Source organism: Undibacterium sp. JH2W (assembly GCF_049340425.1).
In the GTDB taxonomy this organism is placed as follows: Bacteria; Pseudomonadota; Gammaproteobacteria; order Burkholderiales; family Burkholderiaceae_D; genus Undibacterium.
On record NZ_JBMPOT010000024.1, the window covers coordinates 1 to 57671 of the forward strand.

General features: G+C 51.4%; 53 protein-coding genes and 1 riboswitch (1 of these 54 running past the window's edge). Of the genes, 34 read left to right on the plus strand and 19 right to left on the minus strand.

All coding sequences use genetic code 11. The features are described from left to right. Positions 1 to 16 precede the first annotated feature (16 nt). The 7 genes from ACO0LC_RS25880 to ACO0LC_RS25910 all read left to right on the plus strand — a co-directional run bounded on the left by ACO0LC_RS25880 (position 17) and on the right by ACO0LC_RS25910 (position 12764). A complete protein-coding gene (locus tag ACO0LC_RS25880; protein ID WP_423008600.1) occupies positions 17 to 4957 on the plus strand; it encodes a beta strand repeat-containing protein in 4941 nt (1646 codons plus the stop codon). Positions 4958 to 5434: 477 nt separating this feature from the next. Next, a complete protein-coding gene (locus ACO0LC_RS25885) occupies positions 5435 to 5845 on the plus strand; it encodes a GntR family transcriptional regulator (protein WP_423008602.1) in 411 nt (136 codons plus the stop codon). A 2-nt stretch (positions 5846 to 5847) separates the two neighbouring features. Further along, positions 5848 to 6717, plus strand: coding sequence for an ABC transporter ATP-binding protein (locus tag ACO0LC_RS25890; protein WP_423008604.1), 870 nt, complete (start codon positions 5848 to 5850; stop codon positions 6715 to 6717). 57 nt (positions 6718 to 6774) lie between these two features. Continuing rightward, positions 6775 to 8211 (plus strand): hypothetical protein, encoded by a 1437-nt coding sequence (locus tag ACO0LC_RS25895; protein ID WP_423008606.1) that lies wholly within the window; start codon positions 6775 to 6777, stop codon positions 8209 to 8211. 358 nt (positions 8212 to 8569) lie between these two features. Beyond that, positions 8570 to 9043 (plus strand): helix-turn-helix domain-containing protein, encoded by a 474-nt coding sequence (locus tag ACO0LC_RS25900; RefSeq protein WP_423008608.1) that lies wholly within the window; start codon positions 8570 to 8572, stop codon positions 9041 to 9043. Positions 9044 to 9366: 323 nt separating this feature from the next. Then, on the plus strand, positions 9367 to 12105 hold the full coding sequence (locus ACO0LC_RS25905) for a sensor histidine kinase (protein ID WP_423008610.1): 2739 nt from the start codon (positions 9367 to 9369) through the stop codon (positions 12103 to 12105). Between the two features lie 26 nt (positions 12106 to 12131). Further along, a complete protein-coding gene (locus ACO0LC_RS25910) occupies positions 12132 to 12764 on the plus strand; it encodes a response regulator (protein WP_423008612.1) in 633 nt (210 codons plus the stop codon). A gap of 187 nt (positions 12765 to 12951) precedes the next feature. Here the strand turns inward: ACO0LC_RS25910 and ACO0LC_RS25915 are convergent, their stop codons facing one another. Beyond that, positions 12952 to 13767: a phosphate/phosphite/phosphonate ABC transporter substrate-binding protein gene (locus ACO0LC_RS25915; protein WP_423008614.1), complete on the minus strand. Its 816-nt coding sequence runs from the start codon at positions 13765 to 13767 to the stop codon at positions 12952 to 12954. Between the two features lie 279 nt (positions 13768 to 14046). Between ACO0LC_RS25915 and ACO0LC_RS25920 the strand changes: the two genes are divergently transcribed. Next, a complete protein-coding gene (locus tag ACO0LC_RS25920; RefSeq protein WP_423008616.1) occupies positions 14047 to 14499 on the plus strand; it encodes a DsrE family protein in 453 nt (150 codons plus the stop codon). Between the two features lie 186 nt (positions 14500 to 14685). Next, positions 14686 to 15006: a quaternary ammonium compound efflux SMR transporter SugE gene (gene sugE, locus ACO0LC_RS25925; protein ID WP_423008618.1), complete on the plus strand. Its 321-nt coding sequence runs from the start codon at positions 14686 to 14688 to the stop codon at positions 15004 to 15006. Positions 15007 to 15058: 52 nt separating this feature from the next. On the opposite strand, the gene ACO0LC_RS25930 is transcribed toward sugE, so the two are convergent. Continuing rightward, the gene (locus tag ACO0LC_RS25930) at positions 15059 to 15349 is read right to left on the minus strand and encodes a YciI family protein (RefSeq protein WP_423008620.1); all 291 of its coding nucleotides are present in this window, start codon (positions 15347 to 15349) and stop codon (positions 15059 to 15061) included. Between the two features lie 226 nt (positions 15350 to 15575). On the opposite strand from ACO0LC_RS25930, the gene ACO0LC_RS25935 reads away from it, so the two are divergent. Beyond that, positions 15576 to 16187, plus strand: a complete 612-nt coding sequence (locus ACO0LC_RS25935) for a hypothetical protein (RefSeq protein WP_423008622.1) — start codon at positions 15576 to 15578, stop codon at positions 16185 to 16187. 191 nt (positions 16188 to 16378) lie between these two features. After that, a complete protein-coding gene (locus tag ACO0LC_RS25940) occupies positions 16379 to 16816 on the plus strand; it encodes a hypothetical protein (RefSeq protein ID WP_423008624.1) in 438 nt (145 codons plus the stop codon). A 207-nt stretch (positions 16817 to 17023) separates the two neighbouring features. Here the strand turns inward: ACO0LC_RS25940 and ACO0LC_RS25945 are convergent, their stop codons facing one another. Together ACO0LC_RS25945 and ACO0LC_RS25950 are read right to left on the minus strand one after the other, a co-directional pair. Next, positions 17024 to 17395 carry an MmcQ/YjbR family DNA-binding protein gene (locus ACO0LC_RS25945; RefSeq protein WP_423008626.1) on the minus strand — a complete coding sequence of 124 codons (372 nt, stop codon included), beginning with the start codon at positions 17393 to 17395 and terminating at the stop codon, positions 17024 to 17026. A 129-nt stretch (positions 17396 to 17524) separates the two neighbouring features. Continuing rightward, positions 17525 to 17935, minus strand: coding sequence for a hypothetical protein (locus ACO0LC_RS25950; RefSeq protein WP_423008628.1), 411 nt, complete (start codon positions 17933 to 17935; stop codon positions 17525 to 17527). A gap of 135 nt (positions 17936 to 18070) precedes the next feature. On the opposite strand from ACO0LC_RS25950, the gene ACO0LC_RS25955 reads away from it, so the two are divergent. The 4 genes from ACO0LC_RS25955 (at position 18071) to ACO0LC_RS25970 (ending at position 22874) form a co-directional block, all read left to right on the plus strand. Continuing rightward, complete coding sequence (locus ACO0LC_RS25955) at positions 18071 to 18898, plus strand: helix-turn-helix domain-containing protein (RefSeq protein ID WP_423008630.1); 828 nt, start codon at positions 18071 to 18073, stop codon at positions 18896 to 18898. Between the two features lie 70 nt (positions 18899 to 18968). Then, positions 18969 to 19610: a glutathione S-transferase family protein gene (locus tag ACO0LC_RS25960; protein ID WP_423008632.1), complete on the plus strand. Its 642-nt coding sequence runs from the start codon at positions 18969 to 18971 to the stop codon at positions 19608 to 19610. A 139-nt stretch (positions 19611 to 19749) separates the two neighbouring features. Continuing rightward, a complete protein-coding gene (locus ACO0LC_RS25965; RefSeq protein ID WP_423008634.1) occupies positions 19750 to 21450 on the plus strand; it encodes an SEL1-like repeat protein in 1701 nt (566 codons plus the stop codon). Positions 21451 to 21488: 38 nt separating this feature from the next. Then, positions 21489 to 22874 carry a tetratricopeptide repeat protein gene (locus tag ACO0LC_RS25970; RefSeq protein ID WP_423008636.1) on the plus strand — a complete coding sequence of 462 codons (1386 nt, stop codon included), beginning with the start codon at positions 21489 to 21491 and terminating at the stop codon, positions 22872 to 22874. 56 nt (positions 22875 to 22930) lie between these two features. Here the strand turns inward: ACO0LC_RS25970 and ACO0LC_RS25975 are convergent, their stop codons facing one another. From ACO0LC_RS25975 to ACO0LC_RS25985, 3 genes are all read right to left on the minus strand, one after another. Beyond that, entirely contained in the window at positions 22931 to 23746 is an 816-nt protein-coding gene (locus tag ACO0LC_RS25975) for a substrate-binding periplasmic protein (RefSeq protein ID WP_423008638.1), read from the minus strand. Between the two features lie 292 nt (positions 23747 to 24038). Further along, positions 24039 to 24893: a hypothetical protein gene (locus ACO0LC_RS25980; protein WP_423008640.1), complete on the minus strand. Its 855-nt coding sequence runs from the start codon at positions 24891 to 24893 to the stop codon at positions 24039 to 24041. Between the two features lie 151 nt (positions 24894 to 25044). Further along, complete coding sequence (locus ACO0LC_RS25985) at positions 25045 to 26028, minus strand: jacalin-like lectin (protein ID WP_423008642.1); 984 nt, start codon at positions 26026 to 26028, stop codon at positions 25045 to 25047. Between the two features lie 285 nt (positions 26029 to 26313). Here ACO0LC_RS25985 and ACO0LC_RS25990 point away from each other — a divergent pair, with 285 nt between their 5' ends. After that, a complete protein-coding gene (locus ACO0LC_RS25990) occupies positions 26314 to 29667 on the plus strand; it encodes an AAA family ATPase (RefSeq protein WP_423008644.1) in 3354 nt (1117 codons plus the stop codon). Positions 29668 to 29680: 13 nt separating this feature from the next. Here ACO0LC_RS25990 and ACO0LC_RS25995 read toward each other — a convergent pair whose 3' ends face one another. After that, a complete protein-coding gene (locus tag ACO0LC_RS25995) occupies positions 29681 to 30280 on the minus strand; it encodes a short chain dehydrogenase (protein ID WP_423008646.1) in 600 nt (199 codons plus the stop codon). A 138-nt stretch (positions 30281 to 30418) separates the two neighbouring features. Here ACO0LC_RS25995 and ACO0LC_RS26000 point away from each other — a divergent pair, with 138 nt between their 5' ends. Beyond that, on the plus strand, positions 30419 to 31315 hold the full coding sequence (locus tag ACO0LC_RS26000; RefSeq protein WP_423008648.1) for a LysR family transcriptional regulator: 897 nt from the start codon (positions 30419 to 30421) through the stop codon (positions 31313 to 31315). Here ACO0LC_RS26000 and ACO0LC_RS26005 read toward each other — a convergent pair whose 3' ends face one another. Then, entirely contained in the window at positions 31316 to 31909 is a 594-nt protein-coding gene (locus ACO0LC_RS26005; protein WP_423008650.1) for a rhomboid family intramembrane serine protease, read from the minus strand. It lies immediately after the preceding gene. 298 nt (positions 31910 to 32207) lie between these two features. Between ACO0LC_RS26005 and ACO0LC_RS26010 the strand changes: the two genes are divergently transcribed. The 8 genes from ACO0LC_RS26010 to soxB all read left to right on the plus strand — a co-directional run bounded on the left by ACO0LC_RS26010 (position 32208) and on the right by soxB (position 41933). After that, positions 32208 to 34289 carry a TonB-dependent receptor gene (locus ACO0LC_RS26010; RefSeq protein WP_423008652.1) on the plus strand — a complete coding sequence of 694 codons (2082 nt, stop codon included), beginning with the start codon at positions 32208 to 32210 and terminating at the stop codon, positions 34287 to 34289. A gap of 255 nt (positions 34290 to 34544) precedes the next feature. Next, on the plus strand, positions 34545 to 35909 hold the full coding sequence (gene soxC / locus ACO0LC_RS26015; protein ID WP_423008654.1) for a sulfite dehydrogenase: 1365 nt from the start codon (positions 34545 to 34547) through the stop codon (positions 35907 to 35909). Continuing rightward, positions 35893 to 36915, plus strand: coding sequence for a c-type cytochrome (locus tag ACO0LC_RS26020; RefSeq protein ID WP_423008656.1), 1023 nt, complete (start codon positions 35893 to 35895; stop codon positions 36913 to 36915). The genes soxC and ACO0LC_RS26020 overlap by 17 nt, the downstream gene beginning before the upstream one ends. 142 nt (positions 36916 to 37057) lie before the next feature. Next, the gene (gene soxY / locus ACO0LC_RS26025; protein WP_423008658.1) at positions 37058 to 37546 is read left to right on the plus strand and encodes a thiosulfate oxidation carrier protein SoxY; all 489 of its coding nucleotides are present in this window, start codon (positions 37058 to 37060) and stop codon (positions 37544 to 37546) included. Between the two features lie 347 nt (positions 37547 to 37893). Then, positions 37894 to 38205 carry a thiosulfate oxidation carrier complex protein SoxZ gene (soxZ, locus tag ACO0LC_RS26030; protein WP_423008659.1) on the plus strand — a complete coding sequence of 104 codons (312 nt, stop codon included), beginning with the start codon at positions 37894 to 37896 and terminating at the stop codon, positions 38203 to 38205. A 12-nt stretch (positions 38206 to 38217) separates the two neighbouring features. Further along, the gene (gene soxA, locus ACO0LC_RS26035) at positions 38218 to 39051 is read left to right on the plus strand and encodes a sulfur oxidation c-type cytochrome SoxA (protein WP_423008661.1); all 834 of its coding nucleotides are present in this window, start codon (positions 38218 to 38220) and stop codon (positions 39049 to 39051) included. 10 nt (positions 39052 to 39061) lie between these two features. Further along, positions 39062 to 39697: a sulfur oxidation c-type cytochrome SoxX gene (gene soxX / locus ACO0LC_RS26040; protein WP_423008663.1), complete on the plus strand. Its 636-nt coding sequence runs from the start codon at positions 39062 to 39064 to the stop codon at positions 39695 to 39697. 517 nt (positions 39698 to 40214) lie between these two features. Beyond that, entirely contained in the window at positions 40215 to 41933 is a 1719-nt protein-coding gene (soxB, locus tag ACO0LC_RS26045) for a thiosulfohydrolase SoxB (protein WP_423008665.1), read from the plus strand. Positions 41934 to 42133: 200 nt separating this feature from the next. On the opposite strand, the gene ACO0LC_RS26050 is transcribed toward soxB, so the two are convergent. Further along, on the minus strand, positions 42134 to 42826 hold the full coding sequence (locus ACO0LC_RS26050; protein WP_423008667.1) for a helix-turn-helix transcriptional regulator: 693 nt from the start codon (positions 42824 to 42826) through the stop codon (positions 42134 to 42136). Between the two features lie 256 nt (positions 42827 to 43082). Between ACO0LC_RS26050 and ACO0LC_RS26055 the strand changes: the two genes are divergently transcribed. The 4 genes from ACO0LC_RS26055 (at position 43083) to ACO0LC_RS26070 (ending at position 44576) form a co-directional block, all read left to right on the plus strand. Next, positions 43083 to 43376, plus strand: a complete 294-nt coding sequence (locus ACO0LC_RS26055) for a plasmid stabilization protein (protein WP_423008669.1) — start codon at positions 43083 to 43085, stop codon at positions 43374 to 43376. Positions 43377 to 43475: 99 nt separating this feature from the next. Then, positions 43476 to 43658: a hypothetical protein gene (locus tag ACO0LC_RS26060; RefSeq protein WP_423008671.1), complete on the plus strand. Its 183-nt coding sequence runs from the start codon at positions 43476 to 43478 to the stop codon at positions 43656 to 43658. Positions 43659 to 43767: 109 nt separating this feature from the next. Further along, positions 43768 to 44226, plus strand: coding sequence for a hypothetical protein (locus ACO0LC_RS26065; protein WP_423008673.1), 459 nt, complete (start codon positions 43768 to 43770; stop codon positions 44224 to 44226). A gap of 89 nt (positions 44227 to 44315) precedes the next feature. Next, on the plus strand, positions 44316 to 44576 hold the full coding sequence (locus tag ACO0LC_RS26070; protein ID WP_423008675.1) for a hypothetical protein: 261 nt from the start codon (positions 44316 to 44318) through the stop codon (positions 44574 to 44576). On the opposite strand, the gene ACO0LC_RS26075 is transcribed toward ACO0LC_RS26070, so the two are convergent. Then, complete coding sequence (locus ACO0LC_RS26075) at positions 44573 to 45838, minus strand: MFS transporter (protein ID WP_423008677.1); 1266 nt, start codon at positions 45836 to 45838, stop codon at positions 44573 to 44575. The two genes, ACO0LC_RS26070 and ACO0LC_RS26075, sit on opposite strands and share 4 nt — an antisense overlap. Before the next feature lie 297 nt (positions 45839 to 46135). Between ACO0LC_RS26075 and ACO0LC_RS26080 the strand changes: the two genes are divergently transcribed. Next, complete coding sequence (locus ACO0LC_RS26080) at positions 46136 to 46852, plus strand: tetratricopeptide repeat protein (protein ID WP_423008679.1); 717 nt, start codon at positions 46136 to 46138, stop codon at positions 46850 to 46852. A gap of 216 nt (positions 46853 to 47068) precedes the next feature. Further along, positions 47069 to 47626 (plus strand): hypothetical protein, encoded by a 558-nt coding sequence (locus ACO0LC_RS26085; protein WP_423008680.1) that lies wholly within the window; start codon positions 47069 to 47071, stop codon positions 47624 to 47626. A gap of 19 nt (positions 47627 to 47645) precedes the next feature. Here the strand turns inward: ACO0LC_RS26085 and recQ are convergent, their stop codons facing one another. Further along, entirely contained in the window at positions 47646 to 49523 is a 1878-nt protein-coding gene (gene recQ, locus ACO0LC_RS26090; RefSeq protein ID WP_423008682.1) for a DNA helicase RecQ, read from the minus strand. Positions 49524 to 49529: 6 nt separating this feature from the next. Continuing rightward, entirely contained in the window at positions 49530 to 50375 is an 846-nt protein-coding gene (locus ACO0LC_RS26095) for an undecaprenyl-diphosphate phosphatase (RefSeq protein ID WP_423008684.1), read from the minus strand. A gap of 363 nt (positions 50376 to 50738) precedes the next feature. Here ACO0LC_RS26095 and ACO0LC_RS26100 point away from each other — a divergent pair, with 363 nt between their 5' ends. Both ACO0LC_RS26100 and ACO0LC_RS26105 read left to right on the plus strand, forming a co-directional pair. Then, positions 50739 to 51332, plus strand: a complete 594-nt coding sequence (locus tag ACO0LC_RS26100; protein ID WP_423008686.1) for a hypothetical protein — start codon at positions 50739 to 50741, stop codon at positions 51330 to 51332. After that, entirely contained in the window at positions 51332 to 51952 is a 621-nt protein-coding gene (locus ACO0LC_RS26105) for a hypothetical protein (protein WP_423008688.1), read from the plus strand. Before ACO0LC_RS26100 ends, ACO0LC_RS26105 begins: the two co-directional genes overlap by 1 nt. Before the next feature lie 119 nt (positions 51953 to 52071). Here ACO0LC_RS26105 and ACO0LC_RS26110 read toward each other — a convergent pair whose 3' ends face one another. The 6 genes from ACO0LC_RS26110 to ACO0LC_RS26135 form a co-directional block, all read right to left on the minus strand. Continuing rightward, the gene (locus ACO0LC_RS26110) at positions 52072 to 53778 is read right to left on the minus strand and encodes a methyl-accepting chemotaxis protein (RefSeq protein ID WP_423008690.1); all 1707 of its coding nucleotides are present in this window, start codon (positions 53776 to 53778) and stop codon (positions 52072 to 52074) included. A 261-nt stretch (positions 53779 to 54039) separates the two neighbouring features. Beyond that, on the minus strand, positions 54040 to 54315 hold the full coding sequence (locus ACO0LC_RS26115; RefSeq protein WP_423008692.1) for a hypothetical protein: 276 nt from the start codon (positions 54313 to 54315) through the stop codon (positions 54040 to 54042). Between the two features lie 15 nt (positions 54316 to 54330). After that, positions 54331 to 54600 (minus strand): YkgJ family cysteine cluster protein, encoded by a 270-nt coding sequence (locus tag ACO0LC_RS26120; RefSeq protein WP_423008694.1) that lies wholly within the window; start codon positions 54598 to 54600, stop codon positions 54331 to 54333. Between the two features lie 151 nt (positions 54601 to 54751). Continuing rightward, a complete protein-coding gene (locus ACO0LC_RS26125; RefSeq protein ID WP_423008696.1) occupies positions 54752 to 55339 on the minus strand; it encodes a C39 family peptidase in 588 nt (195 codons plus the stop codon). A 42-nt stretch (positions 55340 to 55381) separates the two neighbouring features. Continuing rightward, positions 55382 to 56059 (minus strand): hypothetical protein, encoded by a 678-nt coding sequence (locus tag ACO0LC_RS26130; protein WP_423008698.1) that lies wholly within the window; start codon positions 56057 to 56059, stop codon positions 55382 to 55384. A 225-nt stretch (positions 56060 to 56284) separates the two neighbouring features. After that, positions 56285 to 56485, minus strand: coding sequence for a hypothetical protein (locus ACO0LC_RS26135; protein WP_423008700.1), 201 nt, complete (start codon positions 56483 to 56485; stop codon positions 56285 to 56287). Between the two features lie 165 nt (positions 56486 to 56650). Then, positions 56651 to 56748, minus strand: a riboswitch (glycine riboswitch). A gap of 196 nt (positions 56749 to 56944) precedes the next feature. On the opposite strand from ACO0LC_RS26135, the gene ACO0LC_RS26140 reads away from it, so the two are divergent. After that, positions 56945 to 57671 carry the beginning of a hypothetical protein gene (locus ACO0LC_RS26140; protein ID WP_423008702.1) on the plus strand. Its footprint extends 728 nt past the window's final position, so only the first 727 of its 1455 coding nucleotides appear in the window; it begins with the start codon at positions 56945 to 56947; its stop codon lies off the right edge, out of view.

The window sequence follows — 57671 nt, forward strand, 5'->3', positions numbered from 1 at the left end:
TGCTGGTAACGACACAGTGATCTTCGATAACATCAAAGATACACGCGCTGGTCTGACTATCTCCGACACAGTCGTAGGTGGTGCTGGTAACGACACACTCGTCATCGACGGCGACCTGACAGGTGCAGCACTGGGCGACCAAATCGCACTGGGCGCGTCTGAATGGACTAACGTATCCGGTTTCGAAACTATCCGTGTTGTTGGTACATCCAACAATGCTGGCGTAGCAGGTGCTGGTAACTACCGTCTGACATTGACAGATGCCCTGATTGCAGCCAACAACAACGGCGGCGTACTGGCGATTGTCAATGACAACGACACAGGCAACAACGGTGCAAACTCTGCAGACCTGACAGCAGGTACCGCAGTAGAAAGCGCGATCACCATCGACGCACGTACACTGAGCGCGACTAGCCGCTTCAGCTACAAAGGCGAAGAAGGTGCATCCCGCACAGCCGACCGTATCATCTTCACAGATGCGAACTTCAATGGTTCCCACGCGATTGACGGCGGTGCAGTTGACACAATCACCACCAACAACACACAAAAGAACGATGACATCATCGAACTGCGCAATGCAACAAACGCAGCTATCGGTGACTTCAACGGCATCAAAAACATCGGCAACATCGAACTGACCAACGACACAGCAGTAACTCAAGTGTCCCAAATCCAGTTGAATGATACGATCGTTGATGCATTGGTAGACAGCTTCCAGGCTGCCAACACAACAACCCACGTAGAACGTCTGACAATCCGTGCTATCGACAACACCAACGTTGCTAACGCAACAGTAGGCGTTTCCATCGATGCAGGCGCATTGACAGCACAATCTGCACTGGACGTCACACTGGGCCGTGGCGCCAACTTCCTGCAACTGGGCGCTGGTGCAGACCGCGTTGTGTTGTTGGGTAACTATGTTGCCGGTACTTACCTGACAACAGAAAATGGTGTGAACCTGAATGCACAATCCACAGCAACAGCAGTGGCACGTGTAGTGACAGACACCATCAACCTGGGTGCAGGTAACGATACACTGGTGACTTACGGCGCGATCAACCTGGCTGGTGCACAAATCTCTGGCGTAGAAAACATCACAGCAAACTCTGCTGTTGTGATCACTGCCAGCCAATACGCAGCCTTGATCGCAGCGCGTGCGGCACTGAACCTGTCTGGCCCTGTGTTGACTTTCTCTGGCGCAGGCCCGCATCAACTGACTATCGTTGATGACATCGCTGGTGCGAATAATATCGACCTGTCGTATATCTCCATCACCGGTGGTACGCTGGTGTATGACGTGACTTCGTCTTCCAATGCGACGGGTGGCAGCGTCAATAACATCACGACTTCCAATGCGATTACGGTGTCTGGCAACGGTGCCGCCATTGCAGGCACCATAGGTACCAGCCCGTCGAATGGCAATGGCCAGGCCACCAATGGTACTGCACTGACTGCAGGTGGAACCTTCAATGGCACAGCTGGCCTCAATGAAAATTTCACCGGCAATGTCGCTGCCCTGGTCGGTACTACCGTCAATGGTAACAATGCTGACTCTGACACTATCACCATCTCTGGTGGTGGTACGGTGAATATTGGTAGTGGTAATACCATCACCAATATCAAGACACTGACGTTGAACAGTACTGCTGCCAATGTGGTTTTCTTCACAGTAGCGAATTCTGGCATTACCACCATCAATGGCGGCTCAGGCGATGATTATGTTGATCTGGCGAATAGTGGCAACTCCATGCTGGCTGGCAATGTCAATCTGGGGGCAGGCAGCAATACCCTGGTCATGGAAGGCAAAACCTATACTGGCACCTATGTGGCTGGTTCGGGCACATCTGATACCTTGTACCTGTTCAATGGCAGCAATATCAGCGCGGCCAATGTCAGTGGTTTTGAAACCGTCAATATCAACAATAACGCGTCTGTCACCATGACAGCAGCACAGTTTGCTGGCTTTACTACCTTCACTGCTGCAGGGACAGAAACTGTCAATCTCACGACTGCAGGCACGGTCACAGCAAGTGCAAATGTGGAAAACTATGTACTGGGCAATGGCAGCAATACCTTTACCGCTGCAGCAGGCCTGGTTTCTGTCACCGGTGGTACGGGTAATGACACCATCAATGCCAGCTCAGCCATTATCACTGCTGCCGCTACCATCAATGGTGGTGCGGGTACGGATACCCTGAATGTCGGTGCTGTGACTGCAGCTCTCGACCTGTCTGCCAAAGTTAGCAATGTAGAAGTCATTAATGTCACTGGCGGCACCACCGCAGGCTGGACAGTGACGAATGAAAACGGCGCTGGCGTGACCCTGAACTTCACCAAGTCTGCCGCTAACGACATCAACAACATCACCCTGGGCTCAGGTGGCCAGACTCTCAATATTCTTGGCACGGGCACAGGGCGTACTACCATCACTGGCGGTTCTGGTGCGGATATCATCAATTTATCCACGACAGCAACCGGGGCGGATGCCATTGCGACTGGCTCGAACATCAATGCCATTGATACCGTCAATAACTTCAAGGCAGCAGGTGCAGACATTTTTGCTACGGGTGTTTTGCCAACTTCACTGTTTAGCCTGACTATTGCCAATGCCGACAGCAGTAGTCTGGCGGCAGCGATCGCTACAGCAGCAACTGCTGCAGGTGCGAGCCTGGCAAGTACGGGCCAGGCTTATACCATCGTCGTTAACAGCGGCACTGCGGCTGGCACCTATGTTTTTCAAAATTCCGGTAGTAATGTAACTTCAGTCGATGCGAGTGACTTTATCGCCAAGCTGGGTGGCACAATTGGTAGCATCTTGGCCAGTGATTTTGGTATTGCCAATGCAGTCGCCGTTACTGCGGGTGGTACCTTCAATGGCACATCTGGTGCGAATGACATCTTCATGTCCAGCATCCCCGGACTCAATGGTACGACCATTGCCGGTAATGCTGCAGACACTGACGTGTTGACCCTGACCACAGCGGGCACGGTCAGCATCAACAATGGCAGCACTGGCGGCACTCTCAGTAACCTCAAGGTTCTTAACCTGGCCAATGGTACCAATACCATCACCTACAATACGTCTGCGGGCTTCACCACCATCAATGGCGGCTCTGGCGATGATACCTTCATCCCCAATACAGCCTTGCTGCCTATTGTTGTGAATGGCGGCCTGGGCACCGACACTATCGTGCTGTCAGCAGCGTACGCTGCCACGGCTTCCGGCTCAGGTACTTTTGCTGCCAATGTCACCGGCTTTGAGAAATTGCGGCTTACCAGCGTCACCAATCAGAGCGTAGACTTGCAGACCCTGGGTAACTATAGCGACGTCACTTTCTCTGGTGCGAATGGACTGACACTGAGCAACTTGCCCAGCAATGGCAACATCACGCTGAATGGCTCGGGCACGGCCTTTACCATTTCCAATGCCGCCTTTGCCGGCGGTATCAATGATATCGTCAACCTGACACTGACAGATGCCAGTACTTCTGCAGTCGCTTTTGCCACCACTGGTATTACGGCATCCGGTGTCGAGACTTTCAATATCACAACCGTTGATGGCCAGGCCACACCGACAGGTTTTTTCAATGACACACTGACCATCCTCGGCAACTCGGTCAAGAACATCAATATCAGCGGCAATGCAGGCCTGACCATGCCAGCATCCAGTACCTCGCTGATTAACGTCGATGCCAGCGGCATTACCCTCGGCGGCTTTACCTGGACAGCCAATGCCCTGACAGGCACAGCAACTGTCAAAGGCAGTGCCACTGGTACCAATACCGTCAACATGAACTCTGCCACGGCTGGTGTTAACTACACGGGCGGTACAGGTAACGACAACGTGACAATTAACGGCACGGTTTCCAGCACGGCGGCATTGGGCAACGGTAATAATAGCCTGGCCCTGAATGGCGTGACCATCCTCGGCACTTATACCGCCGGGAATACTGGTACAGACAGCCTGGCGTTCTTCTCGGCCATACCGGATCTCAGTAATGCCACCATCACCGGTTTTGAAAACCTGACAGTCGTCAATAATGCCAACATCACCATGACTGCAGCGCAGATGGCGCAATTTACCGGCACCGTCAATGCTTCAGGAACCGAGACCATCAACCTGACGACCGCAGGTACGGTCACTGCCTTCAGTACCGTAGAAAAGTACAACCTGGCCAATGGTACCAATAACTTCACCTCTAACAACGTGGCTGTCAGCGTCATTGGTGGTACCGGTACGGATGTGTTCAACTTTACGGCCAACCAGATCGTCAACTTCCTGACCACCATTGATGGCGGTAATGGTATTGATGTCCTCAATGTCGGCACCACCACCACCCAGAACCTGGATTTCAGCACCAAGATCGCCAACGTCGAAATCATCAGCGTGGCGGGCAGTACAGGTACCGCCAGCGTCACCAACCAGGATGGCGCAGGGGTGACCTTGAACTATACGAAGAATACCGGCGACAACACCATTACCCTGGGTAGTGGCGGTCAGACCCTGAACTTGCTGGGCTCCAGCGTCTCTTCCACCACCATCACTGGCGGTGCTGCGGTAGATACCATCAACCTGCAGTTCTCAGGTTCCGGCTCTGAAACGCTGATAGAAACTGGTGCGAATATGTCGAACAAGACACAGGTCGACATCGTCGGCAACTTCAACTCTACAGGCACTGACTACTTCAAGACTGGTGTCAATGCGGCGAGTGTGGGGGCCTACATCATCGGTAATGCCGATACGTCTAACTACCTGGCCACCATTACTGCAGGCCTTTCCATCGTCCTCAACAACACTGGCCAGGCTTACCTGATCACGATACAGACAGGTACAGCAGCCGGCACCTATCTGTTCCAGAACACCGGTTCAGATACCAGCCAGTTCGATACTACCGACTTCTTTGTACAATTGACGGGTACGGTAGGTACTATTTCGACAGGCAATCTGATTGCATAAAGAAGGACATTCACCGGGCAGGTAATTCCAAACACTACCCGCTACTCTTGAAACGCCAGCTTTGCTGGCGTTTTTTATGACTGCCTCATCAATCCTGCTGTGCGGGGGAGAGGGGGAGTTGCGCAAGCGACTGCTTGAGTCTAGCCATCCTGTGTAGGTACTACGCCTTGGTGCTGACTATCGCAGAGCCGACACGTCGTCGCCAGTAATCGAAGCTGGAATAGGCAATTCTTCACGTAGGCAATAGTCGTACTGGCTTCACTTCTGCATTGCAGGAGGGGGCTTTGAGCGCTTGCCTGGAACAGATTTTAAAAAGTCCTTGAAATTGCAAATTTACTGTATTACTATATTAATACACTGATTGGCGGTGTATTAGCTGTGTATTGTTGGTGTATTGGTCATGCTCTTATTGTGAATAAGGCATGTCCACGCAAGCCATTTTAAAACAATGAAAGGTCGGACCATGGAGCATGAAACATGACGCCCCTGCACCCGCGCCAGTTGGGCGCAGAAATATTCCAGGTGGCGACGGGCAGTAGCGAACCGATTTACCGCCAGTTGATTGAACAATTACGACGCTTGCAGGCGGGTGGGCAGATTGCCGCTGGAGATGGCATGCCATCAGTGCGCGATGTTGCCAGCGAGCTGGGAGTCAACCCCATGACCGTATCCAAGGCCTATAGCATGCTTGAGGCTGAGGGCTTACTGGTGCGGCGTCGTGGCCTGGGCATGGAAGTGGCATCGCAGGCCAGCAGCAACTCTGACCTGGAATCCAGGCTGGAATTACTCAGACCCAGTCTGGAACGTATCGCCCTCGAAGCACGCCAGCTGGAATTGGATTCCAAGGCAGTCATCACACTCTTGACCAGTATTCTCAAAGGAAAATGAACATGCAAGCTCAGTTGAACGCACCTATACAAATTCAAGGATTGAGCAAATCCTTCAGCGGTCAAAGCGTATTGAAAAACCTGGACTGGCAGATTGCACCAGGCAGTATTGTTGGCCTGCTGGGGCGTAATGGTGCAGGTAAATCCACCTTGATAGAATGCTTATTGGGTTTGCGTGATCTCGATGCAGGCAGCAGCAGTTTATATGGCGAAGCCACTGGTCAGCTTAGCGCAGCCACCAAAGCCAGGATCGCCTATGTACCGCAACGCAGTGATGTATTTGAATGGCTGACTGCCCGGCAACTGCTGGCTTATTTCCAGCAGTTATACCCACGCTGGAATGAGGGCAAGGTGCAGTCTTTGATGCAGGCCTGGGATCTGCCGTACGACAAGGTCATCAATAAACTCTCGGTAGGACAAAAGCAGCGTCTGTCCATCATCCGTGCGCTGGCGCATGAGCCAGAATTGCTGATACTGGATGAACCAGTATCGAGTCTTGATCCTGCAGGTCGCCGTGATTTTTTGCGTGAATTGATAGACCGTGTCATCGACAAGCAAACCACCATCGTGTTTTCTACGCACATCTTGTCTGATCTGGAGAGAGTCGCCATGGATGTCGCTTTTCTCCACGAAGGACGCATCGTCCATCAACAGGCCCTGGATGACATGATGGATAACACGGTGCGCATCACTGCAACGCCAGCTGTGCTGCAGCAATTGCAGGCGGTAAAAATCCTGCGTCAGCCAGCACAAGCTGATGGCAAATTGCTGGCGCAATTCAGCGCCGAGCAATTGCAGCACTTGCAGGCGCGCCCGGATGTGCGGGTGGACAAACTGAGCCTGGAAGACTTGTTCATAGAAATGACACGTTGAAAATATCATGACATATCTGCCTGATCAACAATTCAAACGCGTTGCGAAAGAAAAAATATGAAAGCCATTATTTCCGTATGGATGCAGCCTGTCTATGCACGCATCAATACTGCTAGTTTAAAAGTGCTATACGCTTTGCTTGGCGTGGTCGCCTTGATACCTTTACTGGTAATGCTGCTTGCTGCTGGACAGAAATTAGAACTGATGCAAGTCTTGCTGGCATTGGTCATAGGTGTGGGATCTGTGCTGGCACTTGCGCTCTTGCTCTGGTTTATTTTGCTGGTGCCCAGTATTGCCTTGCAATACACGCCAAGCAATGCTGGTCTGGTGCCTGGCATGAAACCTCAGATGCAATTGGCTTTGGCCGTTCCGGTGTTATTGATCCCTGCCATTATTTCACTGGCCATCAGCTTCAAGTCGCCTGAATATTTCTTTATAAGCTGGTTGCTGGGAGTAGTCGTTTTTTTGATGTATTGCGCAACCCTGCGCAGTAAATGGGCAGCCCTGTTGATAGTATTGATGATGCAGTTGCCCATGCTGCTGGAAGATAAATTCAGCAGGATAGATCAATCGAGCTGGAACCAACCCATCTTGTTGTTGCTGGCCGGGCTGGGTTTGACTGCACTCGTCTTGCACTGGATTTTTGCTATCCACGGTGATCAGCATTTCAAGCGAGAAGAGAACTTTGCGGCGATGCAAAAAGTCATGAATGGCCAGGAGATGGGCACAAATCAGCAGATGTTGAATTTCGTCAATTTGTATGGTTTTTTGTTGCGCTTATGCCTGGAAAGAGTACGAAAGGCTCCAGATAAAGTTGGGCAATTAATTCCATTTTCTCTGGGCTGGCAGGCTTTTTGGTTGAGTAATTTTTTATCCGTCACTGTGATGAGCATGGGCTTGAGTATTTACTTCATACTGTTCATGGGGCAGTCTTCAAAGTTCGACGACAAAAACATGGTTTTGGCGTATTTTGCTGCCCTGGTGTCCTATATCATACTGCCACCCATCTATGTTTCCATCGCCCGCCATTCAGCGCAGCAACGCAGGCTTGAACAGGGTTTGCTCATGCTGGCTGCCAATCTGCCCTCTGCACAGGAGCAGAGCAAAATCATGCTGGGGTTTTTATTGCGCCAGTTCTTTGGTCTCTGGCTGATGACGGTCCTGGTGGTCGGGACAACAGTGCATTTTTCTCCGGCTTCGCAGTCCATGGCTGAAATGGTCTGGATCATTTGTTTTAGCCTCTTGCCCTTGAGTCTCATGAGTTTGACCAACTATGCGCGCATTAATTCTGTCTATCAGACTGCCATGCTGACGGCTTATGGAGTGCCATTCATACTGGGCCTGGCCTCACTGGGCCTGCACAAGTTAATGCCAGGTTTGCCGGTGTGGTTAATCTGTGGCTGGATTGTGACGGTCACCCTGGCGACTCTGGGCAGACGCTGGAAACAACTTATGCAAGTGAGTGCAGTGTTCCCGGCTGGTCGGGCCGCATAAAAGGGGACATCATGCGTGCCTTGATATTTTGCTGCAGTTTTTTCATCATTACCAGTATGCTGTTACAGCCAGGGCCATTGAGTGAGCAGCCAGTATCAGCACGCATGGACGCTGGTACTGTATGTAAGGCTGACTTCCTCAAATGCATGCAAGCGGGGCTCTGGCAAGGCCCGCGCTTGCTATGGTCATACTTTAGTATAGGGCACGGCAAGCCATAAATCGCCTATATTCTGTCCATTATCAGAGTTGAATATGTCGACTTAAGGATGTCAGAATGAATATGGTCATGCAAATGTGCTCACAAATAGCAAATTCAGCAAACTCAGCAAACAAAGAAGATGCTAGGAGCCTGAGTGCGATGGAACAGTATGAAAGACGTCGCCAGGTGGTGCGCGCGCATCAGCGTGGCGCCAAGAAAGTGCAGATCGCGCGTGAGCTGGGTCTCAGTTATACGGCAGTGTGCCTGATTATCACGCGCTACCTGAACCAGGGGGCTGATGCCATACTGCCGCACAAGCGTGGTCGCCGCACTGGCGAAGGGCGTGCCTTGAGCAGTGAACAGGAACAGCAAATACAAGAGATGATCCGTGACAAGAAGCCACGTCAGTTGCAACTGGAATTTTCAGACTGGAATCGCCCTGCAGTGGCCGAACTCATCAATAAACATCTGGGTGTGCGCATGCATATACGCTCAGTCACCAACTACCTGAAACGCTGGAATATTGTTGTGGAAAGGGCAGATCCCAGGCCGCAGCAGCATAAGGCAGAAGCACAGATGAGCGAGGTTGTCAGCGTCTCTACGCCAGTACCTGCATCCCTCAGTGTAGAGTAATCTCTATTACAATCGTGTCAGGCAGGCTGAGTGCAATTCTCAGTCTGCCTGACATGATTGTTCCTCTGCATCACGCGAATCGGCAGTTCTGTCCCACGAGACAAGCTTTCTAATCCATTCCCTTATACTATCTTGTTACTCAAGGCTAAAATGCCAAGTACAACTGAAGTAAAGGTATAAACCAAACTCTGCAGTTGTAGACGACGGTGTCTGCCTGATCCTGGTCGTCGCCACGTCCTGTTTGATTTATCTTCGGGTCTGCTGATTTGATTGCACTACGCTATTTGAAAAATACTTGTCTCTGCCACTTGCTGGCATTGCTGGTGTTATTACTCCCTCTGCTTGCGCAGGCTTCTGCCATGCGCAGCTTGCGCTTTCAACATGTGGGCCTGGAACAGGGCTTGCCTATGCAGTCTGTACAAACTATCGCACAGGACGCACAAGGATTCCTATGGATGGGTGGGCAGGCTGGCCTGGTCCGTTTTGATGGCTATCGTTTTACTCTCTACAAAAATAAGTCTGATGATATACACAGTCTCAATAATGACTGGATAAGACAGATTTATTTCGACCGCCAGGCCCGCATGTGGGTCATCACTGCTGCTGGTGGCCCGCATTTGTATGACAGGGTAAACGATCATTTTCAGCGCTTTATCATACCTGGCGGCACTGACTCGCAAGTACAAAATAGTGCCGTCAATGACATCATCGACGATGGACAAGAAGGTTTGTGGCTGGGCACTGAGAATAGCCTGGACCCCGCCAGCAATCGGTTGAGCAGTCTTAGGCATAGCAGTACCGATGGCAGCAGTGTCGCGCACGACGGCGTAATGGCCGTGCTGGAAGATAGCCAGGATCGCTTCTGGGTGGGTACCCTGGAAGGTTTGGACTTGCTGGACAGGGTGAGCATGAGATTTCGCCACTACCGTCATGATCCCGAAGACGCGGCCAGTCTGGGCAGCAATTTCGTGACTTTCCTTTTTGAATATAGTCAAAAAAACCTTTGGCTAGGCACGGGTGACGGGCTCAGTAAAATGCAAACGAACCAGCTGGGTCAAATCAGCTTTGGCAACTATGCGACTAATTCCACGGTCGACTGCATCATGGAAGATCAGGCCGGCAAACTATGGCTGAGCACAGATGCTGGAATAGCGCGTTTTGATCCTGTCAGCCAGCAATTTCGTTATTTCACGGGAAAAGATGGTCTGATTGATGGTGGATATTATTCCTCGTCCTGTTTTCGCGACGCGCAACATACTATGTATTTTGGTGGCCTGAATGGGTTGAGCTCCTTCCAGCCGGCTGAAATCCGCGAAAATGCCATTTCTCCCCCAGTCTTGATTACCGGTTTGCAAATCTTTAACCAGCCACAGGCAGCTGGCAAGACGGCAGAAGGATTCAGCTTGCAAGGACAAATCCGCGACAGTAAGGCCATCAGTTTGTCGTACCGGCATACGGTGTTTTCTCCGGAATTTTCCGCTCTGCATTTTGCTGATCCACAACGTAATCGCTATGCCTGTCAATTGCTGGGTTTTGACAAGGAAGGGGTCTATACCGATGCCAGCCGACGCTTTGCTACTTATACCAATCTTGACCCGGGTGAATACCTGTTTCGCGTCAAAGCGGCGAACAAAGATGGTATCTGGGATGAAACCGGCGCCCAGTTGCGCATCACGATCACGCCACCTTACTGGAAGACCTGGTGGTTCCGCGTCTTGCTGGCCTGCATTTTGTTCACTTTCTTGTGGATGGCTTATCGTTATCACCTGCACCAACTGCTACAACAAAAAAAACGGCTGGAAGTAGAGGTTGATAAAAGAACGGCGGAGATCGCTCAGCAAAAACAAGAGATAGAATTCAAAACTGACGAGTTGGAAAAAACCGTAGGCGTGCTGGCGCTGGCGAATAAACTGCAACTCGAACATCAAAGCGAACTGACGCGCTTCCTGGTGGTTGCCAGCCATGATTTGCGCCAGCCCATGCATGCACTGAATTTGTATCTGGAAGCCTTATCCATGGAAGAATTGACTGGCAGCTCCCTGGGTCTGCTATCCAAACTCAAGAAATGTGCGGGAACCATGGATGGCATGTTCCTCTCCCTGCTGGATTTGTCGCGTCTGGATGCCCAAATAGTAGAACCTAATGTCAGTGAATTCTCGTTGGCACTGTTGTTGAAAAAAATAGAACTGGAATTTGCTCCTCAGGCACAGGAAAAGTCACTCTACTTTACTGTTGCTGAGACCCAGGCCTGGGTCAACAGCGATAGTGATTTGCTGGAGCAGATTTTGCGCAACCTGGTTGCCAATGCCATACGCTATACCCATAGTGGCGGGATAGAACTCAGTTGCACAGTAGTGGGACAGCACCTGAATCTCACCGTCAGCGACACTGGCATAGGTATCTCCGTGCATCAGCAGGAAACCGTTTTCCAGGAATTTTTCCAGGCCAGTGTACACAGGCGTGACAGCAGCAAGGGACTGGGCATGGGCCTGGCCATCGTCAAAAGACTGTGCAATTTATTGAACATACCCATGGTACTGCACTCTGATCTCGGCAAAGGTAGCCAGTTCAGCTTATTGCTGAAGCAGTTGCAGGTGCCAGCAGATGCCGCTTCAGCACTTCATTTTGAGCATCAATATACAAGCCAGTTAAATGGCAAACGCGTCATCATCATTGATGACGACGACGCCATACTGCACGCCACGCAAAGCTGCTTGCTGCAGTGGCATTGTGGGGTCACGACAGGTCATAGCAGTGCTGAAGTGATCCATAAAATTGCTGATGGCATATGTATCCCGGACATTATTATTTGCGACTACCAGCTGGCTGGTAATGAAAATGGGTTGGAGGCAATCGCCAATTTACGTGACATGTTCAACCATGACATTCCCGCGCTTATCATCACTGGTGATATGCAAGTGGAAGAACGATTAAAAAATACCGGCGATGCTATGCACATACTCTACAAACCTGTGTCCATAGGGGTTTTGCAAACGACCCTGGGTCAGATGGTATTGGCGCAGCGTTTAACGCCGAAAGCCAGTGATGAGTCCCTTGACTGAAACAAATGTCAATTCAAATATAGATGATGGATGCCATGTACCCAATAATACTCGTGATTGAAGACCATCCCTTGTACCGGGACGCATTGATTGTCAGCATGGAGCGCATGCTCAAGAGCATGATCTTTGTGTCAGCCAACAGCGTGGAAGAAGTGCAGAAAAATTTCAAGGCTGGCGACAAAATAGATTTGCTGATGCTGGATCTGGGTTTGCCTGGCATACAAGGTGAGAAGGCCGTCAATTTTTTGAAAAAGCTCTATCCGGCAACACCTTTGCTGGTCTTGTCTGCCCAAGAAGAAAGGCGCGAAGTCAATGCCTGTCTGGCTGCCGGCGCCACTGCTTTTATTTCCAAGAGTGTCACCGTCGATGTGATTGCCGATGTGCTGACAAAAATACTGACCAGGCAAATGCTCGATAACAAGTGGATAGTACCCCGACAACGCATAGTCAAGGATACTGCCAGCAGCTTTGACCTTACTTCGCGTCAGCAGGAAATCCTGCTCTTGTTATGTCAGGGATATTCAAATAAAGAAATTGCCAGGCGACTCGATATCGTCGAATTGACTGTCAAGTCACATGTCTCGACCATCTTCAAGAGCCTGAATGTCATCAACCGCATACAGGCAGTGCAATTGGTCAGGCAAACGGGCATGCATTAAGAAGCTGTGTACGATCTTAAGCGTGAGCGAGGCTCATGCACTGCTCAAAATGCGCATGTACTTGAGTGCATTCCGTTTTTTTTCGCTGCGCTTATATATTGCCCTGAGTTTCATTGCCCTGAGTTTTACCCAGACCCTGCTGGAGTTCGCTACAGATCGCTACATATCGTCAACAGGTTCTAAGGCATTAACCCAGCCATTTCAATAAATCGCGCAAGCGTTGATCATTGCTGGCGGTATCGAATTCCTTGATACCCAATTGCTTGAGTACGGCCTTGCCTGCTTCATTGTCATTCAGTTGAGCCAACTCTTTTTTCAAGGACTGGACCTGAGCTGCCGTGATTTTTGGATGGGCGATCAAGGGTTGGTAAGGCTGGGCCTGACTGCTGTGGATGACCTTGTGTCCGGTCTTTTCCAGATTTTTGGCAACGCCAGAATACGAGGCTATGCCGCCCACGTCGGCGAGTTGATTATCCAGGTAAAACAACACAGCCCCCTGTTCTTTTGCATACTGGATTTTCTCCGCCGCCAGCTGGAAGCCATTGTGTGCCAGTTCAGCCGAGCAGAATTTCGACATATATGAAATTTTCTCAGGCAAGGCAATCCGCTTGCCCTTGACATCATTGATGTTTTTCAGGTTCGACGCCTTGGGTACGATGAGCAGGCACTGGCCATCTGGTTTGGAAGTGGAAACCAGCTGGTATTTGTAGTCGCGCACACCGCGCGCAGGGTAATCGCTGGGGCGGGCGATGACAAAATCCATCTTGCCAGCCTTCATGCCTTCTTCCAGTTGAGAAAACTCACGCGCTACGACCACAGTCACTTTCTTGCCCAGCGCCTTGCTCATGACATCGGCCAGGCCGGTATATTTATCGATGACTTGAGCGGCGTCCAGGCCACCGGACGTGCCCTCACTGACATACAGACTATAGTTGCCTTGTGCCTCAACCTGACTGGTCAAACCTGCCAGCAGACATGCAGCAATCGAAAGCATTTTTTTCATATCAAGATCCTGGAAAGCGGTTAATCATCCATCATTACAGGTCTTTTTTGCTCCTGTAACTGGATATTCGTATAGCCATCTGTACTACTGGAAAAATCAACTGTAATCCAGATAAGTGTTGATAGGCAATCCTTTTTAACATTCTTGATTTTATGGCCAGACTTTTTTGCATAGCTGCTTATCTATAAATTTCATGAAGAGTCTTGCCATAAATCTGCTATCTTTGATAGATAATGGCAATAAATATTGTCAATAAATGCGTTTGCAACAGGAGCGAAGATGAGACAAGTTTCCAACTATGCCCGCAGTTTGATGATGGCTATGCTCATCATCGGTCTGGGGCAGGGCCAGGCCCTGGCACAACAGGATGCCAGGACCCAGGTCGTGCAAAAAACCAAGGTGGTTTTCCAGGTCAGCGATGGTGACAGCCGCAAATGGGATCTGGCCCTGAATAATATAAAAAATGTCATCAAAGACATGGGTCGGGACAATATCGAAGTCGAGGTCGTCGCCTACGGCCCTGGCATAGACATGTTCAAATTCGAGTCGCCAGCCGCCAGCCGCATAGAAGAAGTCATCAAGATGGGGGCACACGTCGTGATCTGTGAAAACACCATGCGGGCGCAAAAAATTTCCAAAGCAGACATGCTGGAAAATCTGGGATATGTCGAAGCCGGGGTATCGCAACTGATCAAGCGGCAGCAGCAGGGCTATGCGTATATACGACCCTGAAACAGTCTGAGTCTGATAATAAACTATAGTGTGCGTTATAATTCTGCTTCAGGCTGGTATTAAAGTACGAGTTAAAGTGCGAGTACGGCTTAAAGGAATCTAAGCAGATTCCATTCGGAGGAACGACCTTCCCCACTTTGGGAATGAATGTCCGGGACGGCCCGGCTCTTTGCAAGGAGAGCTGCTATGGCTTGGATATGTTTGCTATTGGCCGGCATCTGTGAAGTTGTCTGGGCCTATTCCATGAAGCAATCGCAAGGCTTTACAAAACTGATCCCCTCTGTAATCACCATCGTTGGCATGCTTGTCAGTGTAGTTTTGCTGGCACTGGCCATGCGTACCCTGCCGCTGGGAACTGCCTACACCATGTGGACAGGCATAGGCGCAGTTGGTGCTTTCATCCTTGGCATTGTTTTTCTGGGCGAACCTTTGAACTTCGCCCGCGTGTGCTCTCTGATGCTGATAGTTTGCGGCCTCGTCTTTATGAAGATGTCGTCGACGCATTAGCGCGTCCAGATATCACTGTGCCTTCTGGCACACCGGGGACCAGGACAAAGGCTCAGGCCAGCTTCAAGGCTTCCAGCTTGGCCTGCGTCGCCTTGCAATCAAAATCCAGGATCTGATAATCAGCAACATCTGCCTGCACATAAGAGTCTTCTGCCAGGATTTGCAGTAGCTGCTCTTTCTCCATGCTCTGCACGGCGATGACGCCACCCAAGCCACTCTTTTTAGGGCCTGCGAACAGGAAGACACCTTCTTTCAAATAACGGCCTACCCATTCACCATGGGATTTGATATGAGCTTCAACTTGTGCCGGGTTTTTGCTATAGCTGACATTGAGTAAGTACATGATGTGTCCTTGTATAAAAAATGAGATATCGAATTGCTGCCAGCGTTTGAAACTGGCTGCTCATCTATGTCTGTCTTGTCGTGCTGAACAGATGTGGCTAGTATGCTTAACAGGATTAATTTGATAAAGTAGCAATAACTTGATACATTGCGAAGCCCCAGTGTTGAATCTGACGACGATTGCAGGCACCGGCATTGTCACAGTCGCTACTTACAATGAAAGTCACATGATCGTGTTAAACCTGATACGGAAAATTGCCTCTGTCCTGCTGTTACTGTGTTTTATCCTGCCCCTATCCAAGTGTTCCTTGAAAATGTCGCCGTCAGAGCAGACGCAAACACAATCCCAGACACAAACCCAGACACAAACCCAGACACAAACCCAGACACAAACCCAGACACAAACCCAGATACAAACCCAGATACAAACTCCGGCGCAGACTCAGTCTGCCAGTGAGAGCCAGGCCGTTCCGCCACCATTAGGCGAAGAGCGGGCTTTGTATGGCTATGAGATACTGAATGGGGCCTGGCGAGATGTTCTTGGCACCAATTTCATCGGCGGTTGCCTGAATATACTGGCGGTATTGACGGTATTTTTCTTGCCTTGTGGTTTATTGCTGGCAAAAGAAAAGCCACAAGCCATCATCACCCTGTTTGCCAGTATCTATGCAGCTTATGCCTTGTTCTTTTGGGTGTTCTGGTCGACTGAAATAAAAATTGGTGGGTTCCTGGCGATAAGCTGCTGGAGTAGTTTGTTTATCATCAGCCTGGTTGTGACGATGCGCTGGTTCATGCAATGGTGGCGGCATCGCAGCATCAGACAAACGATGAACGGATAGAGAAGTAGTGCGCCATCAGTACAGATATTTGCTGGCCCTGGCAGGCTGGTGGGCTGTGCAGCAAGCCAGGAAGAGCAGTAAGCCTGCCTGAGCCTGGATGCGCGGTCATGCGCATGACATAAATCTGGAATAAATTTCTGTCTGCTGATAGTAAAAGACAAGAAATTCCTATCCCATTTAATGACATTGCCATGAGCCCATCTGAAAACCGTCGCCACCAACGCGTGCAATTCTTTTTGGTCCCCCTCGGCACCCATGAAATACGCCCGGTCTGGGTATTCAACTCGCCTGACCACGCAGATGCCTTGCCAGCCTTGCTGGTCAATCTTAGCAATGGTGGCCTGCAAGTGCTAACCGAGCTGGAATCTGAGATGCCCAGCGGTCAGTATCAGCTTAGTTTTTTGCCAGATGAAGCCCAGCCCGATATGACACTGGCAGATTGCTACATACAATTACTGTGGACAGAACGCGAAGCTGGCATGCACACCAGATCAGGCTTTGCCTTTGTTGAGCAGATGCCGGCAGACTTGCAAGATTTGCTGACGCATGAAGATGCGGCAAAGCTGTTTTTGCGTTGCGTGATCATGCCGGTCAATGAGGTGCAGCAGAGTGGTCTGGAGATTGTTTGAGCTTGTTTGAAATTGTTCAAATATGCTTGTCCTTAAGGACGTCATTCCTGCGTGATGTTGGCAGGAATCCTGTGGCGTTTTGAGTGAACTTGTAGATGGATTCATCCTGCTTTGCACATCTTTTTTCAAATACATCCGTCTCTTATTGATTACCTCTTCCCGCGGATGAGACCAGGCCTTCGTCTTGTGGGGTGCGTTATGCGCCCCCTACTCATCAGCCCCATCAGCTAAAGCTTCTTCTCGCTTCTTCTTCGTCAAGCTGGACAAAGCCTTCTGATAAGAATACTTCAGCAATTCGCGCAAATACGCTTCTGGAAATTGCTCCACCGCGACGATGGTCACCCAGTGAAAGCGCCCCATATAACGTGCTGGCTTAACGCCTGGTGTATCCGTCAGTTCCAGAAAACGTTCAGGCGTGACCCGTATGCTGAAACGCCAGCGTTCTGGTTCGCTGGTCTTGAAATAGGCGAAAGATTTTTCGCCCACGCTATATGCCAGTACATTGCTCGGATCGGCATACAGTTTTTCTCGTGCACCGGCATAAGCGGCGCATAGTTTTTTGAGAGCAGCTAGTTTCATTTTAAGGAGGCGGTGAGCATGCAAATGGAATAATATAAGCGCTCAAGTGTATTGCAATTGCGATAATTTTGCTTGCGCTGCCGAAATGTAAAAAGAGGCGAGACTGGCCCACCTCCTTGGTCTGTTGAATTAACTGCGCAAGCCACGGTATTCCAGCACAGTAAAAGCCAGCACTACCAGCGCCTGCACACTGACAAAAACCAAGCCAGGTAAGCTGGGCTCAAACCAGACTTCCATCGTCAAGACACTGGCAATAAACCAGGCAAGGTTGCCGAGTATGATGATCCATGCCAGCAAGGCTGGCGGATTCTTTTCACGACCTGTGCGGCTGGTAAAACCCACCAGTGCAGCAACGGGGAACAGGCAGATGCCTGCCATGAATAAAAAATCCCTGGGCAAGTCCAGCAAGCCAGACAACAAGCCAGAGGTTGCGACCAGCAATAAGCCCATGACCAGACTGGTCAGGGCATCAAGGGCCAGCACGGTTCTCAAGGACAGGGCTGGTGCATGCAATTTGACAGCGCTAGATGCAGTTGACATGATGTATCTCCAAAAACGTTGAGGGGATTGCAGTTTCGCGCTACATTTGCCGCAAGTCGATTACCTCGCAGGTAATGGTAGTGATACGGGAAAGCAGAGATAATCCAGATTCAGACTTGCCATCGGGAGTAATCATTGACACATCTCACTTCTACTACTGCAGACCAGGCCGGGGCATCCGTTGGTACCCTGATACGCGAATGGCGCATGCAACGCAAATTGAGCCAGATGGAGCTGGCACTGGATATCGACATCTCGCCACGCCACCTGAGTTTTGTAGAGACTGGCCGCTCCCGCCCCAGCGCAGAACTCTTGATGAACATTGCCACCCAGCTTGATGTGCCCTTGCGCGCCCGCAATACCTGGCTGCTGGCAGCGGGTTATGCACCACGCTATAGTGAGCAGGGCCTGGATACGGCGCGCATGGCACATGTCAGGGCAGCGGTGCAACGATTATTGGATACCCATGCCCCCTATCCAGGTGTTGCGCTCGACAGACACTGGAATGTGGTCTTGCATAACCGTGCTGCAGAAAAACTCATGGCTTTGCTGCCACCAGAATTACTGACGCCAGCAATCAATATCTTCCGCGCCAGCCTGCATCCGCAAGGTTTTGCTGCCTATACCAGGAATTTTTCTGAATGGGGCAGTTATCTTTTGCAAGTGCTGCAAAGACTGATGTTGAACGCCCGCGATCAAAATATCATCACCCTGGCAGCAGAAGTGCATGCCTATCCCAATGTCATCGCCCTGAAACAGCAGACACCGGTCACGCAGGCGACAGAGCCTTCTCTGTTGATACCCTGCATCATGGAATTGCATGGACATGAGCTCTCCCTGTTCACCACCCTGACTACCTTCGGCAGCCCGCGTGACATTACCCTGCATGAACTATGCGTGGAATTATTTTATCCCGCCGATACGCAAACCGAAGTGTTTTTGAAGACCATGGGCAGGGCATAGCGCTGCCGTATGCGTAATCAGCCAGTTGTTGGTAAGATGCCTGTTCTCTTCATACTTAAGGACTAGCGTCATGTACAAACTGCATAGCCTCTGCCAGTCAGGAAACGCCTATAAGGTGGCATTTTTATTACGCGCCCTGAATCAGCCCTTCGAGCTGGCTTTTGTTGATATGTTCCAGGGCGTCACGCGCAGCAGTGACTGGCGCGAACAAGCCAATGAAATGGGGGAAGTGCCTATCCTCGAAGATGGCGAACGCAGACTGACACAGTCTGGTGTCATCCTCACTTACCTGGCTAATAAACACGGCGCTTTTGGCGGCAAGAATGAAGATGAAAAACTTGAAGTCTTGCGCTGGTTATTATTCGATAACCACAAGTTCACCAGCTATTTTGCCAGCTATCGTTTCAATAAATCCTTCGGCCCTGCAGCCCCCGATCCAGCCGTACAGGCCTGGTTGCTGGGCCGTATAGACAATGCCTTTACTATCGTCAACAAGCATCTGGCAAACCGCGCTTACATGGTTGGTGATGCACCGACGATTGCTGACTTTTCCCTGAGCGGCTATCTGTTTTACCCGGAAAACGAAAGCGACTATAAGCTGGAAGGCCGCTACCCGCATATCATCGCCTGGCTGGAACGCCTGCGCGGCTTGCCGGGCTGGGCCTTTCCCTACGATATTTTGCCGGGCGAGAGGATTATGCCTAAGTGGTAAATTCGTTTTGGCTTCGATGCAGCGATGAACTAACGCTAGTCATCAGGAAATTAGTAGATAAGCGTGGTTGCCTGCCATTCTGCATCGCTGCATAATGGATGTTTATGCTGCGACGTATTCTACTAATTAATTTCCAACCATGAAAAGACTCTTGCTGGCAGCCAGCCTGTTTGTGCTTGCCCAGCCTGTCTGTGTGCAGGCCGCCGCTGATAATAGTATTTCTGGCATCGATTTCCAAAAGATACTGCCCAAGAACGAAAGTGCTGAAAAAGCCCTCATCTCCCTGCGCAGCCTGGCAGAAAAGGGTAATGTCAAGGCGCAGAATTCCCTGGGTTTGCTGTATTTTGTTGGTGAAGAAGTTGACCAGGATTATGCTGAAGCCTTTAAATGGTTCAGCATGTCGGCTGCGCAAGGGAGTGCGCTGGGACAGGGTAACCTGGGTTTGCTGTATCTCGAAGGCAAAGGAGTGGCCCGGGATGACAAGCAGGCTGCAAGATGGATCAAAGAGTCTGCTGCTCAGGACAATGCCGCTGCCCAAGCCAATCTTGGCATGTTGTATCTGGAAGGGCGGGGCGTGGACAAGAATGTCGCCCATGCCTTGCTATGGACACGCAAGGCGGCTGCGCAAAAGAATGCAACAGCTTTGTTTACCCTGGCCAATATGATCAAGGCTGGTACGGGTACAGAGCAGCGATATAGCGAGGCCATGGCCAATTACCGCAAGGCGGCCGAGCTTGGCCATGCTGGCGCCCAATATGCGCTGGGACAAATGTATAAGTCAGGCCAGGGTGTGCGCCAGGATCATGGAGAAGCAATTTCCTGGTTCCGTCTGGCAGCAGAGCAGGGGGATGCTGCGGCTCAACTCAGTCTGGGCTATGCCTATGCAAAAGGCCTGGGTGTCATCAAGGATGGCGACGCTGCATTGCGCTGGTACAGGTTGGCCGCAGCCTCTGGCAACGCGGCTGCCCAGGCAAATCTGGGCGCGATTTATTTCAGTGGTGACGGTGTCCCGCAAAACCTGGTGGAAGCCTTGAAATGGTATCGCCTGGCAGCGAACAAGGGCGATGCCGATGCCCAGGCTAGCCTGGCTGGCATGTATGAACAAGGCAAGGGCGTACCGCAAAATGATGCTGAGGCGCTGCGTTTATATCGGCTGGCGGCTGCCCAGGAGCAAACCGCTGCCCAACTCAATCTGGCCTTGATGCTGATGGAAGGTAAAGGGGGTACCCGTGATGATGTGGAAGCCGTCAAATGGTTACGACTGGCAGCAGAAAAAGGCAATGTGCAGGCCCAATACAATCTCGGTGTTTTACTGGCGCAAGGCCAGGGTGTGCCCCAGGATTTTGAAGAAGCCGTTAAATGGAGCAAGCTGGCTGCCGAGAAAGGGCATGCGGGTGCGCAATTCAGCCTGGGGATGCGCTATAGCCAGGGCCAGGGTGTAGAACGTAATGATGAGTCTGCCGTGAAATGGCTGCAAAGGGCCGCAGATCAGGGACATGCCATGGCACAGAATAGCCTGGGCATGCGTTATGCCAAAGGGCTGGGGGTGGTGCCAGACCAGGCTGTCGCTTTCAAATGGTATGAAAAATCAGCCAGGCAAGGCAATAGCAATGCACTCAATAACCTGGGGCTGGCGTATGAGCAAGGCCTGCAAGCGCAGGGGGCCAAGCCAGATGTAGCCGCTGCCTACCTGTGGTTCACGACCGCAGCCAAGGCCGGGTTGGCCGAAGCACAAAAGAATAAAACCAGGCTGGGCAAGAAAATCAATAAACAGCAAATCAATAAAGCTGAGACGCAGGCAGAAGATTGCAAAAAACGCTTGTTCAAAGACTGCGTTTAAGCAGCGATGTGTGTACATCCAGAATGACAGGAGCAGGTGTGAAAGAATTTTTTGCTAGCAGTTTGGCAGCCAGCATGCTTGTGTTGACTCTGCAAGCACAGGCAGGTCCGGCTGATGAGGTGCTTGACAATAAAAAGACGGGCCCCACGATTACCATGGTGTCTAATGTGATGCCCGATATCAAGGACCTGGCTGACAAAGCTGCCGCCGGCGATGTCAAATCACAGCTCGCTTATGCCCGCATGTTTGCCAGTGGCCGGGGTATCAAACAGGATTTGACGCAAGCAGCCAAGTGGTACCAGTTGGCTGCAGAACAAGGTAATGGCGAAGCACAGGCTAGCCTGGGCTATCTCTATATCCATGGCCGGGGTGTAGAAAAAAACATAAACGAAGGTATCAAATGGTACATGCTGGGCGTGGCCCAGGCCAATAAAATGGCGCAAAACAATTTCGCCCACCAGTATCTGAATGGCCAGGGAGTAGAAAAAGATGTGCTGGAGGCGTTCAGGCTATTCAAGCTGTCAGCACAGCAGAACTATCCGCTGGGGCAAGCCAACCTTGCGTACATGTATGAGCGTGGCCTTGGGGTGGAACAGAATTATGCCGAGGCCGTGAAATGGTATGGCCTGGCTGCTGCACAAAAAAGCCCCGAGGGCCAAAATGGCATGGGCAATATGTATGCCTATGGCAGAGGGGTGGACCTTGACTTTGCCGAGGCAGTCAAATGGTACCGGCTGGCTGCACAGCAAGGTTTTTCACCGGCACAATTCAACTTGGCCTACCATTATTTCAAGGGAGATGGGATAGGCAAGGATGATATCCTGGCCGTCAAATGGTATAGCCTGGCTGCTGAGCAAGGTTTTGCCAGGGCACAGTACAACCTGGCTAACCATTACGCCAATGGACAAGGCACAGGCAAGGATATGGTGCAAGCGATCAAATGGTACACCCGTGCTGCTGAACAAGGGCATTCAGGAGCGCAAGCAACTTTGGGCATGCGTTATGAATTTGGTATGGATACTGCACCCGACCCTGTGCAAGCATTGAAATGGCTGACGTTGGCAGCAGAACAAGGCGTCGACCGGGCGCAAAATTATTTGGGCGAAAAATATTTGAAGGGCCGGAACGTCGCAAAAGACGCCGTGCTTGCGCTGAAATGGATACGTATGTCAGCAGAGCAAGGCTATGCGCCAGCACTATTGAATCTGGCAGAAATGTCAGAAAAAGGCGAGGGCATGGCGAGCGATCCTGAGCGCGCCTATATGTGGTACACACTGAGTGCCGATGCTAGCCTTGCCAGCGTAAGAGAACCAGCCCAAGCCCGGTTGCAGGCACTAGCAGACAAACTGTCTGCTGAAAAAATTGCCAGGGCCAATAGCCTGGCAGTCACTTGCAAAGCGCGTAATTTTAAAAATTGCATGTAGATGTACAGACGCAAGTCATGCAGGCACTGTGGTGGCGCTGGGGAGTTTGTTCCAGACTAAGGCCTGGGACCTTCATACCGCAATTCACGTGCTAGTTTGCTGCCTATGTGGCGGGCAAAAATCTGTTCCAGCGTACCATCGTCGGCCATGCTGTAGATAGCCTTTTTCAGCAAATCACGCCTGGTCTTGCTGACTCTTTCCCTGGAAACGATGAGGCCATGCACCAGGCTGTCTTGCGGTGTCCAGTCCAGCAACTGTACTTGTTTATTGATGTCTTCTTTTTTCAATAACGGTTCCCACACCGTGGGCAGGGCCATGATGGCGTCGACCCGGCGGGCGAAGAACAGTCGCAACAGGCTATCAAGGTCGGATGCTTCATAGACCCGTTTTTGTGCCCATAGTTTTTCCAGCCACTCATCAAACTGCGGGCCATGTTTAAAACTCTTGATGACGCCGACTTTCAAATTGGCATCGGCCAGAAAACCTGCCATGCTCAAGCCTTGGGCAGGCATGTCGCGGTGTAGCAAGACATAATTCCGGGTGGAAAAGTAGGGGATGAATTCAGCAAATTTTTCCCGCTCAGGAGTGGGTATGCCAGAGACTGACATGTCCAGGCTATTGTTTTTCAATTGGGTCCAGATACGCACCCGTGATTCCAGCACGGTATCAAACTGGCAGCCGCTGCGTCTGGATACCTCTTCAACCACATCCTTGTCTATACCCGCATAACTGCCATCGGCATTGTGGTAATACAGGGCACCCAGTTCATAATAAGCCAGCTGTATGCTGCCGCAGCCAGAGCTGGACTCGGCTGCGCAGGCAGGCATGCAGCTCAAGACCAGCATGAACAATACCAGTGCAATACGTTTCATTTGCACACCCCTTAGCCATCTTTTCTTCAGACTAGTGTCAGTATGCAAGTTGCGCAATAGTCGAAACGATAAGACTGGCTAGTCAACGCAATGTCCGGCGCATGGGGGCCCGGTAGATTTGTGCATGAGCAAAGATGTTTTCCAGTCTGTGTCTTTGACTTCACTCTGAGGCCGGGTCAATGTAATGGCTGCTTGTCGAGGATATTGCTTGTCTCGACAAGCAAAACCTCATTGCTAACAATTGTAAATTGGCTGGCAAATTAGCGTTGCAATACCTTGCTCACTGTCTGCATCACTGTCCGGTGAATTTGCTGCCAGGGTAGGGATGCCTGGTGGGCTTTAACTCTTCATGGTAATTCGGCGCACGGGTTTGCATGGTATGTGGGTTACCCAGGACAGTGGTGGTGGTCAGTGCGGCTTTATCTGTGCCCCAGCACGCCAGGGCAGAATTGCGGTTGCCATGCAGGTCTATGATGATGCGCCTGGCAATCTCGTCAGGCAGTTTTCCTGTAGGCGGTGCCGGGCGGGTCTTGGGTGGCACGACAATGGCATCGCCAGGTGCTATCCATAGATCAGCCAGCGAGATTTCCTGCACATAGGGGCGCCAGCGTGCCACACTGATGACCAGGGAACGATCATCCTGGGAGAAAAACACATGCGGGAAATCATGGAATTCCAGGTCGGTAGGATTGTGGGTCAGCAATTCACGCCGCCGCCGTCCACCTATATACGGTGACTGGTGACCTGCCCATTTGCCGTAAGTGTACTGGGCCATGATCATGCCCTCGTATTCAAAGCGCAGGCATTCACCACTTTTCAGCAAGGTCATGCCAAAAGCCTGTACGCTTTCTTTGGTGGCGGTGATGGACTCGTAATGGACTTCAGGCGTCTTGAAATCGAATTCGGTAATCTGATAGGGGTGACCATCATTGGGGATGGTCTTGGGCTGGTGGCTGATGCCCTTGTATTTGACACCCCGGTCAAGGTCGGGATTATCCCTGGCAATGCTGATTTCCTCGCCGAAACGCTGACGCAATTGTCTGCCATGGCCATGGTCGTTATACAGGTAGGGATATTCCCTGGGCAGCAAGTCTATATAGGGGCCGTCTTCTATGAAGATGGGTGCATCGAAGGCTTCGTTGCTCACGGTGCTACTCCTTGTGTTGAACCAGTATCGATTAATTGTGTAGCGTATCTTATCTTGTTATTCAGCCAAGATGCGAAAAGCGTGGGTGATTGCTGCATGCCAGCCTCAAGACTGCCATGCAGCAACATGCCCGGTGTTTATAGATCCGGTTTTATACTACTTCTGCTGTTTCCAGCTTGGGCAGGGTATTTGGTTGCAGGTATTCTGCTTCCAGTTTTTTGCCACGTACTGCCAGGTAGACGCCCCTGAAATCATCGAAACTGAATGGCGGCTTGGTTTCATCGACGAAGCGGAACACGGCCTTGGCCTTGTAAGGTACATCAAGGGTGGCAGAAGACACCACACCCTTGGCAAATACGACGGAATTGGGTGGCACGACCGCGCTCATTTCCATGGTAAAGGTCTTGGTTTCACTATGGCCAGTGGCAAAGGAGATTGCACCGGTATAGGAAAAGCTGAATTCCTTGCCCATTTCAGCGATGCCAACCCCACCCTTGACCGAGATCTTGAAACCCACGGAAAAAGAATGGGTATGCGTGAATGTAGTGGAGTCAGTGTGGCTGGCTTGCCAGGTTTGGCGGCAAGTCTGGGCGATACTGGAGTTATTCCTGAGTTCCAGCCATTCCACTGCATCAACGCTGGAGAGATTGCCTTCTTTCATGTCGATAGAGATATTCGACAATTCCACTTCCTTGACGGCTTCCATCATGACAAAGCCCAGGCTGTCTACGTCTGAACCTGCCCTGCCAAAAATACCCAGCAGCGTGCCAGTGCGTGATAAATCGATCTGGCTGTTACGCCAGTTGCCAGACTTCATGCTGTTACCAAAGTTGGTGTGCAATTCTATCCAGCCACAGCGTCCGCCACGATAACCACTGGTGCCCAGTTTGGCGGATTTGATATATTCCCCATCCTGCAGCTCCATAGCGTGATGCTCGCCATCCTCGGTACCAACCAGATAACCCTGCCGGGGATTTTCACGGAAATACACTTTAATACCGCGTATGGTTTGACCGGTTTCCCAGGTCTCGATTTTACTGATCGCGCTTTTGTTATTACTGACGATTCTGTAAGGCCTGCCGCTAGGTCCACCCTGTGTTTCTGTGTCAAAAATGAGATCGTCCCATGTATGCATGATATTTCCTTTTAGCGTTGATAAAGCCGGATTTGATTGTTAAACGTATAATGTGCAATTGCCAAGAAATTATCAGGCTTGTCTCTTTTGCACGCTGGTACAGCTTGGCATCAGTGCAGGATCAGTTTGGTATCAGTTTGATGATTGTTTTTGAGCACTTACTTGCTGCCAATAAAGACGGCAGTAGTGGGTAGTGATATGCAAGGCAGACAGAGTCCAGTTCAGGATGAATTTCACCAGCAGGAGCAAGATGCTTGTGCTTAACAATGGGAAAGCAGGGCAAAGATGATGAACACCAGATCTGCACCCGCATCTGCACTCGCTTCAGGCTATGGTGTCGGGCCAGACCTGAGCCACGTCCCTCTGGATGGGCGCATTTTGCTCAATGCTGGCAAACTCAAGGGCTTGCGCAAGGAGCGTGGTATTAGCCAGGAATCCCTGGCCGAACTATGCTTCAGCCAGCAACTCTGCGTGTCGATTGCCTCCATCAAACGGGCGGAGATGGGCAAGCCGGTGTTGTATCGCACGGCGCGTCACTTGGCGAATGTCTTTGACGTGCAGCTAGGCGAACTGGCTGTCGTGGCTGCCGTGGCTGATACGGCTGAGCGGCCAGCAGTGCCCGGCCATACTGAGATGTCCATGCAGCTGCCTGGTGTATATGCTTTGTCCATGGATTTGGACCGCTATGTGCTTGAACTACGTTTCCATCTGCGTGTGCCGGGCGACGATGCCAGTCATTTGCAGTTGGCAATGCAATTAATCAATGAATTTGGTGGCGTGGTCGTGCAACAGACAGATAGTCAGATGTGCGTGCATTTTGGTTTCCCCAAGGCTTACCGCAGTGATGGCGAACGTGCTCTGCAATGTGCATTTGCTTTGCTGCAAGCGGCTTGTGTCCAGCCTGGTCATTCCTTGTTCCTGGGTCTGGCACTAGGAGGAACGGGCAGCGAAAAATCGTCTATGCTGGTTGGCAATAACACCGTGCCAGAGGCAGATGCCTCCATCACTATTTATGTGGCCCACGGCCTGGTCACTCAACTGGCAGCACGCTTTGATTTTGCCGGCCCCAGTGTGCCTTATGCTGCTTATCAGCAATGTCAGGGGCAGCGGGCTCTGACTACTGCGACCCAGGACCTGCTGGTGGGGCGGACGATAGAAGTCTCGCAATTCAAGGCCGTCATAGAAACCACGCATGAATGCCAGGATACCCACATCGTTTATTTGCGTGGCATGGCTGGCATAGGAAAAACACGCTTGCTGCTGGAATTTGCCGACCTGGCCCGCCAGGCCGGGTTTGCCTGCCATCATGCCGAAGTGCATGACTTTGGTATGGAAAACTGGCAGGCACCCTTGACGCAGTTGCTGTGCAGCTTGCTTCATATAGCAGGCGTATACCGGTGCCGGCGCCAGGACCAGGCCTTGCAACAGGCACTCAAGCTGGCCCTGCAAGCATCCGCACTGCCTGAAGAGAGCAAGTCGTTTTTACTCATTCTGGCAGGTGGTGCTGTTGATAGCCGCGCCATGCGCCAATATACTGCCATGAGCGTGGAAGAGCGCCATCTTGCCACCATACAGGCCTTGCGCCTGCTGCTGTTGCAGCAAGCCTTGCGTCAACCCCTGCTGATCTCGATTGAAGACTTGCACTGGGCCGATGCGCATTTTCTCCACGTGCTGGCAGAGCTGGTGGCGGCCAGTGATGAGGCGGCGATAGTCTGGGTACTCAGTTCCAGGCCCGAGCGAGATCCCCTGGAGAATAACTTGCTGCCTCACTGGACCAGGGCACTCAGCGTGCTTGACCTGGCCCCCTTGCGTACTCGTGACGCCATGCTGCTGGCAGAAAAGCATGCTGGGGTGGAGGCGGCTTATCGTGCCCTGTGTGTCGACAAGGCACAGGGCAATCCGCTCTACCTGACCCAGTTGCTGGCCAGCCCGGAGCAAAGCCTGCCGGACAGTCTCAGGCATTTGATACAGGCGCGCATAGACAGGTTGCCCGCGGCTGATCAGCAAGCCTTGTATCTGGCGGCTGTCGTCGGCAGGCAATTTGAATTGACGATATTACGCAAAGTGCTGGGGCAGGCGGATTATCTGCCGCAGGGCATGGTCTTCCAGAGCCTGCTGCGCGAAACCCAGATTGGCGTGTATGTCTTCGTGCATGACCTGGTGATGCGCAGCATCTATGAAAGCATACCGCCAGCGCAACGTGAGAGCCTGCATTACCGTATCGCGCTCGCCTATAGCAAGCTGGACTTGCTGCTGCATGCACAGCACTTGTTGCGCGCCCATCATCCCGCCGCTTTCGATGCCTTGTTGGCTGCCATACGCGACAGCTTGCACCACTATCAATATGAAAATGCGCTGGAACTGGCACAGCAATGTGAACAATTTCCTGACCAGGCGGATAGCAGTTTTACGCTGGCCTTACTGTCTGGCCATGCCCGTGCAGGCTGTGGCCAGAATGAAGCGGCACGCCTGCATTTCCAGCGTGCCATGATGCTGGCGCAGACACCCGGGCAAAAACTGGACGTGGCCCTGGGCCTGGCCCCGGTGCTCAATACCCTGGATAGCCTGGATGAAGAAGAGCAGCTCATCAATATCAGCCTGCCACTGGCCAGACAGCAAGAGGCTGATGCTGCCGTGGCACTCTTGCTTTACCTCAAAGGCAATATTTATTTTCCGCGCGGTGACTACCAGCGTTGCCGCAATTACCAGGAAGAAGCATTGCACTATGCCCGCCAGAGCCACATCGTGGAAACCGAAGCCCGCGCCATCAGTGGCATAGGTGATTCCTTGTATGCTGAAGGGCGCATGCAGGATGCCCATGCCGTATTTGAACAATGTGTGCAGCTTTGCCGGCAACACCAGTTATTGCATGTGGAGGCGGCCAATCTTAGTGCGCGCGCTTCCACTTCCATTTACCTGGGGCAACCGCGCCGTGCCTTGCAGGATGCCATCGATGCCACAGCACTGGCGCGCAAGGCTGGCAGCCTCAGGACGGAAGTATTTTCCAGGCTGACAGCCTCCTGGGTGCTGGTGGCCACGGCACAAACTGCTGCGGCCAGGGTAGAGCTGGATTTCATTCTCAGCACAGCGCGCCGCATGGGTGCCCGGCGCTTCGAAGCCATCGCCCTGGAGGGATGCGCGCGCCTGGCTTTTCATGAAGGTGAGCAAGATAGCGCACGGGCTTTCATCACAGAAGCCGTTGCCCTGGTGGAGCGCCATCATTTGCAACGCTTTATCGGCCCCTGGGTGTGGGGTAGTTATGCCCTCATCAGTGAAGACTTGCAGCTAAGCCAGCAGGCAATGGCGCAAGCGAGCTTGCAGCTGGACCAGAATTGCCTGGCTCACAATGGCTTGCGCTATCATCTCGCTGCTGCAGAATTGAGTTTGCTGGCGGGCGATTTCAGTGGTGCACAAGATCATGCCCAAAAGATGGGGCAGTTTGCCAGCACTGCCTGCGCCTGGGTCAGCCATCACCAGACCTTGATAACTGTACTGGCTGCGGCCCTGCAAAGTTCTGAGGCGCATGCCAGTCTGGCCTGGCAAGAGATGCAGGACCAGGCCAGCCAGCTAGGCTATGTGATGACCATGCCCAGGCTGGCACGCCATCTGGAGAAAATTGGCGGGGGCTGCTTATGCTGATGAGCATGCAGTCTCAACGCACTGTGTACAGCTTGCCGCTTTCTGCCCCCTCCACACTGCGGGCATAGGCCAGCGCAACGCGCTGTGATGATACAGGCTCAAAACCACGGAACAAGCTGCCCAGCGCTGCTACCGATTCTTCCAGCAAGCCAGGGCTGACGACATTGATACGCAAGCCACGTGGCAATTCTATGGCAGCACCACGGACAAAACCTTCCAGCGCAGCATTCACCATGGCGGCACTGGCACCTGAACGTATAGGCATTTCACCGACCACGCCGCTGGTCAGGGTGATAGAGCCGCCATCATGCAGATAGGGCTGGGCGATTTGCGCGACATTCACCTGGCCCATGAGCTTGCTATTGAGACCGATATGGAAATGCTCTTCTTCCATCTCGGCCAGTGCCGCAAAATGCACGCTGCCTGCGGCCACCACGACGCCATCTACCTTGCCGGTGCGGGCAAACAGTTCACGTATTTGTGCGCTATTGCTGATATCGAGCTGGATATCGCCGCTGGTCTTGCCCACGCGGATAATGTCATGACGGCTACCCAGTTCATTACTGATGGCGCTGCCTACTGTGCCGTTGGCACCGATGATGATGAGTTTCATGTTATTTCCTCGTTTGGGTTTGTTTGACTTATGTCCAAGGCATATGCCATGAAATTAAGTATCGCTTAATTTTTAATATAGATAAATATCCAGAAAATGCATATATTGCTAACTGATGATTAGTAATTGGGTATGTTGATGGATAAATTACGCAGCATGGAAGTCTTTGTCGCCGTCGTAGATGCTGGCAGTTTTACCGCTGCCGCAGCACAGTGCGAGATATCACCCGTCATGGTGGGCAAACACATACAGTTTTTGGAAAGCCTGCTGGGCGCACGCCTGCTGACGCGCACCACCCGTCGCCAGAGCCTGACCGAACTGGGTTTGCAATATGCAGAGCAATGCAAGGGCATACTGGCACAGATCAGCGAAGCAGAATCCGGTGCAGCCAGGATGCGTGGCGGTGCCCGCGGGGTATTGAAGATCACTTCACCGGTGACCTTTGGCAGCGAATTGCTGGCACCGGCCATGGTTGATTACCTGGCGCAATATCCAGAAATGCGCGCCGACCTGCACATGAATGACCGCCTGGTGGACCTGGTGGAAGACGGCTTTGATGCCGCCATACGCATAGGTCAGCTGGAAGACTCCACCCTGGTTGCACGCCCCCTGCAACCCTACAGCATGATGATCTGTGCTGCCCCAGCCTATCTGAAACGCAAGGGCGTGCCGCACACACCGTCGGATTTGACAGAGCACGAATGCCTGGATTTTTTACACTGGAATAAACATGTGCGCTGGCGCTTGACGGAAGAGGTCACAGAAATCCCCGTCAGCCGCTTGCGCTCGAATAATGGACAGGCCCTGAAAAGCGCTGCCGTGGCTGGTTTTGGCATTGTCATGCAATCAGAATTACTGCTCGCCAGCGAAGTCGCTGCCGGTCGCCTGGTCCCCCTGATGAAAGACTACCTGCCTGCACCACGCCCCATGCATTTACTGTATCCGCGTGACAGACAACCCACGCCCAAGCTGTCGACGTTTATAGAATTCATGATGGGCAGGTTTGGTTTGAAAGCTAAGGGGGAAATCCACTGATCAGGCCGGGTCATGCCTGCTGGATAAGATAAACAAACAGGCCAGACTGAGCAATGAACCCGCGACAAAACCAGACAAATGTCCTGCCTTGATATTCCCTATGGCATGCACATCCAGCGCCACTTGTATGGCGACTATCAATCCTGCAAACCAGCTCAGCCTTCCTCGCGGCAGCAAGATGAACACGCCAGCGCACAAGGCCATCAAGGCTTGCGATGCGCCATCCGTGACCAGGTTGGGGTAAGCCCAGACACTGGCTATCTGGCCCGCCAGGCCGCCGACCAGGTAGATAAGCAGCAGCACTCGCCAGCCATGTTTATGGTCAATGGCGGACGCCAGTATCAATATGCACATGGCATTGAACAGCATATGCAGAAAATGCACATGCAGGAATTGCGAGACCAGCAAACGCCACCATTCATGGCTGACAAATAACTCCCCGGTCACCGCTCCCAACTGCGGCAGACTGGCCGACTTTTGCGATGCGAACAGTGAATGTCCGAAATACAGGGCAGAGATAATCCAGCCCGTCAAAATCAATACGAAGATGAGTATTGCTGCTGGTGATCTGAAGAATATATTTTTCTGCTGCATGTTGACCTTGTTCATGAACTTCATTGTCCTATTGGCTGGAGACCACTACGTGCCTGCGAATTGGTCCGGTAAGCCCCATGCCAGTGTCTGGAAATATTTAAAAATTGTGAATCTGATTGTTTGTTTCTCACGTAATAAGACTAACCGTGAATTCATCTCGAAACCTGTACACGATGAAAATGAGACTCAAGCGGCCTGTTTTTTGCTTATGTAAAAACAAAGTATCCAGCGTTTATTTTTCTTGAAAATATAACGGTCTAGATTAAATCAGTATAAAAATAATATCAATGGGGCAATAATGCAAAGAACAAAAGTCAGTAGCGCGGTGTTTGCCTGCTTTGGCCTCTTGCTGATGCAAAGCGGTCAGTCTGCACAAGCGCAGCAAGTTGCGACTGTCAATGAAGCAGAAAAAATCGCCACGGTGCAAGTCCTGGGTAATTACGATAATGCAGTTGGCACCAGCAATGCTGCCAGCCAGGGTTCTGTGACCTCCAATCTGGTCAGCAACCGGCCTGCCTTGCGCACGGGTGAGTTGCTGGAATTCGTGCCCGGCATGATCGTCACCCAGCATAGCGGTGATGGCAAGGCCAACCAGTATTTCTTGCGCGGCTTTAATCTGGATCATGGCACTGACTTTGCGAGCTTCGTTGATGGTATGCCGGTCAATATGCGCTCCCATGCGCACGGTCAGGGATATTCTGACCTGAACTTTCTCATGCCTGAACTGGTGCAACGCATCGATTACAAGAAGGGGACCTATTTTGCTGACGAGGGTGACTTTGCATCTGCAGGTGCGGCACACCTGCGTTTGACTAACACGCTGCCAACTGGTATCGCCAGCCTGTCTTTGGGGCCTTATGGCTACCAGCGTGCTGTGCTGGCCAATTCCATGACAGTGGCAAACGGCAACTTGCTGTATGGCCTTGAAGTCAATCGCAATGACGGCCCCTGGGTCACTCCTGAGCATGTGCGCAAATACAGCGCCGTCCTGCGCTATAGCCAGGGTAGTGCAGATGATGGCTATAGCCTGACGGCAATGGCCTACAAGAATCAATGGAATTCCACCGACCAGATACCGTTGCGGGCAGTGCAGTCTGGCCAGATCAGCCGCTATGGCGCGATAGATCCCACGGATGGCGGGCAAAGTTCACGCTACAGCCTGTCGTATGCGATGAAAAAACGCAATCAGGATGGTGTGTTTGAAATGGATGCCTATGCCTTGCAATCCAGCCTGGACCTGTACAGCAATTTCACTTACTTCCTGGCCAGGCCCGATACCGGCGACCAGTTCAGTCAAAGTGAAAAACGCCAGATGCTGGGCATGAACATCAGCCAGACCTGGCCTGTGACTATCGCTGATCTGGAAATGCATAACAAGATAGGCTTGCAACTCCGTTACGATAAAATGTCGCCTGTGGGCATCTATAACACGGTCGCGCAGCAACGCATATCCACCATACGTGAGGACAGCGTCAAGGAAGCCAGTGCAGGCTTTTATGCAGAAAATGCCATACAGTGGTTACCCAAATTCCGCAGCATAGCCGGTCTGCGCTATGACGCTTACCGTTTCGATGTCAATAGCAGCATAGCGGGCAATTCAGGCCAGGTCAGCGATCATATAGTCTCGCCCAAGTTGTCGCTGATCTTTGGACCCTGGGATAAGACCGAGTATTTCATCAACTATGGTACAGGCTTTCACAGCAATGATGCACGCGGCACTACGCAAACGCGTTTGCCCGACGGTGGTGCATCCACACCTGTGACCCCGCTGGTAAAAACCAGGGGGGCAGAACTGGGTATGCGCACTGAAATCATCCCCGGCCTGCAAAGCTCCCTTGCTTTGTGGCGGCTGGATATCGCTTCTGAATTATTGTTTGTTGGCGATGCTGGTGAGACCGAACCCAGTCGTGCCAGCCGCCGTACCGGCATAGAATGGAATAACCATTACACGGCGGCCCCATGGTTATTGTTTGACCTCGACCTGGCAGCATCGCGTGCGCGCTATACCCAGAATGATGTGGTGGGCAATTACATCCCCGGTTCCATTGATAAAGTAGCGTCCTTCGGCGTGACCATGAGCGATATGGGCCGCTGGTATGGTGGTTTTGAATTGCGTTATTTTGGCCCGCGCCCATTAATAGAAGACAATAGCGTGCGTTCTTCTTCAACCACCCTGGCCTATGCCCGCCTGGGTTACAAGATCAATGCCAGCACCAAGCTGACCATGGATGTATTTAACCTGTTCAACAAGCAGGCCAGCGATATTGATTATTATTACCAGTCACGCCTGTCGCGTGAAAGTATGGATGGCATCAATGGCATCCATTTTCATCCGGTTGAACCGCGTTCTCTCAGGCTGACGCTAACGCATCATTTCTGACGAAAACCCGCTTTTCACATCATTTGCCCGGATACTTGATCAAACCAGCAACTCAGCGCCAAGGGAAAGCTGTTTTTGTGCGTTGCACATAAGAAAGCATTTGCTTTTTTTTGCTCCTTATTTGATTATATGCGCAAATAGTATTATTTGAGTTTGCTCAACATGGAATCTGTTTATCCATGCTCAAAAGGTGCTTCTGCTAGTCAGACCAAGGTCGGCGCAGAATGTAGTATCTCATTGGAAAGTTTCAGCCTCATGTCTATCCAGATTAAAAAATCCGGTCTTTTGCGTCGTGCGCCAGAGAATTTTTTGGATGCACCTTTGCGCCAGGCAATCACTGAGCAAGGCTTGAATGATGAAAGGCGCGGTTTCTTGCGCAAGAGCTTTGCTGCCGCCACTGCTGCCCTGGCAACTGGCGCGGCAATGGCTAAACCGGCAACTGCACCAGAAGGCGACGGTGACCCGCTAATCCTGAATTTGCAAGACCATGCCAAGACCCTGGGTAACCCGGTGGTCATGCAGGGCTATGGCCAGCCATCCAGGTTTGAAGCCAATTTGCAGCGCCGCCAGTCACCGGGTTTGACACGAGTGCCGCAGGCTTCGGTCTCCTTCGCCCCCTTGCAGGGCTTCTTCGGCATCATCACCCCGAATGGCCTGCATTTTGAACGCCATCATCAGGGCTGGATAGATATAGACCCGCAGCAGCACCGCTTCATGATCAATGGCTTGGTGCGCGAAGCCAAGGTGTATACCATGGATGACCTCATGCGCCTGCCTTCAGTCTCGCGCATGCACTTCATAGAATGCGGTGCCAATAGTGCCACTGAATGGGGTAATGTCGCCGTGCCTACCGTGCAATACACCCATGGCATGCTGAGCTGCTGTGAATACACAGGCGTGCCCTTATCCGTCCTGCTCGATGATTGCGGCATAGACCGCAAGAAAGCCAAATTTGTGCTGGCCGAAGGTGGTGATGGTTCGGCCATGACACGCACCATCGACATTGCCCGCGCCATGGATGACGTCATCGTTGCCTATGCCATGAATGGTGAAATGCTGCGACCAGAGAATGGTTATCCGCTGCGCCTGGTCGTGCCTGGTGTGCAGGGGGTGTCCTGGGTCAAATGGTTGCGCCGCATAGAAGTGGGTGACCAGCCCTGGGCAACCAAGGACGAGGCGATACATTACATAGACCTGCAACCCAGCGGCTTGCACAGGCAATATACCTCAGTACAGGAATGCAAGTCCGTCATCACCACGCCGTCAGGTGGGCAGATGCTGCTGGAAAAAGGTTTTCATAACATCACAGGCCTCGCATGGTCGGGGCGTGGCAAGATCAAACGCGTAGATGTCTCTGCCGACGGTGGCCGTAGCTGGCGCACCGCCAGGCTGGAAGGGCCAGTACTGGGCAAATGTCTGACCCGCTTCAACATAGACTGGAACTGGGATGGCGGGCCAGCGATACTGCAATCGCGTGCGATAGATGAAACCGGCTATGTACAACCCAAAATCAACCAACTGCGCGAAGTACGCGGCACGAAGTCGATTTATCACAATAATGCCATCCAGTCCTGGAAAATCAATGAAGATGGCGAGGTCAGCAATGTACAAGTGGCTTAAAATTCGCAAGTCTTTATCTGTCCTTGTGCTGGTTGGTTTCAGTCTTGCCGCCAGTGCCGCAGACTATACCAACATAGGCCGTGCGGCGACCCCCAGGGAAGTAGCTGCCTGGGACATCGATGTACGCCCCGACTTCAAGGGTTTGCCTAAAGGGCGTGGCAGCGTAGACCAGGGCCAGCAAGTCTGGGATGGCAAGTGCGCCTCTTGCCACGGTACCTTTGGCGAATCCAACCAGGTCTTCACACCCATCGTCGGCGGCACGACCAAGGACGATGTCAAGAATGGCCGCGTTGCCGCATTGACAGGCAATAGCCAGCCTCAGCGCACGACCCTGATGAAGGTGGCGACAGTCTCCACACTCTGGGATTACATCAACCGCGCCATGCCCTGGAATGCGCCCAAGACCCTGACCACGGATGAAGTGTATGCAGTCACCGCTTATATCCTGAATCTGGGTGGCGTAGTCGCTGATGACTTTACGATGTCGGATGAGAATATCGCCGAAGTACAAAAACGCATGCCTAACCGTGATGGCATGACAGAGAAGCATGGCTTGTGGCAAACCACAGGCAAGCCAGACGTGAAGAACACTGCCTGCATGAAAGATTGCCTGAAAGAAGTCAGGATCACTTCTGAATTACCTGCTTTCGCCCGCAATGCCAATGGCAACCCGGTAGAGCAAAACCGCAATATCGGTGCTGTGCGCGGCATTGATTTGAATAAGGCCGCCGTGGTCAAAGTCAGTGCCCCAGCCGCGGAAGAGGGCTTGAAGCTGGCCAAGCAATATGCCTGCACTGCCTGCCATGGCATGAAGGACAAAGTGGTAGGCCCAGGCTTTGCCCAGATCGCTGCAAAATACAAGGGCGATGCCAGTGCTGAAGCTAATCTGAGCAAAAAAATCAAGGCGGGCGGCAGTGGTGCCTGGGGCGATATCCCCATGCCACCGCAAGGCCACGTCAAGGATGGCGAAATCAAGACCATGCTGGAGTGGATCATGCGCCAGTGATGTTATTGATGCAGTAAGCTAATGTAGCAAGGATTTTTTCAGCATTGTCATATCGATGGAACGATTTCGCGTTAAGCTTATCGAATATGAAGTAAAAGTAACACCCTAGCACCAGACAATTGCACCATTTCAGGAGACAGCAATGAAGCAGGCAAGCAAGATCAATGATGACGGTCAGCAACGCCGTGATTTTTTACGCATATCCACGGTATTTGGCCTGGCCTTCGCCGCTGGTTTGCTCAAACCATCCGAGGTCTTTGCCGCAGAATGGCAAGCCAAGGCCTTTGAAGCCAAGAGCCTGCAAGACGCCTTTGCCGCACTCGCTGCTGGCAGCCCTGCCGTCAGTGCCGACATCGTCATCAGCGCACCTGATATTGCAGAAAACGGTGCAGTAGTCCCCGTCAGCGTCAGCAGCAAAGCCGCCAATACCGACTACATCGCCATCCTCATAGAAAAAAACCCCAACGCCATGTCTGCCGCTTTCAACATCCCTGAAGGCACAGAAGCCTCCGTCAGCACCCGCGTTAAAGTCGGCGAAACTTCGAATGTGCATGCCTTGGTGAAAGCTGATGGCAAATGGCTAGTGGCTTCGAAAGAAATTAAAGTTACTTTAGGCGGTTGCGGCGGTTAATTTTTAGGACCTCTCAACACAGAGACACGGAGACACAGAAGGGGGACAGAGAAGTTCAAGAGCGAAAATTAGGTAAGTAGCTTGCAGATGCGTAGGTTGGGCTACGATTCACCAGCCCAACACTCGGTGCATCAATAACGCGATTCATAATTTCTAACTGAATTTTTATGTTCTCTCTCTTGCTTTTCTCCGTGGTGTAGCAAGGAATTCGTGTGGCATGCCACACGCTTGTGGAACGAAGACTTTTTGCAAAAAGTCTCTCCTTCCTCGGTGCCTCTGTGGTGAGCTTTTTGGTCTTAATCAAGTAATCGGATATCTATTTAAAATTAGCAAAAAAAGGAAACATCATGGGCGATCCTATGCGTATTCGGGCGACGGTGACAGGCGACATCGTTGAAGTCAAAGTATTGATGCGCCACGATATGGAAACAGGCCAGCGTAAAGACCTGGAAGGCAAAGTTGTACCGGCACATTTCATTAAAAATTTGCAAGCCAAATGGAAAGACAAACTGGTGCTCGATGCACAGTTTGGCCCCTCGGTATCCAAAGACCCTTTCCTGTCTTTCAAATTCAAGGGTGGCGTCAAGGGTGATAAAGTGTCGGTGACCTGGACAGACAGCAAAGGTGACCAGCGTACTGATGAAGCAGCCATAGCCTGATAAGGAAAGTCCATGTCACGTCCTGCCCTCAAATCGCTGTCATCTATGCCGCTGTGCGCCATACTGGCATGCTTGGTGTTGTCGTCTGCACAAGCCCAGACTGCAAGCCCGTCTGCGACCGATGAAATCGCCAAATACCGGCAAATGCTGGCCGACGGCAACCCGGCAGAATTATGGGAAATGCGCGGCCAAGAACTCTGGCAAAAAAAGCAGGGACCGAATCAGCAATCGCTGGAGCAATGTGATCTCGGTAAGGGGCCTGGCGTGACCAAGGGCGCGTATGCAGAATTGCCGCGCTATTTCAAAGACAGTAACAAGGTCATGGACCTCGAGCAGCGCCTCATGCACTGCCGTATGAACCTGCAAGGTTTGACGCGCGAACAAGCCAGCAAGACGCCTTTTGGCTCTGCCGGTAATCCATCTGATATCGAAGCCCTGGTGTCTTTCTTGACAGCAGAATCACGTGGCATGAAACTGGTGATCAGTATCAAACATCCGGCAGAAAAGCAGGCTTACGAAATTGGTAAAAAGATATTTTATTACCGCGCAGGTTCCCACGATTTTGCCTGCGCATCCTGCCACTCTGCAGATGGCCAGCGCATACGCCTGCAAGACTTGCCCAACCTGAACAACAAGGAAAACGCTCAGTCCGCCTATTCGACCTGGCCCGCTTATCGCGTCTCGCAAGGTGAAGTCAGGACCATGCAGCACAGGCTCAATGACTGCTTCCGCCAGCAACGCTTCCCCGTGCCCGACTATGCTTCGGACAGCATCACCGCACTGACCATGTTCCTGGCAAAATCTGCCGATGGTGCGGTCATGAATGCACCTGCATTGAAACGCTAAGGGGATATATATGAAAAATTTACGTATAAATCTACGCATAAGCCATATCAGTGTTTTGCTGGCAGCCATTTGCAGCACAGCGCTGGTTTCTGCCGCAGAGCCAGATTACGCCAAAGCTGCACAGGAGATGATGAAGGCCGACTTCAAATCCAAAGGTCCGGCCACCATGGAACGCATGGTGCAACAGGATGAAGCCCAGGCCCTGTGCAGTGCCAACCCGCAAGGCTTGAAAGCCAAGGTCGCAAAAAAACTGGAACAGTCTCAACTCGCTACCGTCAAATATCCGACTGATGGTCAGTACATGGGTGACTGGAAGAATGGCGAAAAAATCGCCCAGAATGGCCGTGGCATGCAATCTTCAGATGCCGTAGGGTCGGTCAATGGCGGTAATTGCTATGCCTGCCATCAGATGAGCAAGACCGAGATTTCTTTCGGCAATATCGGGCCATCACTATACCAATACGGCAAAACACGTGGCAGCAGCCCTGAGATATTGAAGTACACCTGGGGCAAGTTGTATAACGCGCAAGCCTATAATGCCTGTTCCCGTATGCCGAGGTTTGGGCATAACGGGGTGTTGACGGAGGCGCAGTTGAAGGATGTGATGGCGCTGTTGCTGGATGGGGAGTCGCCGGTGAATAAGTAGGGGCTTGGCTTTATTGTTTTTGAGACGGCTGTCGTCGGAGTTTGTGTCTTGTAGCTGTCGGAGTCCGAGCCTCTTTTTGTTACTGTGACCTTAATTACGTCGCTCCAGCGAAGGCCGGAGACCACCGGGCTGGCGCACCAGCGGCGTTCGATGTATACCGTGTCGTTTGAAATGGATTGCCCTTCGTGGACACAGGCCGGGTCTCGGCCCGGCGGCCGAATCCCTTTCTTTGCTTCGCCAAAGAAAGGAATCAAAGAAAGGCGACCGAGGCGTCGCTGCCCCTTCGGGGGCCCCTTTGCTGCAAGTCAAAAAATGGGAAATGCCCGAAACTCGCTGCGCTCAGACAACGGTCATTTCTTAATCCATTTTCTGCCTCGCAGCAAAGGCATCGACACATCGGAACGACTAAAGTCAAAGGCAACAGCAACCCCAAAGTCAAAAACAACGACAACATCAGAATCAGCAGCAGCGTCAAAATCAACGACAAAGCAACACCAAAAAAAGAAAGCAAATCACCATGGGCCTGAATCGTCGCGATTTTTTACAAGTAATGGCCATTGCCGCTGCAGGTGGCATGCAGATAGATGCGCAGGCTGCCATCGCCAATCCGGCGACAGATAAACTCTATGACCTGCCGCGTTTTGGCAATGTCCATCTCATGCATTTCACCGATTGCCATGCGCAGTTATTACCGCTGTATTTTCGTGAACCCAGCGTCAATCTGGGCTTAGGTGCAGCCTTTGGTAAAAGCCCGCATCTGGTCGGTGAGCATTTGCTGAAGCAATTTGGCATCAAGCCTAATACGCCAGAAGCCCATGCCTTTAGCTGCCTGAACTTTGAACAGGCGGCAGCGACTTACGGCAAGGTTGGCGGCTTTGCTCACTTGACCACGCTGATCAAGCGCACCAAGGACAACCGTCCTGGCGCGCTTTTGCTTGATGGTGGTGACACCTGGCAGGGGTCAGCCACATCCTTGTGGACGCAGGGGCAGGATATGGTCGATGCCTGCCTGCAGATGGGTGTGAATGTCATGACGGCGCACTGGGAAATGACGCTGGGTGACAAGCGCGTCAAGCATATCGTCGAGAATGACTTCAAGGGCAAGATTGATTTTGTCGCGCAAAATATCCAGACTACCGATTTTGGCGATCCTGTCTTTGAAGCCTTCACCATGAAAGAAATGAATGGCGTACCCGTCGCCATCATCGGTCAGGCCTTCCCGTATACCCCCATCGCCAACCCGCGCTATCTGGTGCCGGAATGGAGCTTTGGCATACAGGAAGAGAATATGCAAAAGACTGTCGATGCAGCACGTGCCAAGGGCGCGAAAGTGGTCGTCGTTCTCTCGCATAATGGTATGGATGTTGACCTCAAGATGGCCTCGCGCGTGCGTGGCATAGATGCCATACTTGGTGGCCATACCCATGACGGCATGCCTGCCCCCATCATCGTAGAAAATGGCGGCGGCAAGACCCTGGTGACCAATGCCGGCAGCAATAGCAAGTTCCTCGGCGTGCTTGATTTTGATGTGAAAGAAGGGCGCATACAGGGCTTTCAGTACAAGCTGTTGCCGGTGTTTGCTAACTTCCTGCCTGCAGACGCTGAGATGCAATCGCTGATAAAAAAAATCCGTGCACCCTACAGCGCCAAGCTGGCTGAAAAACTGGCGGTGACCGAAGGCACGCTGTACCGCCGTGGCAATTTCAATGGCAGCTTTGACCAGTTGATTGTCGATGCGCTCATGGAAGTCAAAGATGCAGAAATTGCCTTCTCACCCGGCTTCCGCTGGGGTACGTCCTTGCTGCCGAATAGCGCCATCACCATGGAACATGTGATGGACCAGACCGCCACCACCTATTCCTATACCACCGTCACAGAAATGACAGGGGCAGCCATCAAGACCGTGCTGGAAGATGTGGCCGACAATCTCTTTAATCCTGATCCTTACTACCAGCAAGGTGGCGACATGGTGCGTGTGGGTGGCCTGACGTATGCCATGGAACCCGCAGCAGCCATGGGCAAGCGCATACAGGACATGCGCCTGAACGGCCAGCCTCTGGCAGATGGCAAAGTGTATAAAGTCGCTGGCTGGGCACCCGTGGCAGAAGGAGCAAAGGGCGAGCCAGTCTGGGATGTGGTAGCACAATGGCTGCGCACCCACAAAAAAATCACAGCACGCAAACTCAATACACCGCGCCTGATTGGTGCTACTGGCAACCCCGGCATGCTGACCTGAATAGTAAGTAAAGGGCTTCACGTCAGGCTTCGCAAGGCGGTAAAGTCACGGCAGTGAGGTGATTAACTCAGAATGTGAGTTGGGGAAACTGGTTGCGGACAGCAAGAAAGTAACAAACTTGCCTGCAAAAAAAGAAAGTCACATGCATTAAGAAGCTGGGATTTTATTTTGCTTGAAATAACAAGGCTAAGGCATCCACACTAACGCTCAGCCCTGATCCCTTGTTGTTCGCGCCATTCCTTCAGCAAAACTTGCCTTGAGCGCGGATAGGTCGTCTCTGCCACTTGCAGGCTGAGTATGCGGTCGGTGCGGAAATGCCGGAAATCAATGCGTAATTCACACCAGGCGACGATGACGCGGAAACTGTCGAAAAAAGCCAGGGCGCAGGGCCAGATGGTGCGCAGGCTGGCTTTACCGGTTTCATCCTGGTATTCGAGCACCAGTTTGTGTTGCTTGCGTATGGCCAGGCGTATCTGGCGCAGCTGTTCATCATTGCCGCCGGGCTTACAACTGGGGCCTATCAGCAAGCCGCTGGTTTCCAGTTCCAGCCTGGCTTCCGCAGGCAAGACGGCGGCAATTTTTGCCAGCGCATCACGGGCTGCCAGGGCCAGTTTGTGATCTGCCTGTTCTGCTACCCAGCGCGAGCCTAGTGCTATGGCGGCTATTTCTTCTTCGCTGAACATCAGGGGTGGCAAAGTGAATCCTGGCTGCAAGACATAACCTATACCCGCTTCTCCCGCAATTTTTGCGCCCTGGTTTTGCAATGTAGCGATATCACGGTACAGGCTGCGCAGGCTTATATCCAGTTCTTGTGACAGCGTTGCACCGCTGACGGGATAACGATGCCTGCGCAGGATTTGCATCAGTTGTAACAGGCGTTCAGTACGCGACATGCGCTTGCTCCTGTGTAAATTGGGGGAAGTTTTTCTGACAGTCATTCATCAGGTGATTTTACCTTGATGCAAGATGGCATGCCTGTTTGTCCTGCTTATCTGTATCAGCTTTAAAAAAAATGTCAGTGTAGTCTTACGTGACTATCGTCTTAGTCCGATTTTGTTTTTCAAGACTGGCGACTATGATTCAGTTCATGGATGAGGGTATTACATAGATGTTGCCAGCCAATGATGAACATAAATACAGGAGTTGACGATGCCACAAGGTATTTGGAGTGCAAAGCGTGAGCGCCAGTTCAAGCATATCAAGGAGAGCTTGATACAAGGTGGCCGTGAACCAGACTTGGCTACAGAAATTGCTACTCCTACCGTTAACAAAGTAAGGGCACAGCGTGGCGAGCAACATGCGCATGCTGGTGCGGCGGGGCGCACTTATGCTCAGTTATACCAGGAGGCGCGCCTTAAGAATATCAAGGGACGTTCTGCCATGAACAAGGTGCAGTTGGAGCAAGCAGTTGACTCGCCTGGAGGTAGCAGGCGCCAATCCTGAGCAGGGAGGACGCCGTGACGGATATGAAAAAAATAAGTAAAAATCAATAAGTGAAAATAGTTAGAACATAGATAGACCAATTTCTGCGCGGGTAAGATCATGATCATCATCGGTATCAATAAAGCACCGGCACACAAATGGTTTCTGGTTGCGCTACGTACTGCCAAGGCAGCTGCAGAAGCCAATGAAGTTGAGTGGGAATATGCGCATATCAGGATAGAGTTACCGCAAGGCCGTTCGTATTCCAAGTTGCCAGGGCATGTAAACCTGGTTGAAGATTGACAATAGCAGACCTGGCACGATAGAGGAAGATCATGGACACGCCACAACTCATCGCATTTGGCGCTTTGGCTGTGATCTTGTTTACTTCATTTCTTTTGAAGAGATGAGCATGAACATCCGTCAGTCAATATTATGTTTTTGCATGCTCTTTGCGGGTATGCAATCTGCACGTGCACAAGAAGCACAAGAGATTGCCAGCGTCACTGATCCTGTTGATGAAAAAGCTGTAAGCGCACAAGCAGAGCGAATGTTGGCGCGTACAGATTTGCCTGCGCCACCTGCTGTTAGCGAGAAGCTTGATGCCTCCTTGGGGGAAAGAGGGGTATCGACTCCCGGCAAGGAGGGGCAAGGCTTGTATGCCCGCGTTACAAAAGAATATTACAGCCAGTCTGGCTATCAAAATACCAAGCCTGAAAAAACTGAGACCTTGTCCAAATTTGGCTTTCGTTATTCTTCTACGGGCAATGAGCGCATCTGGCTGGAATATCGTTTCAGTGAAAAAGGCGCATTGCGCTTGCGGGGTGCCGGGCATGGAGGCGTCAAAATTCTGGCAGTTTGGGAATATTGATCCTGCTCGTGGCTGCACAGACAACCTTGCTTATTGACCGTGTCATTGTGGCTCAGATGAGCCAGCTTGTTGCGTCCTCTGGAGATATCATGAATAGTAGATTTCAAGCTAAGGTAGAGCGAATGCCGACCATGCAATACAAGAATTACGATATTTTTGTGATTGCCTTCCCACGACCTGATGGTCAGTGGTTTGCCAGTGGCGAGGTGCAAAAAAATGCTGCGGATGGTGTGGAAGTCATCCAGCAATTTAGTGGCCCGTTCAAGGCTGCCAACGAAACCCAGGCGAAGCTTGCGGTTATCCGCGACGCCAAAATGAAAATTGATGCCATGTTGGCTGAGCTTGCTTAAACATTTTCTCTTTCCATCATCCTGGCCGCTATCACAAAACACGGTATCGCCAACAGCCAGGGAGTCATGCTCAGCATTACTGCCTTGGTGATAGGGGTACTGTAGGCTGCAGCCCTGAACACGTCGGCCAGCCATCCCACTGCCAGATTGCCGAGTGAAGTGCCAAACAGTGTCATGCACAAGATCATGAAGCCAGTCATTGTGGAGCTTAACTGCCTGGGTACCAAGTCTTGCAGGCTGGCGAAGAGGGGCCCATAACCTATGGTAATCATCATGCTGCCTATGAACATGCAGATATAAAATGTCGTGCCTGAGCTATCAAGTAAACGGTAGACATAGCCTATTGGCACACCGATCAGATAAATCAATGCCAGGAACCACAGGCGGCCACCAGCGCGGCGCGCTTGCAGCCGATCAGCAAGGTAGCCGCCGAGCAGGGCACCCAGCACTCCGCCAGCTATAAACATCATGCCTGCCAGTTGTTGGGCATACTGGCGATCGAGATGACGTTCTTGCACCAGCCATAATTGATCGAGTACAAAAGCACCTTGGGCAAATATCACTAGCACGCCACCAAGGATGAGCAGGCACAAAGCAGGTGAGGCGCGCAAGGTCTGTAGAATTTCTGCAAAGACGGCGCTGACAGGGCGCTGCACGGCAGTGTCTGGTTTTGCCTGCTCGTTGCGTGGTTCGCCTAACAGGAATAGTAAGGCAGTCAATACCATGCCTAGCGCGCCCAAGGTGAAAAAGCAATTACGCCAGCCTATTGCTGCTCCCAGTGTGCCTGCAATAATAAAAGCTGAACCTATCCCTATGGGTGCACCCAGATAATAAAACCCGGCAGCAAAGGCGCGTTGCTGGCTTTCAAATTTATCGCCCAGCAGCCCCAAAGCTGCGGGCGTCAGCGTGGCTTCGCCTACGCCGGTAAACATGCGCACCAGGCCCAGTTGGGCAAAATTGGTGGCCAGGCCGGTAGCTGCAGTCAGTGCACTCCAGCTAAAGATACCTATGGCAATCAGGCGCGGTCTGTGCACTCTATCTGCCAGTGCCCCCATGAACAAGCCCATGAGAGTGTAAAAAGTGGTGAAGACAAAGCCGGTCAACAAGGTGAATTCCAGATTGCTTAAATGCAGATCATGGATCATGTCTATCGCAAAGCCCTGCATGAGAAAACGATCAGCAAAATTGAGGATATTGAGCAAGGTCAGGAAGACCAAAACGATCATCGCATGCCCGGTTTGAGTGGAAGAAAGTGTGCGCACTTGAATTTCCTGTTTTTACATACGTTTATCGAATATTGGTTGTTTGTCCAATATTGGTAGCTTAGGCGATGTTTGTGCTCAATGCAAGATATTTTGGTTAATTGACCAAAATTAATGATATTACGAATTAATAGTGCAAGACAGCATACTTTAGTGTTAAAACTGACACTTTATTGTCTTGTGGATATTGATCCGGTTTACTATCTGCTCAGCAAAGTGGTCAGTTCTGCTGAAACTGGCAGCCTGCCGAGGTCGGGTCTATTTTTTTACATATCTGGAAACATCCTGGAGCGTAGCTTGAGACTTTTAATAAACTTATTGATATCGAGCTCTTTGATCTTGCTGCCGCCAGCCTGGGCGCAAGAAAACAAGGGGGCAGTTAATGATGAAGCGCCTTACTTGCAAGTCTTGAATGAGGGTGCCACCCTTATCAAAGCCGGAAAGGCAAAAGAGGCTATTCCCTATTTCGATAAAGTGATCGCCAGGTATGAAGATAAATACCGCGACAGCAAGCAGACAATTTTTTGTGCACGATCCCCCACTGAAGCGCTGGCTTATCTGTTAGAAGCAGCGAATCAGGCCAAGGGCAGTGCCATGGTATTGTCCGCCAACTGGGCTGATGCCTATTACCTGAAAGCCTATGTACTGGTCAGCCTGGGGCAATTCGCCCAAGCCAGGTCGGTATTGGCGCACGCTATCGCGCTCTCGCCAGCTAATTTCCAATACCAGGCAGAACTCGGTCATATTTATCAGCAAGAAAAAAACTGGGACCTTGCCTTGAGCAGTTTCCAACTGGCAGAGACAAATGCACGTACTTACTCTGCGCCTGCTACCCACAATGCAGAAATAGCGCAGGCTATGCGTGGCAAGGCTTATGTACTGGTAGAGCAAGGCAAGCTCGATGAGGCAGAGCAAGTGTATTTGCAATGCCTTGAGCTTGATAAAAACGATGTCAGGGCGCGTAATGAACTGACTTATGTACAAGGGCTGAAGTCAAAACAGAAAGTGAAGTGAAATCAAGCGAAACCATGTGGAATTAATAAGAGCTTGAGCAAGTGACAAAGAAAATGCGCAGAAATTCACCTGCACTTTATTTTGCCAATGATTTCTCTTTTCGTTATATCTGAAGTAGGTTTAGTATGTGATCGCAGCAGTTTGCCCTGCGCCCGATTCTGGCTTTAGTCATTGGTCAACAATGACTTGCCTGACGTCCCTACCTATCTTTGCGCCATGAAAAAATTAATCTTCCTTTTGCTGCTGGCTACTTTCCTTGGACCGCGATTAGCTTGCGCTGATGACTTTTATAAAGAAGGAATTTGGATCGCTTTTCCTGGCGATTTCAAGGAGGAAAAACTAGGACTTGAAAGGGAAGGTCACGCCCGTTATCGTGTCAAGCAAAAAGACCCTGCCCAGCCCTCACGCACCTTGGTGGAAACTTTTATTCAGGTTGACAAGAGTGATGCGTACCAACAGTATGGTGCTGAAGAAGGGGCGGAATCGTGTTTAGGATTACTCATGGAGAGGGTGGGCAGGCAAAATATTCGACAACTGACTTTCCCCAAAAAATTACAACTCTCGGGAAGCTTAGCAATGAGCTTCACGATGATACATCCTGGACGATATGCAACGAATACTTGGGAGGCCGAATTAGTGAACTCCACAATTTATTGTATTGTTGAACCTGCACGCGAGGTCGTAATAACCGTTTTGGCACCTGCTGATACACCTCAAGAGCTCTTTGCCAATACTTTAAAAAGTATTGAAAGCTTGAAGTTCGTTAGCAAATAATACAGCGCCATCGCACCAGCTATGCCTGCAATTCCTCAATCAAACTGATGATCTCCTTGCCATAGCTTTCCAGCTTCTTGTCGCCCACACCTGATATGGCACGCAAAGCGGGCAGGCTGGCGGGCTGCTGGCGGGCGATTTCGCGCAGGGTGGCGTCGGGGAAGATGACGTAGGCTGGCACGTTGTGGGTGCGTGCAGTTTCCACCCGCCACCAGCGCAGTTTGTCGAAGACGCTCTGGGCTTTGCTGTCGAGATCGGACTCGGCAAAATCCTTGGCTGACTGGCGTTTGTGCTTGACGGCTTTTTCGGCTTTTTTATACTGACGCAGCTGTACCTTGATTTCACCACGTAAAACAGCGCGGGATGCTTCTGTCAGTTTCAGTGAGCTATAGTTTTCATAGTCCACTGCCACCAGGCCCAGGGCAATCAACTGGCGCAACAGGGCGCGCCACTCAGCTTCGCTCTTGTCCGAGCCTATGCCATAAGTCGACAGCTTTTCATGCCGCCACTGCTGCACGCGTTCAGTATCAATACCACGCAAGATATCGATGACATGACCAGCGGCAAAACGCTGATCTACACGATAGACCGTGGACAGGATTTTTTGCGCAGCCACGCTGCCATCGAAAGAAACCGGCGGGCTCATGCAGGTATCGCAATTGCCGCAGGGCTCAGCCTGCTGGCCAAAATAATCGAGAATGTGGACGCGGCGGCAATTCAGGGTTTCGCACAGCGTGAGCATGGCATCAAGCTTGACGCTTTGCACACGCTTGTACGTCTCATTGGCTTCTGACTCATCGATCATGCGCCGTTGCTGCACTACGTCTTGTAAACCATAGGCCATCCAGGCATTGGCGCTGGCCCCATCGCGACCGGCACGGCCAGTTTCCTGGTAATAGCCTTCTATGCTTTTTGGCAAATCCAGGTGGGCGACAAAACGTACATCGGGTTTGTCTATGCCCATGCCAAAAGCAATGGTGGCGCACATGACAATGCCATCTTCACGCAGGAAGCGTGCCTGGTTACGGCTACGGTCAGCTAGCTCCATACCCGCATGATAGGGCAGGGAGGTGATGCCGTTTTCATTCAGGAATTCGGCTGTCTCTTCTACTTTTTTGCGTGACAGACAATACACGATGCCAGCGTCGCCACTGTGCTGAGCAGTGATGAAGTCCAGCAATTGTTTGCGGCCATTGGCTTTTTCGACGATCTGGTAGCGGATATTCGGGCGGTCAAAAGACGACACGAACTGCATCGCGTTTTCCAGTTGCAGCCTGTGGATGATTTCATCGCGGGTTTGCTGGTCAGCCGTGGCTGTCAGGGCGATGCGCGGTACGTTCGGGAAGCGTTCATGCAGGGCTGACAGCTTGATGTATTCAGGGCGGAAATCATGGCCCCATTGCGAAACGCAATGGGCTTCATCAATGGCAAACAAGGCGATGTTGACGACTTGCAGCAGTTCCAGGCAGCGTTGGGTCAGCAGACGTTCCGGCGCGATATAGACGAGGTCGATATCGCCTTCACGCATCTTTTTTTCCACCGCCAGGATTTCATCAAAGCTCTGGGTGGAATTCAAGAAGGCTGCACGTACACCAACCTCGGCCAGGGCGTCAACCTGGTCTTGCATGAGGGCGATCAGTGGCGACACCACGATGCCCACGCCATTACGTAGCAAGGCCGGTATCTGGTAACACAGGGACTTACCGCCGCCTGTTGGCATCAGCACCAGGGCATCGCCGCCATTGACGACATGCTCAACGATTTGCCCTTGCTGGGAACGGAAAGCCGGGTAGCCGAAAATGGTCTGCAATAAATGCAGGGCCTGGTCTACTGTATTGTCGCTGGTTCCGGTATTGGTATAGCCCGTTGCTGTCACTGCCGTAGTCACCTCTGTCATCACCCTCTAGTCTGCCCAGGTAATCACGCCAGTGTAGGCAGTAATCAGGATCATGATGCCAAAGGCGATGCGGTACCAGGCAAACACATTAAAATTATGTGAGCTGATATAACGCAACAACCAGCGCACGCAAAAGAAAGCCGAGATAAAGGCCGCAACCGTACCCAGGCTGAACATGGGCAAATCAGCCATCGACAATTCTTCGCGCGCTTTGTACAGCGAATAGACGGTGGCACCCAGTAGCGTAGGTATCGCCAGAAAGAATGAGAATTCAGTGGCAGCCTTGCGTGACAGGCCAAACAGCATGCCGCCTATGATGGTGGCACCCGAACGGCTGGTGCCGGGTATCAGGCCCAATGATTGCGCCAGGCCAATTTTAAGCGCATCCATGATGCTCATGTCATCCACTGACTGTATGCGGGCGTGATTGCTGTCTTCCGCATTGAGCTGTTTTTGCTTGCGCTCAACGATGAGGATGATGATGCCGCCGATAATGAAAGCCAGCGCCACTGGCACAGGAGCAAACAGCAGAGCCTTGATTTTCTTGATGAACAATACCCCTATGATGGCCGCTGGCAAAAATGCCACAACCAGATTGATGGCGAACTTGCGTGCCTTGGCATCCGTGGCCAGGCCAGTCACAACAGAGATGATTTTTTGTCTATATTCCCAGCATACTGCAAATATGGCACCTGCCTGTATCACGATTTCAAATACCTTGGCAGTTTCTGTCGTGAAATTAAGCAGACTGCCTGTCAGGATCAGGTGACCGGTAGATGAAATTGGCAAGAATTCCGTCAAACCTTCGACGATACCCATGATGATGATTTTGACTGCGAGTAGTAGATCCATATGACACTAAAAAGTATGAAGTTAAGCAAGAATTATCCGGGACGAAGCTTAGCATGGCGCATGCTGGCCTTGCGTAGAAATTTGCGGCCTGCTGCTTATATTCAAGCGTAAAAATTCGTCGCTTTACTTTGGCTTACAACTTGCCAGATTGCAGTAGCTTGCACCTGAAGTGCCGTATTTTAGTACTTTCTTGAAATTCATTGTAGTCCAACTGCTCAGTGGCGATACTTCAGCCTGTTAATAAAACTGCATAACACTGCAAATCCCAGACTCATGCCTAAGCAGCCAGAACGATATAGCCCTTATTGCAAACATGGAGTCGCTGCCAGTTTGCTATTAGGTTTGTTTGGCTGCAGTAGCACTATGCCTGTCCAGCCAACCATGGCCTTCCAGGAGCAGAGTCCGGGCGGGATGGCATTGAGTGAGTACCGTAGTCAACAAGTAGAAGTCAGCATGGTGAGGCAGCAATATATCTGGCGTTTTCCGGATGCCAACCAGCATTTGGCCCAGTTTGCTCACCATATACAGGTAGATGGCACGGTGCCTGTGCGATTGCAGGATTTTGTTATTACCTATCGCAAGCCCCTGCGTTTTTCTCGTGGCCCGGCACCAGATGCCGGATCGATGGTGAGCAGGCCGGGAGATGAAGTGCAGATCAGCAAAAATGATCAGTTCCTCGTTACCGAAAGCATAGCCCCGGAGTTTACTGGCGAACAAAGTTACCGCCGCCTGGAGGTAGCCAAGCTTAAGGTCGGTGATGAAAGCTATGTATTGACTGTAGCAAATGGTTTTTTGCACCGCCCCATGTGGCTGGCAATTTATGCCGCAGATGGTAGTGCTGTGTATCGCATAGGTCTGCCGCATGGACATTGGCAATTTACTGAACATGCTGATGGTATCTCCATGGTGGACATCTCAGGTTCTGGCCGGCGAGTGTTGATAAGGCCAGAGCACTAATGAAAGCCTGGCTGCGGCGTGATGCTGTGTATGCCTGTCTATGCATGAATTTAAGTGGCTGCTTCGTGCCACTGCCCATCGTTGGCGGCGGTATTGCTGGCGCAGGGCGGGATAACGATGCAGCCAGAGAAGTAGCCAGCAATTACCCTGAATTTAAGGAGAAACATGTGCAAACCGAAATCACCCAACAAGTAACAAACAAGACGCGTACTGACCGCAATAATTATTTTGCCGGCTTTGCCGATCATGTCCACGTACGTCGTAATACACCCACCAGGATGGGGTCATTTGAATTCAATTTTGTGCGCTCGGGCACAGATAATGGTGTGCTGATCCAGGTCTATCACGATGGCCTGCGCATCATGCTGGAACGCATACCTTCGACTTTTTACATGGGGGAGCTGCAAGCCAGTGAAGTACAAATAGGCGGCTGCGACTACCTTTTGCTGGCCGCTAATTCCCGCACCAGCACGCAACGCATGTGGTTTGGCATTTTCCGTCATGACGGCAGCAAACTGTATGCTGCCAGTCTGGAACAGTCTGTTGTCCGTGTCCATCAAAACGAAGATGGCATTTCCCTGTTCTTTTTGAGTGGTGATTCCATGCGTATCAAGATCTAAGCTGACATAAATGCATATGGGCATTTATGTCGACGGAAAGAAACGCGTCTGCACTGCTTTAGAAAATAACAGCCAGGCAGACATGCCCTTGAAACCAGGGATCAGCTTCCCTTGATTTCTTAAAACTCTTCCCAGTCTTGCTCGGCCGCAGCGGATTTTCTTTGCGGCAGATGGCGAAGCTGCGCTCTACTGGATACATTTACTGCGCGCGTAATCACTGGTGGACGGAGGGTATTGACGGGGCGGCGAACTTGCATGGCAGGTTTTTCTGCCTGCTCCATGATCTGGAATTGCGCGACCAGATCCGACAATTTAGCTGATTGCTCGCGCATGCTTTCTGCCGCAGCCGCAGCTTGTTCCACCAGGGCGGCATTTTGTTGTGTCATCTCATCCATTTGCGTGACAGCCAGATTGACTTGTTCAATACCGGCACTTTGTTCCTGGCTGGCTGCCGTGATTTCGCTCATGATGTCTGCCACATGCTTGACGCTGGAAACAATATCCGTCATGGTCTGGCCAGCCGTATCCACCAGCCTGCTGCCATGTTCGACCTTGCCTACTGAGTCATCGATGAGGTGCTTGATTTCCTTGGCGGCGGAAGCACTACGCTGTGCCAGATTGCGCACCTCGGTTGCCACCACGGCAAAGCCACGACCTTGCTCACCGGCGCGGGCCGCTTCTACGGCAGCATTCAGGGCCAGGATATTGGTCTGGAAGGCTATGCCATCAATGACCGAGATAATATCGACGATCTTGCGCGAGCTTTCCTTGATAGATCCCATGGTTGCCACTACCTGTCCGACCACTTCCCCCCCTTTGACGGCAACGCCGGATGCCGAGATCACCAGTTGATTGGCCTGGCGCGCATTGTCGGCATTTTGCTTGACCGTCGATGTCAGTTCTTCCATTGACGATGCAGTTTCCTGCAATGAACTGGCTTGTGATTCTGTGCGAGATGACAGGTCTGCATTGCCCGAGGCAATTTCAGCTGCAGCCACGTTGATGGTTTCAGTGCCATGTCGCACATTACCAATGACACCGCTGAGGCCAGTGTTGATGCCATTAATGGCATGCATCATCTTGCCGATTTCATCATGCAGTTTTATCTCTAGGGAGTCACTCAAATCACCTTGCGCCATCTTTTCTGCAACTGCCGTGGCCCTGGCCAGTGGCTTGGTGATGGATATCGTCATCAACCAGGCACAGGCTACTGCCAGCATGGCAGCAATTACCGAGAGGGCGATCAACAGCATGCGGCTGGATTGATAAGTGTGCTGGATTTCGTCCGAAGTATCATCAATTTGCTTGCGCTGCATGGCCAGCATTTCTTCTATCTTTTTGACATAGATAGTCGATGCTGGAATGAACTCCTTGTCCAGAGCAGTATTGGCTTCATCCACTTTGCCTTCTTTTTTGAGGTCGACAACTTTGTTGCGGGCACTGATATAGGCTTGGCGTTGTTCGCCGATTTCCTTGAAGAGGGCAATCTCATCAGCACTCTTCATATGTTCGCCTATTTCCTTTTGCAGGAGTGCAGAAGTCCTGCTTGATTCTTCCTGATCTGCTGCAAAAAATCTGGCGAGCGAAGGATCGCTGCTTTTGGCTATGGCTATGGTACGGCGCACGCCAGTGTGGATATTGCGATACCAGTCGCTAACCATGCGTTCTGTTGCCAGCGGATCTTTCAATAAATCATCAGCCGCTGCAGCAACCGTATTGAGTTTAAGGATGGCGACCAGGGTGGTCATGAAGAACAAGACCAGGATGAGTGCAAAGCCCAAGCCTAGGCGTTTACCCACCGAAAGGTGTTTAAGTAAAGAGATCATAGATTTTCTATTTGTTGTCGTAAGACAAATTGAAAATGCAGACCCGTAATTACCTGGTGGTCTGCATAGGGAAGAAGAGAAATTAAATTTCCTAGTGGCAATTATACTTTGAAGTAATTAGCTAGTTGTATGAAGTTTGTATGAAATTTATTCATGATTTGTCAAATCAGATTTTTGTATGACTGATAAGTAAGGCTTGGCATTGTATATTTAATCAGAAATACCTATTGGGTATGCTTGGTGATTGATTTAACATTGCCTTCATTTCTTGTTTAGTACTTTGAGCGATTTAACTGCACTCATCAGCATTGTCATTAGGAGAAGCAAATGCATGCTCACTACAAGCATGGTCCCCAACTGTGCATGAAGCTGGTCCAGCATATAGGCCAGGCCCCATGCCAGCAGCGGGAATAAGGGGATAATGGGAAATATGGACAGACTTCCCATGTCCCCTCTTGCTCTCTTATCCAAGACAGTAGTTGGTATCCAGATGAGCCAGGCAAGACTGGCAATGATTAGGGCGAACAGATCAGTCATGGCAGACGCATGGTATCAATGTGGCGCGGTCGCAGCTTCAAGCTGTGTCAGATAAAACATCGCCTGCTCTTTATTATCCCCGCACATGTCTGACGATGCCTGTAAGCCCGCGCAAACAGCCGGGCGGCTGGCATCGCCAAAAATCTTGCAGCCTAAATCTTCATCCAGTTGTATACAGGGCACACCCGCGGGTTTGCCGTCTGGCATACCGGGTATAGGACTGGAGATGGACGGTGCTATGCAGCAGGCGGCGCAATGAGGGCGGCAGGAAAAAGAAGTACTCATGCACGCATTGTAAAGTATGCCTCTTATGGCACGCCAGCAGAAAGATGTGCTCGGTATGGTGCACGGCAGGTAGGAGGTGTTAAATGCACAAGCTCCCACCTGCTTATTTCATGACGTTCATGACGTATATGTCACGGCAATGCCAGGGTGATCAGCCACTGACATTCATACGCTGGGTATGTGTCCATTGATGGTCATAGTCCGAAACCGTAGAACCATAAGTTCTATAGGTTTTACCTTCACCTGGCCATGGGTTCATGATGTAGATGTAATTGGTGCCATTGTAGACTTCATAGCCAGAGCCAACCATGATATGGCCGCCACCATTGGTCCAGCCATAGCGGATGACGAAGGGGCGGTTGGCATTGATGTCATTGACCACGGTATTCCATGAAGAGGCATAGTTGTAAGCATTGTTGGATACACCCCAATGGTTCAGGATGTTTTGCACGCTACCACCGCTGCCATACATGGAGTTGGGCTGGTTGGCGTAACTATTCCAGTTAAAGTTGCTATTGCCACAGGCGTAATTCAAGCCAAAAGCCCAGTTGACGATCTGGCACTGACTGGGATTTTGATTGTAAAAACTCAGCAATGCCTTGCTGCTGCCTGCCCAGCACCACTGGCTATGCTCTTGTGTTACCAGCGGTATGTTCAGTGCGCGTGACTGGGCAAAGGCAGATGAAACACCCAGCATGATGCCCAGTGCAAGGATCAGTCTTAACAGATTTTTTTGCATGATATCTCCCTATATATGTCGGTATGAGTATGGATGCTGCGCTTAGCGGAAGTTATCCATATTGGTCTTGATGCTGGCCCGCAGCGGATCGAGGATGTCGCTTTGTTCCAGCAATCCACCATTGGCGGAGGCTGTTCCGGTTTTTTCGCTGCGCTGTTGCAGCAGCAGGGTTTGCCGGGCTGCCTGCAAAGGCGCGAAGCGGGCACGGGCATCAGTGGGGGACACTACTTCTAGGAAATCTGACATGGCCTGGTAGATACGGATGAAGCGCAAGTTAGAGCGCGTGCTATTGCCATGCACGGCAATAGCTGCATCCACATCCTTGGCCAGCACGCTTCCACCATAGGAGGTAATACCCCAGCGGCCATTGTCCTGCCTGAGGGTTGCCAGACCTATCGGTGTGTCATGCAGGCTGATGACAAAGCGCCACTCGCCTGTGGCCTTGGCCAGGCTACGCAAATCACTGCGACCAGCCAGGACATCTTGCGGCGGGATGCTATACACAGGGAAGCCATAACTGATTTTGGCATCCTTGAGGTCTTGCACATCATTGACTTCCAGCGGGAATTCGGCAGGCAGGGTGCCACCACGCCGCTGTACATTGAATTGCACAAAGTCGGCAAAATCACGTTGTGCTGCTGCGCTGACGAGGCGGGCCTGCTCTGTCGTACCGGCGATGTCGCTGCTGATGTTTTGTGCCAGTAACGGTGCACTCGTCATAGCACAGCTGAGACTGAACATCAAAGCGGCGAGCGTGGATTTTTTGTATCTTGAAACGGAGTTCAAATGCATGATAGCTTGCTCCTTCTAGAGATGTAGATAAAAGCCCGTCTGTCCAAGCGGGCTGGGCGGCTTGAAACATGACATGGTTCACATGCCGGACAATTCACCCGCGGGTGCGGGAAACAGGTAATTAGCTCAAGGAGCTAACAAGGCTGAGTAGCATCAACAATGCAGGTGACTACACCAGAAAGACGTGTGGTGAGCATGCATGGTCGAGCTGTCTGCATTGAGATCATCTTTGTAGCCATGGTTGAGCTGGCTGCTTTCTTCAGACCTGGCTTTGTCGCCAGTCTTTTGTCGTGCGAGCGCGCAGGCTGCCGCCATCGCGGTGACAGTGTCACCGTGCAAATGAGTCAGTTTCATGATGTAGAAACTCCGGGCGTCAAAGAGATATCTGCGCGCAAAATACGCTGCGGATACCCCCTCTGTCCTGGACCTGAGAGATTTCGCCTGCAACTGCTGGTGGCAGTGCAATGCTTGCTCCTTCGGTGTGCCGGGCGACGTAGTCCGGCAGCTCTTCAGAGTTTGAAAGTGATAACGGTCCTTGTTGCCTGAGAGTTTCCGGGGTGGTTGCTCCTTCGGCGCTGTCCTTCTTGTGCGTAGACAGTCTCTCCCGATATCACCTGGCTTGCGCCTTTGTGCTCAACCCCTTGTGTGGGTCGTAGAAATGAGCATAGTGCACGCCTTAATCATTTACAAATTATTTTTGATAACAAAGCGATTATTTTTTTGCTAATGCTGTGCAGCCATTGTTTTGATAATGGCTTGCCAGCCTTACATGCTTTGGTATGCTTGGTGTTTGTCCCTTAGCCCAGCTATCATATGGCTACTATCGACCCCTTCTCTTTATCCATGCCTCTACAATTTACCCTGGTTTCGCGATCACGCCTGTCGTCCCTGCTCGGCAAACTCAGCCTTGCTTGTGGGCTGGCACTGAGTTTTATCCACGCTGAAGTAAATGCGCAAGACCAGCCAGCAGTGCAGGAAGCTGCCAAGGAAAAAGGCAAGGAAAGTGCCTGGCTGACTAGTTCTGGACTGAGCAATTTTGCAAAAAAAATGGTGGAAAGCCGTTACATGCCTTACAAATTGGCAGGGCAAAAAGATAGTAAGGGCATGCTGACTTACAAGGCTTATTTCCAGCCCTTGCCACCTGATGTAGAAAGATTTTATTACTATTGGGCCATGACGACGGAGTGGTATGCCAATTACAAAAAGAATATGACAGAAGAGGGCTATCAGGAAACCTGGCACCAGTCTTTTCGCGATGCTGCCAATACCGAATTACATCAGGCGATCTGGCAAAAAAAATCTACAGGAAGTCCAGAGGTTCCCAAAGTGGGTAGTGCTTACGCGGATGAAGAGCATGAGCAAAACATACTGGTCTCAATGTTATGGCGCGGCGAATTCAATAAACTGGATCAGACACTGGACGATGGCTTTGCAAAAAAACAGGCCGGAAAATTAAACTCCAATGTCCTGTACACGCGTTTTGGCACCTTGTCACGTTTGGATAAAGAGTACAAGAAACAGTTTGATCGCTGGGTAAAAA

Bases quoted from the DNA above. Each gene is read 5' to 3' on its own strand.
- ACO0LC_RS25995 (WP_423008646.1), bottom strand. From the start codon at position 30,280: ATGAAACTCATCATCATCGGTGCCAACGGCACAGTAGGCAGCGCCATC.
- ACO0LC_RS25975 (WP_423008638.1), bottom strand. From the start codon at position 23,746: ATGAAACGTATTGCACTGGTATTGTTCATGCTGGTCTTGAGCTGCATG.
- soxZ (WP_423008659.1), top strand. From the start codon at position 37,894: ATGGGCGATCCTATGCGTATTCGGGCGACGGTGACAGGCGACATCGTT.
- ACO0LC_RS25935 (WP_423008622.1), top strand. From the start codon at position 15,576: ATGATCGTGTTAAACCTGATACGGAAAATTGCCTCTGTCCTGCTGTTA.
- ACO0LC_RS26020 (WP_423008656.1), top strand. From the start codon at position 35,893: ATGTACAAGTGGCTTAAAATTCGCAAGTCTTTATCTGTCCTTGTGCTG.
- recQ (WP_423008682.1), bottom strand. From the start codon at position 49,523: ATGACAGAGGTGACTACGGCAGTGACAGCAACGGGCTATACCAATACC.
- ACO0LC_RS25885 (WP_423008602.1), top strand. From the start codon at position 5,435: ATGACGCCCCTGCACCCGCGCCAGTTGGGCGCAGAAATATTCCAGGTG.
- ACO0LC_RS25985 (WP_423008642.1), bottom strand. From the start codon at position 26,028: ATGCATACATGGGACGATCTCATTTTTGACACAGAAACACAGGGTGGA.
- ACO0LC_RS26095 (WP_423008684.1), bottom strand. From the start codon at position 50,375: ATGGATCTACTACTCGCAGTCAAAATCATCATCATGGGTATCGTCGAA.
- ACO0LC_RS25945 (WP_423008626.1), bottom strand. From the start codon at position 17,395: ATGAAACTAGCTGCTCTCAAAAAACTATGCGCCGCTTATGCCGGTGCA.
- ACO0LC_RS25915 (WP_423008614.1), bottom strand. From the start codon at position 13,767: ATGAAAAAAATGCTTTCGATTGCTGCATGTCTGCTGGCAGGTTTGACC.
- ACO0LC_RS26010 (WP_423008652.1), top strand. From the start codon at position 32,208: ATGCAAAGAACAAAAGTCAGTAGCGCGGTGTTTGCCTGCTTTGGCCTC.
- ACO0LC_RS25990 (WP_423008644.1), top strand. From the start codon at position 26,314: ATGATGAACACCAGATCTGCACCCGCATCTGCACTCGCTTCAGGCTAT.
- ACO0LC_RS26065 (WP_423008673.1), top strand. From the start codon at position 43,768: ATGAACATCCGTCAGTCAATATTATGTTTTTGCATGCTCTTTGCGGGT.
- ACO0LC_RS26110 (WP_423008690.1), bottom strand. From the start codon at position 53,778: ATGATCTCTTTACTTAAACACCTTTCGGTGGGTAAACGCCTAGGCTTG.
- ACO0LC_RS25950 (WP_423008628.1), bottom strand. From the start codon at position 17,935: ATGTCAACTGCATCTAGCGCTGTCAAATTGCATGCACCAGCCCTGTCC.
- ACO0LC_RS26125 (WP_423008696.1), bottom strand. From the start codon at position 55,339: ATGCAAAAAAATCTGTTAAGACTGATCCTTGCACTGGGCATCATGCTG.
- ACO0LC_RS25900 (WP_423008608.1), top strand. From the start codon at position 8,570: ATGGAACAGTATGAAAGACGTCGCCAGGTGGTGCGCGCGCATCAGCGT.
- ACO0LC_RS26070 (WP_423008675.1), top strand. From the start codon at position 44,316: ATGAATAGTAGATTTCAAGCTAAGGTAGAGCGAATGCCGACCATGCAA.
- ACO0LC_RS25965 (WP_423008634.1), top strand. From the start codon at position 19,750: ATGAAAAGACTCTTGCTGGCAGCCAGCCTGTTTGTGCTTGCCCAGCCT.
- ACO0LC_RS26115 (WP_423008692.1), bottom strand. From the start codon at position 54,315: ATGACTGATCTGTTCGCCCTAATCATTGCCAGTCTTGCCTGGCTCATC.
- ACO0LC_RS26005 (WP_423008650.1), bottom strand. From the start codon at position 31,909: ATGCAGCAGAAAAATATATTCTTCAGATCACCAGCAGCAATACTCATC.
- ACO0LC_RS26055 (WP_423008669.1), top strand. From the start codon at position 43,083: ATGCCACAAGGTATTTGGAGTGCAAAGCGTGAGCGCCAGTTCAAGCAT.
- ACO0LC_RS26000 (WP_423008648.1), top strand. From the start codon at position 30,419: ATGGATAAATTACGCAGCATGGAAGTCTTTGTCGCCGTCGTAGATGCT.
- ACO0LC_RS25890 (WP_423008604.1), top strand. From the start codon at position 5,848: ATGCAAGCTCAGTTGAACGCACCTATACAAATTCAAGGATTGAGCAAA.
- ACO0LC_RS25930 (WP_423008620.1), bottom strand. From the start codon at position 15,349: ATGTACTTACTCAATGTCAGCTATAGCAAAAACCCGGCACAAGTTGAA.
- ACO0LC_RS25920 (WP_423008616.1), top strand. From the start codon at position 14,047: ATGAGACAAGTTTCCAACTATGCCCGCAGTTTGATGATGGCTATGCTC.
- ACO0LC_RS26060 (WP_423008671.1), top strand. From the start codon at position 43,476: ATGATCATCATCGGTATCAATAAAGCACCGGCACACAAATGGTTTCTG.
- ACO0LC_RS26130 (WP_423008698.1), bottom strand. From the start codon at position 56,059: ATGACGAGTGCACCGTTACTGGCACAAAACATCAGCAGCGACATCGCC.
- ACO0LC_RS26105 (WP_423008688.1), top strand. From the start codon at position 51,332: ATGAAAGCCTGGCTGCGGCGTGATGCTGTGTATGCCTGTCTATGCATG.
- ACO0LC_RS25895 (WP_423008606.1), top strand. From the start codon at position 6,775: ATGAAAGCCATTATTTCCGTATGGATGCAGCCTGTCTATGCACGCATC.
- soxX (WP_423008663.1), top strand. From the start codon at position 39,062: ATGAAAAATTTACGTATAAATCTACGCATAAGCCATATCAGTGTTTTG.
- ACO0LC_RS26100 (WP_423008686.1), top strand. From the start codon at position 50,739: ATGCCTGTCCAGCCAACCATGGCCTTCCAGGAGCAGAGTCCGGGCGGG.
- ACO0LC_RS26050 (WP_423008667.1), bottom strand. From the start codon at position 42,826: ATGTCGCGTACTGAACGCCTGTTACAACTGATGCAAATCCTGCGCAGG.
- ACO0LC_RS25910 (WP_423008612.1), top strand. From the start codon at position 12,132: ATGGATGCCATGTACCCAATAATACTCGTGATTGAAGACCATCCCTTG.
- soxY (WP_423008658.1), top strand. From the start codon at position 37,058: ATGAAGCAGGCAAGCAAGATCAATGATGACGGTCAGCAACGCCGTGAT.
- ACO0LC_RS26085 (WP_423008680.1), top strand. From the start codon at position 47,069: ATGAAAAAATTAATCTTCCTTTTGCTGCTGGCTACTTTCCTTGGACCG.
- ACO0LC_RS26120 (WP_423008694.1), bottom strand. From the start codon at position 54,600: ATGAGTACTTCTTTTTCCTGCCGCCCTCATTGCGCCGCCTGCTGCATA.
- ACO0LC_RS26135 (WP_423008700.1), bottom strand. From the start codon at position 56,485: ATGAAACTGACTCATTTGCACGGTGACACTGTCACCGCGATGGCGGCA.
- soxB (WP_423008665.1), top strand. From the start codon at position 40,215: ATGGGCCTGAATCGTCGCGATTTTTTACAAGTAATGGCCATTGCCGCT.
- sugE (WP_423008618.1), top strand. From the start codon at position 14,686: ATGGCTTGGATATGTTTGCTATTGGCCGGCATCTGTGAAGTTGTCTGG.
- soxA (WP_423008661.1), top strand. From the start codon at position 38,218: ATGTCACGTCCTGCCCTCAAATCGCTGTCATCTATGCCGCTGTGCGCC.
- ACO0LC_RS25940 (WP_423008624.1), top strand. From the start codon at position 16,379: ATGAGCCCATCTGAAAACCGTCGCCACCAACGCGTGCAATTCTTTTTG.
- ACO0LC_RS25960 (WP_423008632.1), top strand. From the start codon at position 18,969: ATGTACAAACTGCATAGCCTCTGCCAGTCAGGAAACGCCTATAAGGTG.
- soxC (WP_423008654.1), top strand. From the start codon at position 34,545: ATGTCTATCCAGATTAAAAAATCCGGTCTTTTGCGTCGTGCGCCAGAG.